The sequence below is a fragment of the uncultured Christiangramia sp. genome (assembly GCF_913046405.1).
Classification (GTDB): Bacteria; Bacteroidota; Bacteroidia; order Flavobacteriales; family Flavobacteriaceae; genus Christiangramia; species Christiangramia marina.
Map to the genome: position 1 here is coordinate 1 of NZ_CAJWRQ010000008.1, position 53,350 is coordinate 53,350.

The 53,350-nt window shown below is 38.8% G+C and carries 54 protein-coding genes and 2 tRNA genes; 24 read left to right on the top strand and 32 right to left on the bottom strand.

What is annotated here, in order from left to right; translation table 11 throughout:
• The coding region (locus tag QZ620_RS01905) for a hypothetical protein (RefSeq protein ID WP_295178507.1) at positions 1 to 584 on the top strand (584 nt) is incomplete at its 5' end.
• Here QZ620_RS01905 and QZ620_RS01910 read toward each other — a convergent pair.
• The 11 genes from QZ620_RS01910 to QZ620_RS01960 all read right to left on the bottom strand — a co-directional run bounded on the left by QZ620_RS01910 (position 547) and on the right by QZ620_RS01960 (position 8,586).
• Complete coding sequence (locus QZ620_RS01910) at positions 547 to 1,263, bottom strand: porin family protein (protein ID WP_295178509.1); 717 nt, start codon at positions 1,261 to 1,263, stop codon at positions 547 to 549. The genes QZ620_RS01905 and QZ620_RS01910 overlap by 38 nt on opposite strands.
• 86 nt (positions 1,264 to 1,349) lie before the next feature.
• A complete protein-coding gene (locus tag QZ620_RS01915; protein ID WP_026914054.1) occupies positions 1,350 to 1,832 on the bottom strand; it encodes a biopolymer transporter ExbD in 483 nt (160 codons plus the stop codon).
• Between the two features lie 28 nt (positions 1,833 to 1,860).
• Complete coding sequence (locus QZ620_RS01920) at positions 1,861 to 2,469, bottom strand: biopolymer transporter ExbD (protein WP_295178513.1); 609 nt, start codon at positions 2,467 to 2,469, stop codon at positions 1,861 to 1,863.
• A 1-nt stretch (position 2,470) separates the two neighbouring features.
• Positions 2,471 to 2,908, bottom strand: a complete 438-nt coding sequence (locus QZ620_RS01925; RefSeq protein WP_295178515.1) for a hypothetical protein — start codon at positions 2,906 to 2,908, stop codon at positions 2,471 to 2,473.
• Positions 2,909 to 2,921: 13 nt separating this feature from the next.
• On the bottom strand, positions 2,922 to 3,725 hold the full coding sequence (locus QZ620_RS01930) for a MotA/TolQ/ExbB proton channel family protein (protein WP_295178516.1): 804 nt from the start codon (positions 3,723 to 3,725) through the stop codon (positions 2,922 to 2,924).
• Positions 3,726 to 3,790: 65 nt separating this feature from the next.
• Positions 3,791 to 3,878, bottom strand: a tRNA-Ser gene (locus tag QZ620_RS01935).
• 64 nt (positions 3,879 to 3,942) lie between these two features.
• Positions 3,943 to 4,971 (bottom strand): asparaginase, encoded by a 1,029-nt coding sequence (locus tag QZ620_RS01940; protein WP_295178518.1) that lies wholly within the window; start codon positions 4,969 to 4,971, stop codon positions 3,943 to 3,945.
• Complete coding sequence (locus QZ620_RS01945; RefSeq protein ID WP_295178521.1) at positions 4,961 to 6,094, bottom strand: 1-acyl-sn-glycerol-3-phosphate acyltransferase; 1,134 nt, start codon at positions 6,092 to 6,094, stop codon at positions 4,961 to 4,963. Before QZ620_RS01945 ends, QZ620_RS01940 begins: the two co-directional genes overlap by 11 nt.
• 50 nt (positions 6,095 to 6,144) lie before the next feature.
• Positions 6,145 to 6,912 (bottom strand): TatD family hydrolase, encoded by a 768-nt coding sequence (locus QZ620_RS01950; RefSeq protein ID WP_295178524.1) that lies wholly within the window; start codon positions 6,910 to 6,912, stop codon positions 6,145 to 6,147.
• Between the two features lie 67 nt (positions 6,913 to 6,979).
• Positions 6,980 to 8,032 carry an NAD(P)/FAD-dependent oxidoreductase gene (locus QZ620_RS01955; RefSeq protein WP_295178608.1) on the bottom strand — a complete coding sequence of 351 codons (1,053 nt, stop codon included), beginning with the start codon at positions 8,030 to 8,032 and terminating at the stop codon, positions 6,980 to 6,982.
• Between the two features lie 56 nt (positions 8,033 to 8,088).
• Positions 8,089 to 8,586, bottom strand: coding sequence for a DUF456 domain-containing protein (locus QZ620_RS01960; RefSeq protein WP_141878914.1), 498 nt, complete (start codon positions 8,584 to 8,586; stop codon positions 8,089 to 8,091).
• 110 nt (positions 8,587 to 8,696) lie between these two features.
• Between QZ620_RS01960 and QZ620_RS01965 the strand changes: the two genes are divergently transcribed.
• The 5 genes from QZ620_RS01965 to QZ620_RS01985 are packed head-to-tail and all read left to right on the top strand — an operon-like array spanning position 8,697 to position 12,769.
• The gene (locus tag QZ620_RS01965) at positions 8,697 to 9,059 is read left to right on the top strand and encodes a BlaI/MecI/CopY family transcriptional regulator (RefSeq protein ID WP_295178527.1); all 363 of its coding nucleotides are present in this window, start codon (positions 8,697 to 8,699) and stop codon (positions 9,057 to 9,059) included.
• Positions 9,059 to 10,585 (top strand): M56 family metallopeptidase, encoded by a 1,527-nt coding sequence (locus QZ620_RS01970; protein ID WP_295178529.1) that lies wholly within the window; start codon positions 9,059 to 9,061, stop codon positions 10,583 to 10,585. The genes QZ620_RS01965 and QZ620_RS01970 overlap by 1 nt, the downstream gene beginning before the upstream one ends.
• 19 nt (positions 10,586 to 10,604) lie before the next feature.
• Positions 10,605 to 11,075, top strand: coding sequence for an energy transducer TonB (locus tag QZ620_RS01975; protein WP_295178531.1), 471 nt, complete (start codon positions 10,605 to 10,607; stop codon positions 11,073 to 11,075).
• Positions 11,076 to 11,086: 11 nt separating this feature from the next.
• Positions 11,087 to 12,235: a tetratricopeptide repeat protein gene (locus tag QZ620_RS01980; protein WP_295178533.1), complete on the top strand. Its 1,149-nt coding sequence runs from the start codon at positions 11,087 to 11,089 to the stop codon at positions 12,233 to 12,235.
• 60 nt (positions 12,236 to 12,295) lie between these two features.
• Positions 12,296 to 12,769 (top strand): hypothetical protein, encoded by a 474-nt coding sequence (locus tag QZ620_RS01985; RefSeq protein ID WP_295178534.1) that lies wholly within the window; start codon positions 12,296 to 12,298, stop codon positions 12,767 to 12,769.
• 2 nt (positions 12,770 to 12,771) lie between these two features.
• Here the strand turns inward: QZ620_RS01985 and QZ620_RS01990 are convergent, their stop codons facing one another.
• Positions 12,772 to 13,830 (bottom strand): glycosyltransferase, encoded by a 1,059-nt coding sequence (locus QZ620_RS01990; protein WP_295178537.1) that lies wholly within the window; start codon positions 13,828 to 13,830, stop codon positions 12,772 to 12,774.
• 175 nt (positions 13,831 to 14,005) lie between these two features.
• Between QZ620_RS01990 and ruvC the strand changes: the two genes are divergently transcribed.
• The 10 genes from ruvC (at position 14,006) to QZ620_RS02040 (ending at position 21,603) form a co-directional block, all read left to right on the top strand.
• Entirely contained in the window at positions 14,006 to 14,557 is a 552-nt protein-coding gene (gene ruvC, locus QZ620_RS01995) for a crossover junction endodeoxyribonuclease RuvC (RefSeq protein ID WP_141879260.1), read from the top strand.
• A gap of 3 nt (positions 14,558 to 14,560) precedes the next feature.
• Positions 14,561 to 15,688 (top strand): radical SAM family heme chaperone HemW, encoded by a 1,128-nt coding sequence (gene hemW, locus QZ620_RS02000; protein ID WP_295178539.1) that lies wholly within the window; start codon positions 14,561 to 14,563, stop codon positions 15,686 to 15,688.
• A gap of 87 nt (positions 15,689 to 15,775) precedes the next feature.
• Complete coding sequence (locus QZ620_RS02005) at positions 15,776 to 16,528, top strand: cyclase family protein (RefSeq protein ID WP_295178541.1); 753 nt, start codon at positions 15,776 to 15,778, stop codon at positions 16,526 to 16,528.
• Positions 16,525 to 16,875, top strand: coding sequence for a DUF4260 domain-containing protein (locus tag QZ620_RS02010; protein WP_295178543.1), 351 nt, complete (start codon positions 16,525 to 16,527; stop codon positions 16,873 to 16,875). The genes QZ620_RS02005 and QZ620_RS02010 overlap by 4 nt, the downstream gene beginning before the upstream one ends.
• A gap of 1 nt (position 16,876) precedes the next feature.
• The gene (locus QZ620_RS02015) at positions 16,877 to 17,491 is read left to right on the top strand and encodes a DUF4230 domain-containing protein (RefSeq protein ID WP_295178545.1); all 615 of its coding nucleotides are present in this window, start codon (positions 16,877 to 16,879) and stop codon (positions 17,489 to 17,491) included.
• Between the two features lie 32 nt (positions 17,492 to 17,523).
• On the top strand, positions 17,524 to 17,886 hold the full coding sequence (locus tag QZ620_RS02020; protein WP_295178547.1) for an MmcQ/YjbR family DNA-binding protein: 363 nt from the start codon (positions 17,524 to 17,526) through the stop codon (positions 17,884 to 17,886).
• Positions 17,883 to 19,661, top strand: coding sequence for a DNA mismatch repair protein MutS (locus QZ620_RS02025; RefSeq protein ID WP_295178549.1), 1,779 nt, complete (start codon positions 17,883 to 17,885; stop codon positions 19,659 to 19,661). The genes QZ620_RS02020 and QZ620_RS02025 overlap by 4 nt, the downstream gene beginning before the upstream one ends.
• Before the next feature lie 42 nt (positions 19,662 to 19,703).
• Positions 19,704 to 20,708 (top strand): metal-dependent hydrolase, encoded by a 1,005-nt coding sequence (locus QZ620_RS02030; RefSeq protein WP_295178550.1) that lies wholly within the window; start codon positions 19,704 to 19,706, stop codon positions 20,706 to 20,708.
• A gap of 80 nt (positions 20,709 to 20,788) precedes the next feature.
• Complete coding sequence (locus QZ620_RS02035; protein WP_295178552.1) at positions 20,789 to 21,364, top strand: alkylphosphonate utilization protein; 576 nt, start codon at positions 20,789 to 20,791, stop codon at positions 21,362 to 21,364.
• Between the two features lie 8 nt (positions 21,365 to 21,372).
• Entirely contained in the window at positions 21,373 to 21,603 is a 231-nt protein-coding gene (locus QZ620_RS02040) for a VF530 family protein (RefSeq protein ID WP_295178554.1), read from the top strand.
• A gap of 60 nt (positions 21,604 to 21,663) precedes the next feature.
• Here the strand turns inward: QZ620_RS02040 and QZ620_RS02045 are convergent, their stop codons facing one another.
• Both QZ620_RS02045 and QZ620_RS02050 read right to left on the bottom strand, forming a co-directional pair.
• A complete protein-coding gene (locus tag QZ620_RS02045; RefSeq protein WP_295178556.1) occupies positions 21,664 to 23,742 on the bottom strand; it encodes a dihydrofolate reductase in 2,079 nt (692 codons plus the stop codon).
• 91 nt (positions 23,743 to 23,833) lie between these two features.
• Complete coding sequence (locus QZ620_RS02050) at positions 23,834 to 25,225, bottom strand: dipeptidase (protein ID WP_295178559.1); 1,392 nt, start codon at positions 25,223 to 25,225, stop codon at positions 23,834 to 23,836.
• A gap of 283 nt (positions 25,226 to 25,508) precedes the next feature.
• Here QZ620_RS02050 and QZ620_RS02055 point away from each other — a divergent pair.
• Both QZ620_RS02055 and QZ620_RS02060 read left to right on the top strand, forming a co-directional pair.
• Positions 25,509 to 25,590: transfer RNA gene (locus QZ620_RS02055), tRNA-Leu, on the top strand.
• A gap of 247 nt (positions 25,591 to 25,837) precedes the next feature.
• Complete coding sequence (locus tag QZ620_RS02060) at positions 25,838 to 26,953, top strand: alkene reductase (protein WP_295178561.1); 1,116 nt, start codon at positions 25,838 to 25,840, stop codon at positions 26,951 to 26,953.
• A gap of 127 nt (positions 26,954 to 27,080) precedes the next feature.
• Here the strand turns inward: QZ620_RS02060 and QZ620_RS02065 are convergent, their stop codons facing one another.
• The 10 genes from QZ620_RS02065 to QZ620_RS02110 form a co-directional block, all read right to left on the bottom strand.
• Positions 27,081 to 31,031 carry a DUF2194 domain-containing protein gene (locus tag QZ620_RS02065; RefSeq protein ID WP_295178563.1) on the bottom strand — a complete coding sequence of 1,317 codons (3,951 nt, stop codon included), beginning with the start codon at positions 31,029 to 31,031 and terminating at the stop codon, positions 27,081 to 27,083.
• On the bottom strand, positions 31,028 to 32,989 hold the full coding sequence (locus QZ620_RS02070; protein ID WP_295178565.1) for a hypothetical protein: 1,962 nt from the start codon (positions 32,987 to 32,989) through the stop codon (positions 31,028 to 31,030). Before QZ620_RS02070 ends, QZ620_RS02065 begins: the two co-directional genes overlap by 4 nt.
• Positions 32,982 to 33,794: an endo alpha-1,4 polygalactosaminidase gene (locus QZ620_RS02075; RefSeq protein ID WP_295178567.1), complete on the bottom strand. Its 813-nt coding sequence runs from the start codon at positions 33,792 to 33,794 to the stop codon at positions 32,982 to 32,984. Before QZ620_RS02075 ends, QZ620_RS02070 begins: the two co-directional genes overlap by 8 nt.
• Positions 33,781 to 35,397: an exopolysaccharide Pel transporter PelG gene (gene pelG, locus QZ620_RS02080; RefSeq protein WP_295178568.1), complete on the bottom strand. Its 1,617-nt coding sequence runs from the start codon at positions 35,395 to 35,397 to the stop codon at positions 33,781 to 33,783. Before pelG ends, QZ620_RS02075 begins: the two co-directional genes overlap by 14 nt.
• Positions 35,398 to 36,912 carry a GT4 family glycosyltransferase PelF gene (gene pelF / locus QZ620_RS02085; protein WP_295178570.1) on the bottom strand — a complete coding sequence of 505 codons (1,515 nt, stop codon included), beginning with the start codon at positions 36,910 to 36,912 and terminating at the stop codon, positions 35,398 to 35,400.
• Between the two features lie 620 nt (positions 36,913 to 37,532).
• The gene (locus tag QZ620_RS02090; RefSeq protein ID WP_295178573.1) at positions 37,533 to 38,276 is read right to left on the bottom strand and encodes an SDR family oxidoreductase; all 744 of its coding nucleotides are present in this window, start codon (positions 38,274 to 38,276) and stop codon (positions 37,533 to 37,535) included.
• A gap of 180 nt (positions 38,277 to 38,456) precedes the next feature.
• Positions 38,457 to 38,663 carry a hypothetical protein gene (locus QZ620_RS02095; protein ID WP_295178575.1) on the bottom strand — a complete coding sequence of 69 codons (207 nt, stop codon included), beginning with the start codon at positions 38,661 to 38,663 and terminating at the stop codon, positions 38,457 to 38,459.
• Positions 38,664 to 38,840: 177 nt separating this feature from the next.
• A complete protein-coding gene (locus QZ620_RS02100) occupies positions 38,841 to 39,371 on the bottom strand; it encodes a DUF3124 domain-containing protein (RefSeq protein WP_295178577.1) in 531 nt (176 codons plus the stop codon).
• A gap of 18 nt (positions 39,372 to 39,389) precedes the next feature.
• Positions 39,390 to 40,004 (bottom strand): MarC family protein, encoded by a 615-nt coding sequence (locus tag QZ620_RS02105; protein WP_295178580.1) that lies wholly within the window; start codon positions 40,002 to 40,004, stop codon positions 39,390 to 39,392.
• Positions 40,005 to 40,277: 273 nt separating this feature from the next.
• A complete protein-coding gene (locus QZ620_RS02110) occupies positions 40,278 to 40,703 on the bottom strand; it encodes a hypothetical protein (protein ID WP_295178582.1) in 426 nt (141 codons plus the stop codon).
• A gap of 212 nt (positions 40,704 to 40,915) precedes the next feature.
• On the opposite strand from QZ620_RS02110, the gene QZ620_RS02115 reads away from it, so the two are divergent.
• The 3 genes from QZ620_RS02115 to QZ620_RS02125 all read left to right on the top strand — a co-directional run bounded on the left by QZ620_RS02115 (position 40,916) and on the right by QZ620_RS02125 (position 43,379).
• Positions 40,916 to 41,152, top strand: a complete 237-nt coding sequence (locus tag QZ620_RS02115; protein WP_295178584.1) for a hypothetical protein — start codon at positions 40,916 to 40,918, stop codon at positions 41,150 to 41,152.
• A gap of 126 nt (positions 41,153 to 41,278) precedes the next feature.
• Positions 41,279 to 41,809 carry a DUF4494 domain-containing protein gene (locus tag QZ620_RS02120; protein ID WP_295178585.1) on the top strand — a complete coding sequence of 177 codons (531 nt, stop codon included), beginning with the start codon at positions 41,279 to 41,281 and terminating at the stop codon, positions 41,807 to 41,809.
• 157 nt (positions 41,810 to 41,966) lie between these two features.
• Positions 41,967 to 43,379 carry a glycosyltransferase family 2 protein gene (locus QZ620_RS02125; protein WP_295178586.1) on the top strand — a complete coding sequence of 471 codons (1,413 nt, stop codon included), beginning with the start codon at positions 41,967 to 41,969 and terminating at the stop codon, positions 43,377 to 43,379.
• A 68-nt stretch (positions 43,380 to 43,447) separates the two neighbouring features.
• Here QZ620_RS02125 and QZ620_RS02130 read toward each other — a convergent pair whose 3' ends face one another.
• The 4 genes from QZ620_RS02130 to QZ620_RS02145 are packed head-to-tail and all read right to left on the bottom strand — an operon-like array spanning position 43,448 to position 47,590.
• Positions 43,448 to 43,681, bottom strand: coding sequence for a hypothetical protein (locus QZ620_RS02130; protein ID WP_141878946.1), 234 nt, complete (start codon positions 43,679 to 43,681; stop codon positions 43,448 to 43,450).
• An 8-nt stretch (positions 43,682 to 43,689) separates the two neighbouring features.
• Positions 43,690 to 44,601: a carbohydrate kinase gene (locus QZ620_RS02135; protein WP_295178589.1), complete on the bottom strand. Its 912-nt coding sequence runs from the start codon at positions 44,599 to 44,601 to the stop codon at positions 43,690 to 43,692.
• Positions 44,602 to 44,607: 6 nt separating this feature from the next.
• Positions 44,608 to 46,224, bottom strand: a complete 1,617-nt coding sequence (locus QZ620_RS02140; RefSeq protein ID WP_295178591.1) for a glycoside hydrolase family 32 protein — start codon at positions 46,222 to 46,224, stop codon at positions 44,608 to 44,610.
• Positions 46,225 to 46,228: 4 nt separating this feature from the next.
• Positions 46,229 to 47,590, bottom strand: coding sequence for a sugar porter family MFS transporter (locus QZ620_RS02145; RefSeq protein WP_295178593.1), 1,362 nt, complete (start codon positions 47,588 to 47,590; stop codon positions 46,229 to 46,231).
• A 573-nt stretch (positions 47,591 to 48,163) separates the two neighbouring features.
• Between QZ620_RS02145 and QZ620_RS02150 the strand changes: the two genes are divergently transcribed.
• The gene (locus tag QZ620_RS02150; RefSeq protein WP_295178595.1) at positions 48,164 to 48,883 is read left to right on the top strand and encodes a TerC family protein; all 720 of its coding nucleotides are present in this window, start codon (positions 48,164 to 48,166) and stop codon (positions 48,881 to 48,883) included.
• Here QZ620_RS02150 and QZ620_RS02155 read toward each other — a convergent pair.
• The 4 genes from QZ620_RS02155 to QZ620_RS02170 are packed head-to-tail and all read right to left on the bottom strand — an operon-like array spanning position 48,880 to position 51,302.
• The gene (locus QZ620_RS02155; RefSeq protein ID WP_295178596.1) at positions 48,880 to 49,461 is read right to left on the bottom strand and encodes an urea carboxylase-associated family protein; all 582 of its coding nucleotides are present in this window, start codon (positions 49,459 to 49,461) and stop codon (positions 48,880 to 48,882) included. The two genes, QZ620_RS02150 and QZ620_RS02155, sit on opposite strands and share 4 nt — an antisense overlap.
• On the bottom strand, positions 49,461 to 50,078 hold the full coding sequence (locus QZ620_RS02160) for an FMN-binding negative transcriptional regulator (protein ID WP_295178598.1): 618 nt from the start codon (positions 50,076 to 50,078) through the stop codon (positions 49,461 to 49,463). The genes QZ620_RS02155 and QZ620_RS02160 overlap by 1 nt, the downstream gene beginning before the upstream one ends.
• An 11-nt stretch (positions 50,079 to 50,089) precedes the next feature.
• Entirely contained in the window at positions 50,090 to 50,773 is a 684-nt protein-coding gene (gene gntA / locus QZ620_RS02165) for a guanitoxin biosynthesis heme-dependent pre-guanitoxin N-hydroxylase GntA (protein ID WP_295178600.1), read from the bottom strand.
• Between the two features lie 7 nt (positions 50,774 to 50,780).
• Entirely contained in the window at positions 50,781 to 51,302 is a 522-nt protein-coding gene (locus QZ620_RS02170; RefSeq protein WP_295178603.1) for a DUF421 domain-containing protein, read from the bottom strand.
• Between the two features lie 195 nt (positions 51,303 to 51,497).
• Between QZ620_RS02170 and QZ620_RS02175 the strand changes: the two genes are divergently transcribed.
• Together QZ620_RS02175 and QZ620_RS02180 are read left to right on the top strand one after the other, a co-directional pair.
• Positions 51,498 to 52,211, top strand: a complete 714-nt coding sequence (locus QZ620_RS02175; RefSeq protein WP_295178606.1) for a glycerophosphodiester phosphodiesterase family protein — start codon at positions 51,498 to 51,500, stop codon at positions 52,209 to 52,211.
• A gap of 42 nt (positions 52,212 to 52,253) precedes the next feature.
• Positions 52,254 to 53,350: NAD(P)/FAD-dependent oxidoreductase (locus QZ620_RS02180; RefSeq protein WP_295178611.1), on the top strand; the 1,097-nt coding region annotated here is incomplete at its 3' end.

Below are 53,350 nucleotides of genomic sequence, written 5' to 3' on the forward strand. Positions count from 1 at the left end.
TTTTTGGAAGTCTGTTTTACTTTATTTTTATTCCAAGGTATTTTCCAGACGAAATCGTTAAAGCTAAATTAATGGCGATAGCGATCATTACGATATTCATACCGGTAGTATTCTATTTTTTACTGAAGAATCTTGGGAAAGCAGAATCGGTTTTTCTTGAGAAAACTGAGGAAAGGCGCTGGCCACTATTTTTCTTTTGCTTATTGATACTGATGGTTTTACATCAAATTTTAAACTTCTATAATTATCCCGGGCTATATTATTACTTCGCAGGCATACTTATTTCAACTCTATTAGCCTATACCTTGAGCTGGTTCAGGCTTAAAGTCAGCTTGCATATGATGGGAATCACCGGGCTATTAATGTTCGTTACCGGCTTCTGTATTTACTTTCACCTATATTATATCTATACCGTGGCATTTCTCATCATCGCCTGCGGTCTCACAGCATCTTCAAGACTTTATTTTAAAGCCCATACAAGCTCAGAATTATGGGTGGGAAGCCTGTTAGGTCTAGGTCCGCAATTGCTCCTGTTCAATCTGTGGTTTACAGAATATAGAATGTCAGACCTATTTTTAAGGTAGATACATCTAAAGACTCATTCTGAAGTGAAGCGTCCTTGAAAAAAGGGATCAATGAATAGTAGAAATGAAAGTTGAAAGTATTGTATCCAAAGGTAAAAGTTGCTCCAGCTCTGAATTTATTTAATTCTGAAAGATTATTGATAACAGTTTGTCCTGTATCATCTCTATAGTTACTTCTGAAGTTATAAATATAGCCTAAACGGACTCCAGAATATATCCTCCAGAACTTATAAGATTCTGGGGTTGAAGTACGCCATCTAAATTCAAATGGCAATTCGAACTGTTGTGTCGTGTAGCGATTGGTATCATAATCTATGTCCTCTAAGGATTGAAATTCTGCGTCACCGGAAGCAGACTTAGTAATACGCAAATTTTGCCCATAGCTATCAATTCCCCAACCTAGCCCTAGACCGAGTGCAACGTTTCTACGTTTATTCAATGGCATGTCTCGAATCACTCCCAGGTTGAGACCTCCGGAAAAACTTTCCTGAGAGATTGCTTCGGGTTTATTGGTAATCAGATTAAAACTGAAACCTACATAGAATTGATCCTCTCTATAGAGGCTATCTACTGTAAATGGAACTGAATCCGGGATTTTGTATTGCCGCTGTTCTTCCTGCGCAATTATGATGACAGGATAAAGCAGAATTAAACTAAGAATGATCAATTTGATCCTCATGGTTTCAAATATTCTATAAATATAAAAAACATCCTGCCTGGTTTTAAACCGGACAGGATGCTTTCTATAATTAAATTGAAAAGATTTTAGTCGATGTTATTACCAGCTTCTCCCTTTTTGGTAGTATAGTTGATTTTTAACGCTTCAGCTTTTCTAAGTTCCTGTTTGATATCAGATACTAGTCCCATATTGGTTTCTTCATCCACTTTCAAAGCAGTTGTAAGATATGGAACAAGTTCTTCTCGCTTGGATTCTCTTTCGGCGTAAATAAACTGCTGCACTTCTTCAACACTTGCGAATTTATCATTTAGCTGAATTCTGGCTTCAGTACCATATTTCGCCTGGTATCTCTGGCTCGGTTTACCAGCGTAAATGTACATGATCAAATCCTTCTTATCCAATTTCTCCACCTGGTCTGCAAATGGCAAATTATTCTGGATCATTAATGTATTGTCACGCATTACCGTTGCCACCATAAAGAAGAACAATAGCATAAAAACGATATCAGGTAAAGATGCCGTACTAATTGCAGGCAAATCTCCAGATTTTTTCTTTTTAAATTTTGACATAATTTAAGTCGTTTTTTCGTTTCTAGTTCTAATTTGTAGGTTCAGCTTCAGATAATTTCTGAGGAATCATATCAGATATTACATCGATCTTCTCCTTCAAAGCATCTTTGTCACCAGTATATCTTGGATCATTGTAGTTACTTTCCATTTTAGTGAAAGTGGTACCATACATTCTCTGTGCTTCACGATCTCTAAGCTGATTATATGCAGCCACAAGTTCGTTCTGTACAGCGATATAAGTACCATACTCTGTTCCACGGTTATTTACCAGTGAAATAATAGCTTTCTGTGGATTCACTGAAGATCCGGGATCCTTAGCTCCCTGGCAGAAACTACAGGCTTCATCGCCTTGTCCTCCACCATTATCAAGAAATTCGACAGCTGCTTCACGCAGTTCCCCAATTTCCATGCTCTCATCTTCAACCAGCAGCTCGTTATTACTGTTCACAAGCACCGTGAAGATGTTTCGTTGTTTAATAACCGGAGGCTCCTGCTCTTCAGGTTGCCATGGCGGTAACTTCCTGCTTATCCCACTATCTGTCTCAATGGTAGTAGTTACCAGGAAGAAGATAAGAAGTAAGAAGGCAATATCTGCCATAGACCCGGCATTCACTTCCGGTGCTGATCTCTTTGCCATATTATTTAGCTAATTTTTTTATTCCAGAGAATACCATTGCTGCAATCGCAACTGCTGCAAGTATATAGAAGGTAATTAATCCTGCGCCTACCCAATGATCTGCAGATGCAGACAGCATAGTACCATCTTTTAGTTGAGTTGCCTCACCGTCACTTAATACATAAGCGACAATAATGATCACTGCAAAGGATCCTACGGCAATTATGGTGTTCTTAATACTTCCTCTGAATAAACCTACGATCACAAAGATAGCAACCAATACTACAACTGCTGCAAGAACAATGTATGCGATCCACATGAAAGGGTCTAAATGACTCCCCTGTAGGTCTGCCGAGGCTTTTATAGCATCGTCACCGGTAGCGATAATTCTTCCCAGAAGAATTAACCCAATCACACCGATCACGAGTGCCAGATATTTTAATACTTTATGTAAGGTCATAATTTACGTTGTCTTAGATTCGTTTTTTATTCTTGTAAGCTACCAACATATCGATAAGAAGAATAGATGCATCTTCCATATCGTTAACAATGCTATCAATCTTAGCAATGATGTAGTTGTAGAAAATCTGAAGAATAATCGCAACGATCAAACCAAATACAGTTGTAAGAAGTGCTACTTTAATACCACCAGCTACAAGTGACGGCTGCATATCTCCAGCTGCTTCAATACGGTCAAACGCCTGAATCATCCCGATTACAGTACCCATGAAACCAAGCATTGGTGCAAGTGCGATAAATAAAGATACCCAAGATACATTCTTCTCAAGTTGTCCCATTTGAACACCACCGTAAGCAACTACCGCTTTCTCTGCAGCTTCAATACTTTCATCTGCTCTGTCAAGACCCTGGTAGTAAATTGAGGCAACAGGTCCTTTTGTATTTCTACAAACTTCCTTAGCTGCTTCTACTCCACCACTATGAAGAGCGTCCTCAACATCCTGAGCCAACTTCTTAGTATTCGTAGTAGATAGGTTTAAAAAGATAATTCTCTCAATGGCAATGGCCAGACCAAGAATTAAACACAAAAGTACGATCCCCATAAAACCTGGACCACCTTCGATGAAACGTTTCTTAAGCTCCTGGTGAAAACCAAGGTCTTCTTCTTCCAGATCATCACCGGCCATTGCTTCTTCGTCATCCTGTACAAAGCTCACAATCGTTCCTGGCAAATTATTCGTACCGTTAGCCGCCTGTAGATTATAGGTTCCAAGAACCGTAATCGCGGCGATTACCAAAATAGAAAATAATCTTTTCATTACTGTTTGTCTTAATTTAATTAGTTAAAGGTTAAAGATATAAATTATTTTTAATAAACACTTAGCAGAGAGGAAGGGATTCGAACCCTCGATACGCTTGTGACGTATACACACTTTCCAGGCGTGCGCCTTCGACCACTCGGCCACCTCTCTGTATTTGTTAGGCTCGGCAAATAACGAAAAAAATAATTACCCGTCAAGAAACCCGCCATTAATTTTAAGACATTTCACCACGCAGCGAGGTTTCGAAGATCGTTTTGAAAACTTTTGGAGATAAGTCTTTACCAATCAGATACATCAGTTTGCTTACCGCAGCTTCGGTAGTGATATCCTTTCCGGAAACCACCCCTACTTTCTTAAGACCTACACTGGTTTCATACTGTCCCATGTTCACACTTCCTGCTACACATTGCGTCACATTAACCACAAAAAGCCCTTCCTTTATTTTCTTCCGAAGCAGTTCGAGAAACCAGGATGTATTTGGTGCATTCCCGCTACCGTAAGTCTCTAACACCACTCCCTTTAGCTCAGGTTTAGCCAGAATATGCTCCACCGTGCTCTCGCTTATTCCCGGGAACATTTTTAATACCAGTATATTATCATCAAAACCTGTATGTAATTTTGTTTTCTGCTTTCTATTAGGAGCCCAAAGTGCCTTATAATTAACCGATAGATATACCCCAGATTCTGCCAATGCAGGGTGATTCATAGAGGAAAAAGCCTGAAAATGCTCAGCATTGATCTTCGTCGTCCTGTTCGCACGGTACAATTTGTATTCAAAATAAAGTCCAACTTCAGAGATAACCGGCTTTCCATTCTTTCTTAAACCTGCAACCTGAATACTTGTGATCAGGTTTTCTTTTGCATCTGTCCGCAAATCTCCAATAGGCAACTGCGAACCGGTGAAAATGATTGGCTTCGTTAGATTTTCGAACATAAAACTAAGCGCAGAAGCAGTATAGGACATCGTATCACTTCCATGTAGCACGACAAACCCATCATAATCATCGAATCTTTCATAGATCACATTCGCGATTTTGATCCAGTATTCGGGATTCATATTGGAGGAATCGATAGGATCACCAAAAGTCATGGTTTCGATCTCATGCTCAAGGATCTTCAATTCCGGAATATTATGCAAAAGCTCATCAAAATTGAAAGCTTTTAACGCACCAGTCTCATAATCCTTGATCATCCCAATGGTACCACCGGTATAAACAAGTAGTATCTTGGAATTATCCTTCATTAAGTCCCAGTTTATTGATTACAGGATTCGCGTACATTAATAAATAGCTATTTAAAGCCAACGGATTTTTGATATCCACCCGCCTGCTTACTCTGCGGTCAAACTGTCTTTTTTCTTTTTCTGTGTATTTATCTGTAAATCGCTCTTCGTTTCTGAGTAGATCACAGGCGATATAGTTCGATGGCCATAATTTGTAATTTTTATGGATCGCATTATCAATGAGTTTGGAAACGGCCTGAAGTTGATCGTTTACTGAAAGATTCTGCTTACGAATATAATCCAGGTCTTCTGAAGTGATCACATCACCCGCATTCAAACGTATTCTACCTTTTTGCCCCATTGCGCCCTGCATGATACTATTAAAGTCTTCATTGGCGCTTTTCTTATATTCCTCCTGCATCCTTTTTGCCAGTACTTCCGGCATTTTCAGCATATCTGTAGGATCAAATTCATAAGAAATGGAAACCGGTACGATCTTGATCTTAGCCAGGTAATCGAGAAGATCCAGGTCACCCTTGGCCATCCCGATCATCTTGAGAACACCCTGCTGGGTCACATCATTACCATCTTTGGTTCTGCCTTCTCGTTGCGCCATCCAGATCGATCTTGAATCTTCCAGTAATCCTCTGGTATACTCTGAAAGTCGCATGGAACTTTTCAGCATCTCACGCGGACTCTGATTTCGAAGAACCAGGAAATTACGATTCAACTTAGCCAGGGCAGCGAGGAAAGGTTTCTGTACCAAGTTGTCACCAATGGCTGAAGCAGTCATCACCAGGTCATGGTTATACAGCGTATAATTAAGCAAGGAAGTATCTAAAAGAATATCCCTGTGATTGGAAATATAGAAGTATGATTCGTCTTCATCCAGTTTATCAAAACCGCGGTCGCTTAGCCCTTCACTGGATTTTTCCAGAACTTTTTCAACACTGTAATAGATGACCTTACTCTGGAAATCCCTTATGGAGTAACAATCTGCCACGATCGTTTTGATCTCTTCATATTCAAGATCGGGAAAGGTAAATTGCAGAAGCGCCTTTACCATGGGATGTTTTACATACTGCTGTAAAGCAGGATTTACTTCTTCATCGTCGTAAAAACGTATATCGTCAAAATTTTGCACCTATATCTCTTATTATTTCAACAAATGAACAAAATTTATGTTTAACAGCTTTAGATTCCAAAGACTTCCTTCGAGTTTTTGGTGGTTACCTCAGCAATCTCCTCCAATGGGAGCTCATATAATTCAGCTAATTTCTCGGCAACCTTTAGAATATAGACCGGATCGTTTCTTTTTCCGCGGAAAGGTTTAGGAGCCAGGTATGGAGCATCTGTCTCAAGAACAATTTGCTCCAGCGGAATCTTGGCCATGAATTTATCTATCCCTCCATTTTTGAAAGTAACCACTCCGCCAATGCCCAGTTTCATATTATAGGAAAGCGCCTGTTGCGCCTGTTCAAAATTCCCTGTAAAGCAGTGAAAGATTCCAAAAAGATCATCACCCTTTTCTTCTTCTAATACTGAAAATACCTCATCAAAGGCATTACGACAGTGAATAACAATTGGAAGTTTATATTTTTTCGCAAACTGTATCTGTCTTCTGAAAGCGTCCTGCTGAATTTCCAACGTGGATTTATCCCAATATAGATCGATCCCAATTTCTCCTACAGCGTAAAATTTACGTTTTGCAAGTTCCTCTTCTACATGCTTTAATTCATCTTCATAATTCTCCTGCACATGAGTAGGATGTAATCCCATCATCAAAAAAATGTTCTCTGGAAATGCTTTTTCCAGCTCATACATACTTTGGGTAGTTTCTGAATCTATCGCCGGAATAAAAAAACGTGTCACATTTTGAGCGATGGCATCCTGAATAAGTTGCTGCCGCTCGTCATCAAATGAATTACTATATAAATGTGTGTGCGTATCTGTGATTGTCATTCCGCAAAAATAAGATTTGCGATACAATCCTGAAACCAAATTAGCTGAAGTTGTTTCTATTGAAAGTTTACACAGCAACTGAAAGCCTTTCAGCGATCTTTCCGGCGAGGTAAGCTGCATCTTTTTTGATTCCGCCAAGGGTTGCAGAACCTCTGGTATGCAACCAGGGCAAACCAATAAAGTAAAGGCCTTCCATATTACTTACTCCACGGTAATGTTCAGGATAGCCGTTTTTTGCCAGTTCCAGGCCTTCGATCCATTCGAAATTTGGTCGGTAACCAGTAGCCCAGACGATATTCTTTATATCCCGAAGTTCTTGCTTCTCAGTGAGTATACGCTCGATTTCAGCATCTTTGGTTTTTCCTACAGCGATTACATTTTTCCTGGCCAAAATCCCTTTTACATCTGTTCCAATTACGGGTTGTCGCGAATTACTGATCTTTTTTCCCAGCCATGTATCTCTACTGAAGCTTAAAAAGCCGGATTTTGTAAACCACCACCAAAGTGTCTTACCCATTATTTCCTGCGGAAGTACTTTTACATCTGTAGTTCCTGAAAAATAGGTTTTGCGATTATTTTCAGAAATTTCATCGAGGATCTGAAATCCGCTATCTCCGGCTCCCACCACCATCGCGGGTCCTGACTGTAACTGGTCTGGATTCTTATAATAGTTGCTATGGATCTGAAAAACTTCAGAAGAGATCTTTTTAGAGAAAGCTGGTGTGTAGGGAATATGAAATGGCCCTGTTGCAATAACTACATTTCTAGCTTTTAGATCACCTTGTGGAGACTTCAGCAGAAAATGATCATTTACTCGGGTGATCTTTTGGATGTAAGTTTCTAACTGAACCGGAATATCAAAATTCTGCACGTATTCTTTAAAATAGCCGGCAACTTCAGTTTTAGATGGATAATGTCCTTTTTCGGCCGGAAATTCCATCCCGGGCATGTTATTAAATTCAGAAGGAGTAAAAAGAGTAAGAGAATCCCAGCGATTCATCCATGAAGCACCAATTTCGGTTTCTTTATCCACTACCAGGAAGTTATGACCCTGTTGTTTTAGATAATACGCCATGGCCAAACCTGCCTGTGCCGCTCCTACCACAATAAAATCTAACATCATTTAACTTTTTTGCAAAAGTACGCTTATTTAAAGGTTTCTGAAAATCAGATCTTTCAGAATATAAACTCCTTATAACTCCAGAATTGGTAAAGGAACAGGATAAGAAATGCAAAAGTGACGATGAACTCCATAAAGCTTGAAGCCAGCAGACCGAGAAAAGAACCAAAAGCAGCCTTTCCAGCCGTTCTGGAATCAGATTTATTTAGAATTTCTCCAATAAAAGCACCTACAAACGGACAAATAAGAATAGCGAAAGGAAATGGAGCGAAGATCCCAATGATCAAACCTATAGTAGCTCCGATCATTCCTTTTCGGCTTCCTCCAAATTTCTTGGTTCCCATCGCTGGAATGGCAAAATTGAGAATATAGAATAGGATAGCAACAAAGAGCGTGATTCCAAGGAAAACGTAGTTCACTCCTACTCCCGGAATAAGGAAAAATATAAGCAACCCGATCCAGCTTAATGGTACTCCGGGCAAGACCGGAAGAAAACTCCCCAGGATTCCCAGAATCATAAAAATCGCTGCCACACTTAACAATACTATCTCCATACTATTTCTTTTTCTGAACGAAGATAATCAACTTAAAATCATTTTTTAACTAAATAATTAGTTCAAACTAAAAGATTAGTTCTATATTAGCTTTAACTTATTTATCTACCATGAAACAATTAACCAAAGCAGAAGAAGAGATCATGCAGATTCTCTGGCATCTAAAAGAATCTAACGTAAACGGTATCATTGATGAAATACCCGAACCTAAACCGGCCTACAACACGGTTTCGACGATCGTAAGAATCCTGGAAAATAAAGAGTTTGTAGACCATAAAAAGAAAGGGAAAGGTTATATCTATTTTCCGAAAGTTGAAAAGGAAACCTATAGCAACCAAAGTATCAACCAGTTGATGAACAACTATTTCAATGGTTCATTTCAAAGTATGGTGAGCTTTTTTATGAAAAAGAACGAGATGAAATCAACGGATCTCGAAGCAATTTTGAAAGAAATCAATAAAGATAATAAGTGATGGAACATTATATTATCCAGGTAATTTTATTCCAGCTGGCATTTTTCGTGATCTACGAAGTATTGCTGGAAAAAGAAACCTTTTTTAAACTTAACCGTGCGTACCTAATTGCAACTCCAATTCTGGCGTTTTTGATTCCATTTGTAAAATTTGGGAGCTTACAGCAAAGTACAACAGCACGAGTCATGCAACAATTTAGTGATCAAACAATGATCTTAATGCCGGAGGTAATGATTGGTGCAACCTCGAACGACGCGACTACGAATCCTGTTCAGGCAGATCCTTCGATCAACTGGTTGTTCTGGTTATATATTGCAGGAGTAGTCATTAGTTTAAGCATATTTATTTTCAAGCTCATCAAACTTCAGAAGATCGCTAGAAAAAGTAAAACTATTGATGTTCGTTACTACGAGCTGAGAGAGGTTCCAGATTCTGATACTGCTTTCACATATTTCAACAAATTATATATAGGAGACCAGATTTCAGAAAAAGACCGACAGCATATCATCACGCACGAACTGGTACACCTGCAAGATCATCACGGTTTTGATTTGATGGTTTTTGAATTTTTGAAAATTCTTTTCTGGTTCAATCCGCTTATCTATATTTTCCAGTCACGTCTGGCCACGCTACATGAGTATATCGCTGATAGCACCACCGTCAAGAAATCGGGAAAAAAGCAATATTTCGAACAGTTGCTCAACACCGCCTTCGGAACAGAGAACTTTTCATTCACCAATCAATTTTTTAGTCATTCATTAATCAAAAAACGAATCATTATGTTACAGAAAAATCAATCATCCAACATTTCAAAATTTAAGTTTTTACTCATCATTCCCATGCTAATGCTAATGCTCACTTATGTTGCATGTTCAGATGATAATTCTTCGGAAATAGAACCAGAATTACAGGAATCCAGCACTTCGGAAATAATTGCGGAACTTAAAGCACATCTAGAAAATATGGAGAGCCTTACTCCATCAGAGAAAGAAGAGTTCCTGCAGCTTCTTAAAAAAAGAGAAGAGTTATTATTGAAAGAAGCGAAGGCGAATGGGACAGAGATTATAGAAGTTGTTGAAGAACAAACATTGCCACCTTCACCTCCGCCAGCCCCAGGTTCTACCGAAGATATTCAAAACCGTGCCGATAATAGCGCCTACGATAATGCTACCTCAGTTCCATTTGCTGTAATCGAAAAAGTTCCTGCTTTTGAAGGTTGTGATGAGTGGGTAGATGACGCCAGAAAAAACTGTACTTCTTCAGAAATTTCAAAATTCGTCAACAAGAACTTCAATACTTCCCTGGGAAAAGAATTAGGACTTGAAGGAATAAATCGTGTTATCGTTCAATTCAGAATTGATGAAAACGGACAGGTTCAGGATATTAAATCAAGAGCTCCGCATCCGAGATTAGAAGAGGAAGCTAAACGAGTCATTTCTGAGCTTCCATCATTTATTCCAGGAGAACAGAATGGTCGTGCCGTAAGTGTCATGTATAGTTTACCAATCGCATTTAAGGTTCAATAATAAATTCAAAAACAAGATTATGAAAAACATAAAATTTAAAACTCTACTTAGCCTTTTTGTATTCCTGATTTCTCTTTCAGGTTTCAGCCAGGAGATGGCTACACCCTTTGCGGTGGCAGATAAATCACCGGTCTTTCCTGGATGTGAGTCACTAACTGGCAATGATCAGAAAGATTGCACGGTAGAGCGAATCACCAATCATGTAAACAAAAATTTCAACACCGCTTTGGGAAAGCAATTGAATCTTACCGGGCGCCAACGTATCGTTGTGAAATTTGTGATAGGAAAAGACGGTGAAATTAGAGACGTTGAATCAAGATCTCTGGCAAAAGAGGCTGAAGTAAGAGCCAGCCTGCAAGCTGAAGCCACTCGCGTGATAAATTCATTACCGAAGATGCAAGCGGGTGAATTTGAAGGTGAGAAAGTCGCGATCGCCTATGCTTTACCCATAGAATTTGCTACGCCTCAAAAAGAAAATAAGAACGGATAATATTCAATAATTTGAAATTTTTACTAGCCCTGATTCTTACAATAATTGTCCTGCTGCCAACCTATGCGCAGCAGGACATTTTAAATAATGCTGATAGTCTTGCAGCGGTTGGCAATCGTGAAAAAGCCATTAAACTACTTACAGACCTGCCTGATAAAGACGCTAAAGTTCTATTGAAACTGGCAAAATTTCAGCAGTCGGAAGGAAATATCAAAGCCGCACTTGAGAATTATAAACAGGTAACTCAACAACATCCCGAGAAGGTTTTAACGATGCAGGACTATGGAGAACTTTTACTTGAGAATGGAAAGCTTGAGTTGGCAGATAGTATCTTCAGCAATTTAAAAGAAAGGTATCCTGAAAATGCCGGCTTTACCTATAGATTAGGACTTGTTAAAGAAAAACGCAAACTGGATACCCTGGCTAATCGCTTGTTTTTTGAAACCGTTAGTTACGATTTTTCACATCAAGGTGCATTATATAAAACAAGCAAATATCAATTAGCTCGCGGTAGAAAACATGAAGCGATTGTACTTGCGGAGGCTGGTTTAAAAAAACGTCCAAAAAATGTAAGTCTGTTATCTATTCTGGGTCAGGCCTATATGTCCACTTTTCAGTTTGACAAGGCGATACCGGCGTTTAATACGATCGTGGAAGAAGGGGAAGCTTCAGAATTTGTACTGGAAAAACTCGCAAAAGCCTATCGTATGACCAACCAGTTACCAAAAGCTTTGGAAACCTATAAGCAAATGCTGGAAATCAATGATATGAATAGCGCCGCGCATTCTAACATTGGAGTCATCCTAATGGAAATGGACAGGCATAAAGAGGCGAGAGAACACTTCTACAATGCCCTTTTTGTAAAAAATCCCAGAGTTGACAAAGAGTTTCTGAATCTTGGACTGGCTTCAAAAGAACTCGAAGATTTTAAAGAGGCCTACCGGTTTTTCAAATTTGCGATCGAAGAAAATGAAGAGAACGAAAGAGCTTTGCTGGAACTGGCGCTTACTGCCGACAGGTATTTTGAAGATAAAAAATCTGTTGCTGAACATTACCAGCGATACCTTGACAGGTATGCCGGAAATGGAAATGCTGCTATGATCGAAATCGCAAAATACAGGTTAAGTGAGCTTAAAAAAGAGGAGCATTTTTCGGAATAGCAGATAATTTTCCTAACCTGCTAGATTTCACTATTTTTGGAATCCGAAAGCTAACTTTTAATGAAGAAGATATTATTCGCAGTGGCCATTCTAGTTCTGTGCTCCTGTAATTTCGAAACCAGGAAAATTTCTTCTGAAGAGGTTCTGGAGCAGGAATCACGCACGTTGAACTGGAAAGAAGTGGATGAATACCCCGCTTTCGAAGATTGCCAGAATCTTACCAATCTTGCTGAAGCTAAGAATTGCTTCGCACGACAGGTCTCTACAACAATTTACAGTCACCTGGCGAGTCAGCAACCCGTAGTGACCAAAAGCATTGATGATACGCTTTTTATTTACCTGGAAATCGACAAGAATGGGAAACCGCAAGTTGAATCCATAGAAGTTGATACCACAGTGACCAATCAATTACCAGAAATCAAGAACTGGATCAGGCAGAGTATCGATTCCTTGCCTAAAATTTACCCGGCCAGCAAAAGAGGAATTCCTGTATCTACTGTGTTTAAAATGCCGGTAGTTGTCAAGGCCGAATAACTCTATTTTCGGTAGTCTCTTCCTTTCCACTTAAAACCAACGAATAGAGAAGTCAGCGCAATTCCTGATGCAAATAAAGGATAAGCAATACTACTCCACGCGTAACTTCGCATACTTGCCTTTCTGTCGAAGAAAACTGCAGCTTTATATATCAGCATAAAATCCAGATTAAACTTGATAAGAAACGCAATCATAAGCCACTGAAGATAGCTGGGATTGAACTGGCAAAGCACTAATCCTATGATGATAGCGGCATTCATTAGAAAAACGGTCAAAGCGGCGAACCTGGCAAAATGATCTTTGTAGCCGGCAGATTTTGCTGCCCAGCGTAAACGTTGCTGAATAAAGCTTCGAAGATCTTTCTGCGCCGCGGTTGTTACGATCATGTTAGTGCTTCTTATAAAATCGATCTTTCTTTTGTGTTCTTTAAATTGCTGAAGCAAAAAAACATCATCACCACCTGCATAGTTGCTGGACTGCCTATATCCTCCAACTTCCTGGAAAGCTTTTTTCTTAAAGCATAGATTTGCAGCATTACATATAAACGGTCTTCCCAATCCAAAAGCACCAATCGTAGTAGCCTGCAAACTCATAAAATCCATGAGATCAAATTTTCTGAATAGTGGATTTTCAGGATGAACTTCGTCGAGTATCACCGGAGCTGCAATTAGATCTGAATCCTGAGACTCTATATAATTATTAAATCCCTGCAACCAGTTTTCAGGAACTTTACAATCGGCATCTGTAGTGACTAGGAATTCAAATCTGGATTTATCTATGCCGACTTTAATAGCATCCTTTTTTGCTGAAATGGATTCTTGCTGGTTTTGCAAGAGCTCTATCGCAAGTTCAGGATGGATCTTGCGAAATTCCTGAACCAGTTTTTCTGAATCATCTTCAGAAGAGTCATTGATCAAAAGGATCTCAAAATTGTTTCTTGGATACTTCAAATCCTTCAGAGAGTCCAATAAAGCGGGTAAATGGAACTGCTCATTTCTGAATGGAATGATGATGGAAAAACCAGTTTCAGCAGAACCAACAGATGAATCAAGGTCTTTCATTTTGTTCCAACCATACAGCAGAGACAGGAGCAAAATTATATAACACAGGGAAACGCCGACTAGGATAAGGACAGGAAGCAGGGCCATAGATAGTGGTCGCCAGATTTTAAATGATTAGTTTTGCAGAAGTCCAAATTAGGCAATTTTAGTGAGTAGCACGACAGAGAAAAAGACGATACAAGGAGAAAGGATCATCCTGGGAATTGACCCCGGAACTACGATAATGGGTTTTGGTTTGATCAAGGTGGTTAACAAGAACATGAGCTTTATTCAAATGAATGAGTTACAGCTCAACAAATACAGCGATCATTATGTAAAGCTGAAACTTATTTTCGAGAGAACCATTGAACTTATAGACACCTATCATCCTGATGAAATTGCTATTGAAGCACCGTTCTTTGGTAAAAATGTGCAATCCATGTTAAAACTGGGTAGGGCTCAGGGAGTCGCCATGGCCGCGGGATTATCACGAGAAGTTCCCATCACAGAATACCTTCCGAAGAAAATTAAAATGGCTATTACCGGAAATGGAAATGCCAGCAAAGAACAGGTTGCAAAAATGCTGCAAAGTATGCTGAAGATCGGGGAACTTCCGAAAAACCTTGATGCTACAGATGGTCTGGCTGCAGCGGTTTGCCACTTTTATAATTCTGGAAAAACCGAAATTGGCAAAAGTTACACAGGCTGGAGCGCGTTTGTAAAGCAAAATCCGGGTAAGATCAAATAGATCATGAGCGGAATCTATATCCATATTCCATTTTGCAAACAGGCATGTCACTATTGTGATTTCCACTTTTCCACCTCTACAAAGAAGAAGGGGCAACTTGTTGAAATGCTAGGCAGGGAACTGAAATTGCGAAAAAATGAAATTCCCGGAACTATACAAACCATCTACTTTGGAGGTGGAACTCCTTCTCTACTCTCTTCGGAAGAACTTGAATCGATCTTTCTAAGCATCAACCAGAATTTCGAAGTATCAGACAGTGCCGAGATCACTCTTGAAGCAAATCCCGATGACCTCTCGGAAGAAGTTTTAAAAGTGCTGAACGATTCGCCAGTAAACCGGCTTAGTATTGGTGTGCAGTCCTTTTTTGAAGCAGATCTGAAATTGATGAATCGCGCACACAACGCAACAGAAGCATTGGAAAGTCTGAAACTTGCGAAGCGATATTTCGATAATATCAGTATTGATCTTATTTATGGAATCCCCGGACAGTCTGATAAGCAATGGATCGAGAATCTGGAGATCGCTCTGGAATTGGACATTCCTCATATTTCCAGTTATGCACTTACCGTAGAACCAAAAACAGCACTGGAAACTTTTATCAAAAAGGGAAAGATCCAACCGGTCACCGACGAGAAGTTCAGAAAGCATTTCGATATTCTGGTACAAAAACTAACAAATGTTGGATTTGAACATTACGAGTTTTCAAATTATGGAAGACCAGGTTTTCATTCAGAAAACAATATGGCTTACTGGCTGGGCAAAGCTTACCTGGGAATTGGTCCTTCTGCCCATTCTTATGATGGCAAGACCAGAAGTTGGAACGTGGCGAATAATTCATTATATATTTCAGCACTAGCAGAAAATAAAATTCCGCAACAACAGGAAGTTTTATCGCTGACAGATTCATATAATGAATATATCATGACGAGATTACGCACAAAATTCGGCGTAAATTCAGAAGATATTCACCGCAACTTTGGAAAGCTTTACGAAGAACATTTCGTAAAGGAAGTTCAGGTTTTCCTTGAAAACGGACAAATTGAAAAGCGTGATTCCGGATTTCATATTTCTGAAAAAGGTAAATTTCTAAGCGATGGAATTGCTGCAGAACTCTTTTACCTTGATGACTAAAATTTTGGTGAGTCTCAAAAATATCAACTTTACAGCTAGCCTATTATCGGTTTACAATCTTACATTTGTTGAGCATATTCATTTCTTATGATCGCCAGCATACATTACCAGAATTCAGATTTTCGTGTGGATCTTTCCAAACCTCTGGATATTTCCATTAGTCTGCGTGGCGATGAAAAAAATCCAATCGCCTGGTATCTGGAAAATCCCGAGATCAAGCCGGTTGTTGATGGTAATTTTATTGGCAAAGTAAGTGCCGGCGCTTCAGTGAATTTTAACAATATCAGCTTTAATCCTCACGCTCACGCCACGCATACCGAGTGTGTTGGTCATATAACCAAAGAACCGAATTTTATTCAACAGCATTTAAAACGTTTCTTTTTTAAGGCAGAAGTGATCTCTTTAGAACCGCAAACTGCTGGTGAAGACCGTATTTTAAGAAGAGCACAATTAGAAAAAGCTTTAAAAAATTCTACTGCTGAAGCGATCATTATCAGGACGCTACCAAATTATATTGGTAAGATCTCCAAACATCATTCTCATACGAACTGGCCATATCTGGAAGAAGCTGCGGCTAATTTTTTCAGAGAACAGGGAATTGATCACCTGCTTATAGACCAGCCTTCTGTAGATAAAGAGAAGGATGAAGGAAAACTTCTGGCTCACAAAGCCTTCTGGAACTACCCGAAGGAAATTCGCTACCATGCCACGATCACAGAATTGATTTATGTTCCAAACAAGATCGAGGACGGCGCCTATTTTCTAAGTTTGCAGCCGGCATCTTTTGAAAATGACGCAGCACCATCGAAACCGGTCTTATATAAAATCCTCGACAAATGAAGCTTAGTTTGAAAATCGAAGAATTTGCAATGCTTATTCTGGGTATTTTTCTCTTCACAAAACTGGATTATAGCTGGTGGTGGTTTGCAGGCTTATTTTTAGTTCCCGATATTGGCATGTTGGGTTATCTTGCAAGTGATAAGATTGGTGCATTTTCCTATAATATTTTTCATCATAAAGGAATTGCCATTGCGATCTACCTGATAGGAATCACGCTCGATAATGCATATTTACAGCTTGCGGGAATCATGCTATTTGCACATTCCAGTTTTGATCGTTGTTTTGGATATGGTCTTAAATATGAAAAAGGATTTAAAATCACTCATTTAGGTGAAATAGGTACATAATATGGAATTACTATTTATAGGACTTGCAGCCGGTGCGGTTGCTGCATACTTTATTTTTTCGATCTTCAATAAGAATCGTTCCATGGAGAAGACCAATGAACAATCTGTTGTTCTTATGGATAAGATTAGAAGCGTTTGCAAATTTATCACTGTAGAAGGTGATTTTTCTGAAATCTATCATTATGAAAATCTAAAGGAAAAATACATTAGCCTGGTCTTCGGAAAGAAGAAAGCCATTGTTCTGGTACAGGCGAAAGCACACGTTGGATTTGATTTGAGCAAGGTGAGAATGCAAAGCGACAATGAGAATAAAAAGATCATACTTACCAATTTCCCACAACCGGAATTATTAACGATCGAAACAGATTTTAAATATTACGATAAGCGCGAAGGCTGGGCGAATCCTTTTACGACCTCAGATCTTACAGACATTAATCGTGACGCCAAAAAAACCATCGTAGACAAGATCCCTCAAAGCGGACTCATGGAGCAGGCACAAAAAGAAGCTTTAGGTACGATCGCGCTAATGGAAAAGATCGTGGAAACCATTGGCTGGAAACTGGATTATTCAGCACTTACCATCGATAATACGGAAGCTCCCAAACTGGAAAAATAAGATCTACTTATTTTTATTAAACACTAATTTTTATGAATATAGACCAGTTCAGAGATTATTGCTTAATGAAGAGAGGTGTTTCAGAGCATTTGCCATTTGGCCCTGATAATCTTGTTTTTAAGGTCATGGGCAAGATGTTTAGCATTGCCAGCCTCGATGAAGTTCCACTACGAGTAAATTTAAAATGTGATCCCGAATGGGCTGTTCAGCTAAGGGAAGAATATCCGGAAACAATTTTACCGGGTTATCACATGAATAAACGTCACTGGAATACGTTAGTAATGGATGGTGGAGCAGACCCAGAATTGACCAGGAAACTGATAGATCACAGTTATGAACTGGTAGTTGCAGGATTAGCCAAAAAACTTAAGCAGGAATTAGATAGTTTAGAATGAAAGAACCTTTAGCTTTTTACAAGGATAGAAAGAACAAATACGAGCAGGAGAGTAAGAAGTTATCAGGAAAACTGGCGGTTTCGAGTATCCTGAGATTACTGGTATTTCTCGCTTTATGTGCCGCAATTTATTTTTTCTACGATCATGTACAGATCATTGTTCCTGCGGTCATCGGCTGCCTGGCCCTATTCATCTTCCTGATCTCAAGACATTCAGGTCTTAAACGCGAAAAGGATAAAACGGAAGCTTTGATCTCTATAAACGAAACTGAGATCCACATTCTCGAAACAGGAGATTTTCTGAATTTACCAGAAGGAAAAGAATTTGATGTTGAAGATCATGATTTTAGCCGTGATATTGATCTCTTCGGAAGAAAAAGCTTTTTCCAGTATCTCAATCGAACTGCTTTAGCTGAAGGAGCCAGCAAACTTTCATCATTCCTGCTTAGCAATGACACTACCCGAATTACTGAAAAACAGGAAGCAATCAAAGAGCTCGCTAACAAAGCCGACTGGCGACAGGAATTCAGTGCTACCGCTACGCTGGTAAGAACCGAAAATTCTTCAAAGACCATTCTCAAATGGATTGCGAATTATAAAGCATTTGTCCCAGCGATAATGCGCTGGTTACCAATTGTCTTTACGACTATTTCTGTGGGAGTCATCCTTGCCTACTATTTCAGTTTTATTGGATTTTACCAGTTGTTATTATGGTTGCTTATAGGTATTATGATCACCGCCATTTACGTTGGCAGGATCAATCAACTATCCTCTGCGATTGGAAAAGTACAGGATACTTTTCAGCAATATTACCAGCTACTCGGCTTTATTGAAGACGAAAAATTTGAGTCGGTTATTCTCCATGATCTCCAGACTTCGATTGCTTCGGAAAAACGCAAAGCTTCAGAAATTTTAAAGGAATTCAGTAAAGGAATTGATGCTCTGGATCAACGGAATAATTTTCTATTTGGATTTCTTGCGAATGGATTTATGCTTTGGGATTTAAAACAATCTTACCGACTCGAAAAATGGATCCTTCAGCATCGAACAGAAGTTAGCAACTGGTTTAAAGCTGTAGAAAACTTCGATGCGTACAACAGTCTTGGTAATTTCGCATTTAATCATCAACAATATACCTTTCCGAAGATCTCTGAAGTACCAAAGGGTATAGAAGCAAAAGATCTAGGGCATCCACTTTTAAGGCAAACTAAACGTGTAGATAACGATTTCAGCATAGAAAGTGACCAGTTTTTTATCATTACCGGTGCGAATATGGCTGGAAAAAGTACATTTCTAAGAACGGTCGCGCTGCAAATCGTCATGTCGAACATGGGACTTCCGGTATGTGCCAACTCCTGTACCTACTCACCTATCAAATTGATAAGCAGCATGCGTACCAGTGACTCGCTGGGTGACGATGAATCCTATTTCTTTTCTGAACTTAAAAGACTGAAATATATCGTCGATAAAATTCAGACAGAAAAATACTTTATCATTCTCGATGAGATCCTGAAAGGTACCAACAGTACAGATAAGGCGATTGGCTCTAAAAAGTTCATTGAACGCCTGGTAAAATCGAACTCAACGGGCATCATTGCTACACACGACCTTAGTTTGTGCGAAACTGCCAACCAGTTCGAGCAGGTGAAGAATTATTATTTCGATGCCGAAATCGAGAACAATGAACTTCATTTCGACTATCGATTCAAAAAAGGAATTTGTCAGAATATGAATGCTTCGTTCTTACTTAGAAAAATGCAGATCGTGGAAGATTGAGCTACAGGTAAGTTTTCACAAGGCAATTAGAATATACCACTTATGGATTCATTGACGCAAATTGTATTAGGCGCAGCTGTTGGAGAAGCTGTTCTGGGTAAAAAAGTTGGAAATAAAGCGATGCTGTACGGGGCGATCGCCGGCACCATTCCAGATCTGGATACTTTTGTAGGCTATGCATATGATACGATTACTGCCACCGAGATCCACCGTGGTTTTTCCCATTCTATAGTTTTTTCAGTCCTGTTTGCGCCGGTTTTTGGATGGGTTATTTCAAAGATCGAGTCAAAATCTGCTGCTACCTGGAAGAACTGGTCGTGGCTTATGTTCTGGGGACTTTTCACTCATCCCCTGCTCGATGCACATACCACCTGGGGCACTCAACTCTTCTGGCCATTCGATCTAAGACTGGCTTATAAGAATATCTTTGTCATCGATCCGCTTTATACCTTGCCGTTTTTAGTCCTGCTCATCATGGCGATGCGCTTAAAACGGGATGATCCAAAACGACGAAAATACAATCGGCTTGGTTTGATCATTAGTAGCATTTACCTACTGTTGATCACTCCTACGCTTAAATGGATCACTTATAACAAATTCGAAAATGCTCTGGAAGAACAGTCTATTTCCTATCAAAGAATAGATACACGACCTGCACCTATGAATAGCATATTATGGAGCGCAAATATAGAAGCCAGAGACCACTTTTTGATCGCCGACTATTCCATTTTTGATACTAAACCTCTAAGTTTTCAGAAAGTACCCAAGAATTATACGTTTGCCGACAGTCTGGCTGGTGATCCTAACTTGAAGCGTCTAATTAATATTAGCGAAGGCTGGTATACTTTCAGCGAGAAGAATGAACAGCTTTATTTTAATGATCTTCGCTTCGGAAAACTGGATATGAATGATCCCGATGCGCCATTTATTTTCAGCTTTTTACTACAGGAAGAGAATGGAGAATTAACGGCAACTGAATCTGAACGTTCCATGGAAGATGCAGAAGGTTTACTTCCTAAATTATGGAGCAGAATTCTTGGAAATTGAATCTATTTTACTGAAAAAGCCATAAATACTTAATAAAACATGGCTTTAAACTACCTTTGCTTCTCAAAATGTTGAAATAAATGATTTCTGAAGATAAATTAAGAGAACGCAGTGATTCCACCTGTGAATTGTGCGGTCAAACCGAACACCTGAATGTCTATACAGTTTCTGAAGCTCCAGAGGACCATGAAGCTGAGATCCTGATCTGCCAGAACTGTGAATCACAGATAGAAGATCCGGAAAAAGTAGAACCTAATCACTGGCGTTGTCTCAATGACAGTATGTGGAGTACCATCCCTGCCGTCCAGATCATTTCGTGGAGAATGCTGAACAGACTTAAATCTGAAGGCTGGCCGCAGGACCTACTCGATATGATGTATATGGAAGATGATTTAAAGCACTGGGCTAAAGCAGGTTTACAGACTGAGGAAACCGATATTCAGCTCGTTCATAAAGATAGTAATGGGGTGGTACTGGAAGCAGGTGACAGCGTTGTTTTGATCAAAGATCTGAATGTAAAGGGAAGCAGTCTTACCGCAAAAAGAGGAACTGCAGTTCGAAGAATATCCTTGGTTCATCATAATGCTGAGCAAATTGAAGGTAAAGTGGAAGGCCAGCAGATCGTATTGCTTACCAAGTTTGTAAAGAAAACCTAATCACGCCTATGGAAAATAAAAAGAACACTCAGCCAAACAATCCTTTGCACGGTATCAAACTTGCTGATATCCTTGATTCTTTACATGATCATTATGGCTGGGAAGGACTTGCAGAAAGGATTAATATTAATTGTTTTAAATCCAATCCTACAAAAAAGTCCAGTTTAAAGTTTCTTCGGAAGGAACTCTGGGCAAGAGAAAAAGTGGAGCGTTTGTACCTCAAGACAAACTTCAGATAAAAATAGACTCAAAAAAAAAGCGGCCATCTGGCCGCTTTTTTTCTATAATTCTGCTACTAACTATTCTTCAGTTTTAGCAGCTTCTTTTTCTTTCTTCACTTTCTTTTCAGTCAGGAAACTATAGTTTTCAGAATAATCAAGCATCTGCTCTTCGAAAGATCTCGGCTGAGTTACTTTGATCGAAACGATCTCATCATTCTCATCCATTTCAGCAACCAAAACAGGATTTACGAATCCGCTATATGGAGCCGATTTGAATTTTGAATTTCTGTCCAATACCTGTTTGTGAATATCCTGATCTACTTTTACACCGTAGTTTTCTACCAGGTCTTTTGCCGCCTGGAAATCACCTTCAGACTTGATTCTCTGAGTTTCCTTAAGCAGATCTCCGAACAATGAACGAAGCTTCGTGTAGTCTTTGATATTAAAGTAGATGTTCCCATCTTTTTCAACTTTTTCAATAACTCCTTCTTCCTGTCCTTTTTCGTAAACCCATTTACTCACCCATTGTCTGTTACGCATATGAGCTTCTTCGATATCCTGACCTGGCTCAATTCTAACTAACTGCGTCATCAATCCATTACGAATATAATCGTTGTAAGCAGCTTTCCCCAGTTTTTCAGAATCATCTGTAAGTCCAAGTTCTTCCAGTTTTGGATCCATCAGGTAATATAGACCTACAAGATCTGCACGACCTTCTTCAAGAGTAGATGCATAGTTCTTTAGAGTTTCCTTGGTTTCTCCAACACCAGCATTCATTTGTCCTGAAGCGTGACCAACTACTTCATGCAATGCAGTATGTAGCTTATCTGCCTCTTTCCCGTATTGTTCAGAAAGTTGTACTTCTTCTTCATCATGTGCAAATTCCTTCAGTTTATCTGATCCACCTGCACTTTCGTAAGCAGAAATGATATTCCCTAAAGAAACAGATTTACTTCCATGCTCTTTACGAATCCAGTTCGCATTTGGAAGATTTACACCAATTGGCGTACTTGGAGATGCATCACCTGCTTCACCAGCAACGATCACTGTTTTGTAAGTTACTCCTACTACAGAATCTTTTTTATGCTCATCCATGATTGGTGAGTTATCCTCGAACCACTGTACTTCATTTTCAAGAACGCTCATCTTTTTGGACATATCAAAATCCTTGATCTGAACGATGTTTTCATAAGATCCTCTGTAACCTTTTGGATCATTATAAACTTCTATAAAACTGTTGATATAATCAATATTACCTTCAGTAGCTTCAACCCAGGCAACGTTGTAATCATCCCAGGTTTTCAGGTCTCCGGTAGTGTAGTAATCGATCAAAAGACCTAAAGCATTCGCCTGCTTTTCATTTTCAGCAACACCTTTTGCTTTCTCCAGCCAGTTGATGATCTCATCGATCGCTTCACCGTAAAGTCCGCCACTTTTATAAACTTTTTCAACAAGTTTTCCATTCTCCTTTACGAGCTTGGAATTAAGTCCGTAAGAAAGTGGTCTTTCAGGATTTGGAGATTTCTTTTTCGCGTAGAATGCATCCACTTCCGCAGCAGTTACATCTGGACCATAAAAATTGATGGCAGAACCTTCCAGTAATCCATCAGCTTCGTTAAGATTTACTTTTTTCGCATCCTTATCATTGAAGATCACTTCGTAAGCCTCCCCGGTAAGTTCAGTATTTGTTTCCATCAGTAGCGTATCGAAATACTCTTTGCTGAATTCAGGTTTGATCTTCGCGTTGGAATAATGATGGTGAATCCCGTTCGAGAACCATACTCTTTTCAGATAAGTTTCAAATGAATTCCATTCTTCTGAAGACTGGTCGCCTTCATAATTGGTATAAATATTTTCAAGGGCTTCACGAATTTCCAGGTTATGACGGTAATTCTGGTCCCACATAATATCTCTCCCGGCAAGTCCTGCCTGGGTAAGATAATACACTAATTTCTGCTCTTTCAAACTTAAATTCTCCCAACCCGGGATCTGGTAACGCAGTACTTTAATATCTGCAAATTCATCTACGTTTACCTCAAAATCTGAGTTCATCGCGATTTCCTGCTGCTCATCCTTATCTGCATTTTTCTTGTCCTCATTACAGGAAACGAAAGTCAATGCCGATGCTAGAAGGCAGGTACTTAATATTTTATTCATAAAAATAATTTTAGTGCGGCAAATATACTAAAACGGGAAATCAAATTCTGCGAACCTGATCCCCCGTTATATGGAAATATTGATATATTTTCTACTTTTTACTCATTTCAGTAAAATGTTTGTAAAACCATGGAATGGTTTCAATACCTTTTAGATAATTCCATATTCCAAAGTGCTCGTTAGGGGAATGGATCGCATCGGTATCCAGACCAAAGCCCATCAGGATTATTTTACTGTCCAGTTCCTTTTCGAACAGGGATACGATTGGGATACTTCCCCCACTTCTCTGCGGGATCGGCGTTTTTCCGAAGGTCTCCTCGTAGGCTGCACTAGCCGCCTGGTAACCTATCGTGTCTATTGGAGTTACATAAGGATATCCGCCATGGTGAGGTTTAACTTTCACTCGAACACTATCTGGCGCCAGACTTTCAAAGTGTTTTGTAAACAATTCGGTAATTTCCTTGTGATCCTGGTTAGGAACCAGTCGCATGGATATTTTTGCATAAGCTTTCGACGGAAGCACTGTTTTCGCTCCTTCGCCAATATAACCGCCCCACATTCCATTTACGTCGAGGGTTGGCCTGATAGAACCTCTTTCCAGCGTAGAATATCCTTCCTCTCCATGAACATCTTTGATATCCAGTTTTTCTTTATATTCTTCAATACTGAAGGGCGCCTCTGCCATTTTAGAGCGTTCCTCTTCAGTAAGATTTTCTACGTTATCGTAAAATCCAGGAATGGTAATATGATTATTATCATCTGTAAGTTTGGAGATCATTTCACTTAACACGTTCAGAGGATTTGCTACCGCACCACCGTAAAGACCTGAATGCAGGTCACGGTTCGCTCCGATCACTTCCACTTCTACGTAAGAGAGTCCGCGTAGACCGGTAGTGATAGATGGAGTGTCTTTTGAGATCATTCCAGTGTCAGAGATCAGGATCACATCATTCTGAAGTTTCTCCTTATTTTCCTTGATGTACCAGTCCAGGTGCTCACTTCCTACTTCTTCCTCACCTTCGATCATGAACTTTACATTACAGGGCAGTTCATCATTTCTGGTCATGTATTCCATGGCTTTTACATGCATATACATTTGTCCTTTATCATCACAGGCTCCCCGAGCGAAAATTGCCCCTTCAGGATGAATATCGGTTTTTTGCACGACAGGTTCAAAAGGCGGTGAATTCCATAGATCTAAGGGATCTGGTGGCTGCACATCGTAATGGCCATATACGAGCACAGTTGGAAGGTCTTCGTTAATGATCTTTTCAGCATAAACCACAGGGTGACCCGGAGTTGGAGCGACTTCTGCAGTATCACAACCAGCATCCAGTAGACTTTGCTTTACAGCTTCCGCAGCCTTCAGCATGTCTTCCTTGTAATTGGCATCTGCAGATATCGAAGGAATCTTCAGTAATTCCTTTAATTCATCGACAAATCTGTCTTTATGTTCTTCAAGGTATGTTTTTATAGAATCCATGTACTAATTTTCAGGTTTGCGTAAAGTTATAAAGAAGTCGGCGGAAAGTTGGTCTCAAAGCTCTTAGTGTTTTCATAAGAAAATAAATTTTATTCAAAATCATTAAAATTGATCTTTACTGAAAATCAGAAACTTAATTGTAGCCACTAAATTTTAGCTGAAATTTTTTTAATTTTTTTCAGGAAGACTGTTTGAAAATTGAAACTTATCTTTATATTTGCACCCGCTTAAGTAATTAAGCAGGGAATCACAACGAGTCCTAAGTGTTGTGAAACTTTAAAATGCGGGCGTGGTGGAATTGGTAGACACGCTAGACTTAGGATCTAGTGCCGCAAGGTGTGGAGGTTCGAGTCCTCTCGCCCGCACAACGAAAAAGCTTCAGAGAAATCTGAAGCTTTTTTTTATTCCCTTTTCCGTAGAAAACCTTACAATCAAATCTCACCTCATTAGATTTCTTACAACCAGCCAGAATTCCAGACTCCGTCAATTTTACCAATTGCTTTTAGAAAATCTTCTACAGCTTAACATGCTTTAACAAGTCCTGTTATTCCATGTCAATTATTTTCCCTTTCCCAGGCCATAATTTTGTATTCAATTTTTAAGAATAAAGTTATGAGTACACAAGCATTATTAAAAACTTATAAATTAGGCGATCTGGAATTAAAAAATCGTGTGATCATGGCTCCTATGACCCGTGGTCGTGCAGACAATCCAGAAAAGAAAGCTATTCCTGAACTCCATTCAGAATATTACAGGCAAAGAGCGAGTGCTGGTCTAATTATTACTGAAGGTTCACAGGTTTCAAAAGATGCCGTTGGATACATTAATACTCCCGGAATTCATACAAAGGAACAGGTTGAAGCCTGGAAAGACGTGACCTCAGAAGTTCATAATGCTGATGGAAAGATCTTTATTCAGCTATGGCATGTGGGGAGAATGTCACATCCAGATTTTCATGGAGGTGAATTGCCAGTGGCGCCATCTCCCATCAATCCGAATTCGAAATCATTTACACCAGAAGGTTTTAAAGATACGGTTGTACCGAGGGAAATGACCTTAGAAGACATCAAGCAAACCATTGAAGATTTTAAGCAGGCAGCGAAAAATTCTATGGAAGCAGGATTTGACGGAGTAGAAATACATTCCAGCAACGGATATCTTTTTCACCAGTTTTTCAATGCGACTTCCAATCATAGAAACGATGAATATGGCGGTTCTATAGAAAAAAGATCAAGAATACTTTTTGATGTTCTGGATGCGGTCAAGGAAGTAATGCCGGAAAATCGTATCGCTATTCGCCTAAATCCTTCCATGCACGGCCTGTTCGGGATAACTATGGATGAAGAAACCATCCCTACTTTCGATTATATCATCAAGAAGCTGAACGAATACGATCTGGCTTACCTTCACCTTTCTGAACCTTTTACAGACGTTTCTGAAATTTCTTTTGCTGAAACAGATATTGCTAAACGTTATCGCCCTATTTACAAGGGAACATTAATGATCAATACGAATTTTGATAGGGAAAAAGGGAATGCAGTGATTGAAGATGGGGATGCAGATCTTGTTGCCTTCGGAAAACCATTTATCTCTAATCCAGATCTTGCTGAAAGATTTACACAGGGCGTTGAACTGGACTCCTGGGATGAAGATACTTTTTACTCTGGTGGAGCAAAAGGCTATACCGATTACGAGGTTAAAACTGAAAGAGCTGCAGTACTTCAGTAAAAATTGGAAGTTTAATACTAAAAAAAGTCCTTCAGAAATTTCTGAAGGACTTTTTTTTGAAATGAGTTCGATGTTATGAATGATAAAATTGAATCCTTAAATAGTCAAACTTAATTTTAGTCTCTCATTAGTCAAGGTAGTAGCGTAATCCAACGCCAAAGTTGTTAGAATAAAAGTTCTTTAAAGTATAGAATTCCAGTCTACCTGTGAAATACAGTTTATCATCAAAAGGATAGCTAAAACTACCGCGGTAACGCTGAAAATTATCAGAAAAAGTATCGAGGAAATATGCCGCATCAAGGCTTAGATTAATATCTTTATTTAAATTCCCAAAGGTATATCCAGCTCCAAAACCACCGTACAATCTCTCTTTGAGTGTCCAGTAAGGATAGCCACTACTTTTATCATTATTACCAAGTAATCCGGCAACTTCCGTATAGGCAGATATTGCAGATCTTCCATTGCGATATATTTTTCCGTAGAAAGCAAAAGCAGCAGTAGCGTCAATAGTACCATCATCGTCATAATGATTTCCTTCCAGATACAGAGTAGTTCTAAAAGTTTCACTGATCCTTAACTCCTCGTAGATATTAAGCTGACTCTGGTAAATCTCCAAACCATATGCTCCTCCGGTAAGCGCAGGCCGTCTAAACGCAGAAGCTGAACTATAAAGGCTGTCCTTGCTAATACTAGCTCCGGCGCGAATATGATAATACACATTCTCATCCTGGTCCAACTCCAGCCTTGCACCTGCAGTGAAATTGAATTTTCCAGGTTTTATAGCTGTTAGAAATTGATAATCTAATCCATACAAGCTACGATCTATGTTATTAGGATCTATTTGTGCTACTGGCACTTCGTAAGCCTTAGTTTGAACCAGGCTAAAAATATGCGTATTGTAGGAACGATCTCTTAATCCATAACCAATCTTTGTTTCATAATAATTAGGATCCAGCCTGTCTGCCACCATATTCCCATTTAACTGGATAAAATCACTTTCTGTAGTTCTAATATTCTTTTCCAAAAGCGCTGATACCTTGCTCTCAAAAAGATCAGGATTTTCCTCTAGTAATTGTTTTTGCTTGTCGCTATCTATAAATACCACATCTTTATTGAACTGCTTTCTGAATTCTGTTTTCTTAGCAGAAGCTGTCATGGAATCGGCAATTTTCCAGGCTTTGATAAAATCAGCCTCTGAAATATAGTAGGAGACTAAAAACTCCTGAATCTCTTCGAATTGTTCATTTTCAGGACTAATTTGAGCATATAAATCCTCAATTTCCTGTGTTTTGCTCAATTGTGCCAACCAGTACATTCTGGTCAAAACCGGTAAATCTGCGCTACATTCGCTCCATGCTAAGGCCATTCTATAACTTCCCTGGTTTCCAAAAGCATAGGCGATCTCTGTGGCTAACGACTTTAAATCATCATTGCAGGCTTCTATATTGATCAGTTGCTGTGTGGCTTTGGCCGGTGAATTACTCAACAACCAATTCATATAAAGCGGATAACCTCTTTGCTTTATTTCAGCTTCATTCCCAGCTTTTAAATACCATTGATCTATGGTCTCTGCGTCTATCGTCTCTGCACAACCTGCCCAGGCGATCGCTTCTTTATAGTTCTGCCTGTCGGCATAAAACCAGCTAATGGTCTCTGCTGAATTATGATGATTGGAACAGGAACTTTCAGTGAAGTAATTTGCTGCTCCATCGGGATATTCCTTCAGAAACATTTCAATATAATTTCGAACATTTTCAGAATTGTGTGAAGCGATCAATTGCTTGAATTCAGCAGAATTTAATTTAACTCCGTTATCATTTCCGAAGTAGCCGATATAATCGAGTTTCACCTGTGGATCCTCTGAAACCGCAACTTTTTCAGCCATCCAGAATTTCCGGGTCTGCATATCTGGATAATCACTGCCTTTTACCAGCATACTTGCCAGCTCAACATATCGTTGATCTCTATTGCTCTGCTCGTAACGGATTTTTAACAAGGGCCATATTTCTGCCTGCCTGTTCTGCCACCCCAGATAACGGGCGAGTTCAAGCCATTTATTTTTAGAAAAGGAGTTCGATGATGTCAGACTTTGTTTTAACCCATTGATTTTTTCTGTAATAGAATTGTCTGCCGGAGTTTCTTCCAGATTGACATAATTTTCGAACTGTTCTGCCAGTGAAACTTTTAAGGCTGAAGTGTTCTTCGGAAAATATGGAATAGTAACTTGTCCAGTCTCAGATTTCAGCATGTACAAATTCCCTGTATGCAGGTTTGTTTTTGAAAATTCGAATTTTCCGGAATTGAAATATTCTTCGATCAGCGTTTTGTTTTGAACATTTACATAAAGAAACCACCAATTCTCATTTTCTTTACTGGTGTTTACCTTTATCTTCTGTTTGTCAAAACTATACGAATAAGATGCATTTCTCCAGGCTTCAGTAATTTCAGCAGCATTCTTAACTGCCAGAAACCGCATTAATGGGAACAGCTTCTTTGTTTGTTTGATATAATGTTCAAATCGTGGATACAATCCAAGAGAACCGTTTTCAGAAATTTTCCAGCCCAGCTGTTCCTGATTTCGATATTCGTATGGCGGTTCCTGCTCCTCAAAACTTGATGGAATTTGATAAATATCGTCTGCATGAATGAAATGTGACCAGATACCTGTGTATAAATATAGATTTTGCTGGTTGTATTGATTGGCTACATCCATGGTATATCCACTGGTAATTCTTGGGAAATTATAGAAATGAGTGTTGAATGGTTCTGGGTCGAATTCCCGAGATCCACCATCTTCAAAATTTCCCAGGTACAGGCTAGCGTTATATTTTATGGAAGGAAACACTTGTTGTAGCGCTGCAAAACCCAGACTATCTATATTATTTGACGGCGGAACGTAGCTTACAGGTAGCTTTCCATAGTTCCTGATCTGCCACCTCTTTTTCGCGGCTTCCAATCCAAGAACCATAAAATCGTAATTTGGCCAGTCGTTCTCAACAAGTGAAGCGTGATTATAGCCATGAAAGGCGAGTTCATGATCAGAATTCTTCATTTGATTCATTAGCCAGTCAGATGCGATGACTATTTTACCCGATTCTCGTTTTTTTGAGCTTTCCCATTCTTCAAAAGTAAACGGTGGTGTAGTCTGGTTACGGTAATCAAAACAAACATAACCGGAATAAATCAAGCCCTGTTCCTTGGCAAGATTTAGCATATCTGGCCACCAGTGATCTGTATAGAAGTTGGCTTGAGTCACAGACATTTCGGTATGAACAGGCTCCATAGCCATGTTATATAGTGGCGCAGGAAAATCATCCAGAAAAATGCTTGTAGTATTTGCTACGGAATATGGTATTCCTTCAAGTCCATGCAAAAGAATACTAAAGAGTAATCCACGATCGCGTTTTTCAAATGCTTGAGAAGTGTTCATCAGGATCACCTTACCATTCCCAAGATCATTCTGAAGAATTGCCGGGTAGTTGGTATCACTATTTGCGGTAGCAAGTACTTTAATATCAGCAGAAAAACTTTCTCTGTTTAACCCGTTCAGTAGAGTGGCCTTCTTAAACGCCTTGTTTTTAAAATTTGGAAGAATATAATTGGGAGCCAGGTAACCGGTAGCCTTTGTATCAATTTGTTGAACGCCATCAAATCTCACTCCTGCAAGAAAGTTAAATTGCTCCCCCGAACTTAAAGTAGGCAGCAGGACCATCCCTCCAATTTCAAGAAATTCAAGGATTTGTTTAAATGCTTGCTTATTCAGGTCATCGGGATTCGTAAGAATAACTATGCGATTATTTGCCCCGAACGCTGGTTTGGAATTAAATTCATCCAGTTGAATAGCCGTAAAGGGAATTTTGGAATAATTAAGTGTTTTATGAATGTTCTCTTTATAATTAATACTGGTTTTATCCTTTGGATCCAGGATAAATGTCACCAAAGGGTTTTTACTATAAGCTTCATAACTTACACGTTCTGTTATATTAACCGTTTCCTGCTCCTTGCTATCTTTTTCACAGCCAGATATCAATATAATACTAACTAAAAATATGATAAACCTACCTCTCAAATTTCTCACAACAACAATTCATTTATTTTACTGGAATTCGGAATATTTACAATTTCAAAAACCTGTACCGAAGGACCTTCGTAAACCAATTTCAACTCTCTTCCTCTTCGTTTTAAGATCTGCAGATTCCTTTGTACTTCTTCCGAAATTTTAGGATTCAGTTTTTCCGGAACAAATACAAAAACACTGGAAGGCAAGATTATTTCAGGATGGGTTTTTAAATACTCCTTATCAGCCTTATAACGTGCAAAACTTTTATCTTTTTGGAGATATGATGCGTTGAAATCTCCATAACTCAGAAAGTAATGTAAGCCGCGGCTTACCCGACCATTAATAGATGTGTTCACCACAGCATAAGAATAGGGTAGCCTGCTATTCTCGATCTCATAATAAGCCTGAAGAATATCTTTTTTTGTATCAAAAACCTCGCTGGTCACACTGGCCTTACTCTCTCCAACATAAAATAAACCTCCGGTTAAAATTAGAACGACACTAATTTCTGCAAAGTTGGAAGCATTCAGTTTTTTAATCAGACTATAAAATGGCAGATAGATAAAATAGAATAACAGTCCAATTAGTATTGGCAGAAAGACCCCTATGAGTTGTAGCAAAAGATCATCGTCCAGAATGGGAATATCCAGGACATATATCGTGAATAGAAACAGGACAAAAACAAGAATTGCTAATATAGACCTCCATCGGGAAGATTTTCTGGCGATCATAAAGCTTGCAGCAATTCCCAAAGCCAGGTTTATACTTATGTAATACCACACTAATTCTGAAAATGGAAGAATAAGGTTTGGCGTATAGGTATAATAATCAAATGAAACTAACTTAGACACTAACAGATTCACAAAGCTTACCTGCAGGAAGTATGAAACAATGAAATAACACAGGATGACTAGTGCGGCACTAACAAGATATGCCGTTAAAGCCCGTAAATTATACGCTCGTTTTTCAGCTGGGTTAATAACAAGACAAATGAGAATAAACGGCAATAAGACGGCCAGAGCTATAAAAAGATTAATAAAACTTAAAGCCAGAACACCAATAACGTTCCAAAGGAAATAATTCGATTTCTTTTGCCGGAAACTTGTGGGATACATGTTGAAGATCATTAACGGCAGCGCCAGAGTCATGGCGAGAAAAACCGATTTATGCTGCAGAACAGAGTCTATATTTAAGGGGATGATGGTGTAGCCAAATCCAAATACCAATGCTGCAAGTAATCCAGGGCCATGCTTATGAGTTATCTTATATAGCGCCCAATATATGATCACTGCCAGCAAAGCCGACTCGATAAAGCCAGCATTACTCAAGGCCAGCATATCACTAAGACCTGAAATCTTTGCGTATAATGATATGATCGCATAACCACCCATAGAATCTGAAACAACACTGAACCAAGTTTGTTCTGCTATGGCTTTTACTTTATCCAGATCTTCGTACCAGGATGAACTTAAAAGGTAATTATCATACTGTAGGAAATAATACCTGCTCATAAACATAGCGGCGAAAATGAACAGAGCTATTCCAATTTGCCAGAATTTTGTTTTTTTAGCTTCCAGAGTCTGCGGCTTTCTTTTTCTGAAATTTTTACGCTCTACCAGCGACCGATTAGCCTCAAACCTAATAACCACATATAAAATTAATCGACTATAAATCTTCTGAAGTTGAGCTTTGAGAGGTTTTTTTCGTTTTAGATTTAAAAAACTCAGGACAAAGAATAAGGATGTGATCATTAAAATTAACATGGTATCGAAACCATTGATCTGTGTTAGAAATAAACTAACTATGATCGCTGCGGAAAGTCCCATTACGAACCTGGGGACAAAAAATTCGATTCCAGTTTGATAAGATAACTTTGCAGCAGTTAACCTGTATAGAATATAAAAAAATAGAAAGAATAAAAGAATTCTTAATGGTCCCAATAAGGTTGCACTGAACCAGAAATAAACATCACTCATTTTCCGGTAGGTTTTGAAGCTCAATTTTACCAATAAAGAGATTTGCCTGATAAGGCTTCAAACGCTTTTTCACGGCCTTCTTAAGAGCTGCACTATCTGCATATTCAATAATTATAATAGGCAATCCAAAATCCTGAGCCACGCTTTTCAAATTGTCAATTCTTTGATTGAAATCTTTCGATTCTCTCATTCTATATTCTGAAGTTTCAAAATTATAATTGGTTGCTACAGATTCTACCGCGATTGAACTTACAAACTCTTCGGTTTCATCAAGCGCTTCCAGTCCAGCATTCTGCATTAAATGTGATTCTGGAAATTCGGTTTTAAGACGTTTTAGAAAACTCACGAGCGCAGTCAGTTTTTCTGGGGTTGGTCCAAAAGAAGTGTAGTTATCTATATTATCAAGGAAGAGTCCATCAAAACCTTTAGTTTCCAGATTATTTCTTACGATTTCAAAAATTGTTTGGCGTGTTTGTTCATTCTCCAGGTCGAGCACGTAGCTGTTCCAAATATCGTTTTTTGACAGCGTATACTCTGAAATCTCCTTATAATGTGGAGCAGCTTCATTTACTTCTCCAAAACTTACGTAAGCAAGAACATTCTGGTTGTTAGATTTTAAAATTTTAATGTCTTCCGAAGAGAAATGGACGCTTTCTAATATTACATAGTCATAACCCCGAACGAGTTCAGGATCAAAATCACCATAATTTACAAGCACACGTTTTGCGGTTTCGTGCTTACATTTAGAGAAACTGAAGATTGAAAAACAAACCAGACCCATCACAAAGTATTTAATATGCTGCATAATAATAGTAATCCAGATTCTTAAAAAACTGCTTCGTATATCTAAAGGTTACCAGCATAAAGACCAGAGACCCTAGCATTAAACCAACAACCGCATACTCATAAGATATGAGTCGGCTTAGTATCACTCCTGATATGAAATTTGTTAACAACGCAGCGATAATTGCTACCAGCGGTTTCCGGTTTTGATTAAGAGTATACAGATACAGCGTGTTTAAAACACCTATAGTAAGAAATATATAACCTATACTCCCTAATATGCTCACCTTAATACTCAGTTCTGAAAGTGCCTCATCAAATCCCGCTTTATAACCCCAGGGCTGGGTCATGATAAGATATAATAGGATCGCCACTCCCATCGTAGTGAAAAGAAGCAATCTCAAATGGCGATGATATAAACCCGTCATTTTACGATTGAATTTCTTGAATTTTGAGTAAGTATGTATTAGCTGAAAATAGTCCAGATGTCGGTTAAACGAGCTAATACTGTATTCCAGCACTCCACCCAGCAAAAAGAAGAACAGAATAGCGAGATCCATGCCTATCTCATAATCCTTTTCATAGTAGAATAGATAAGGTATTTCACGATTAGTAGAAGATGACCATGCGATAATCCTATCCATAAAGACGAAAAGGAAGAAGAAAATTCCGTATAAAAAATAATTAAAGTTGCGGTAAATAGACAAAGTCACTTTTGGTTCTACAATGGACTTGGATTTCCTCTTCTTCAATGTATGTTTTAAGAACCATTGCAAATATAGGATCGAGGTTAAAGCCGCGACAACTATTCCTGCCCAATGGAGAAAATATACCGGGACTTTAGTAAAAAAATGTAAAGCAAGTGCGAGTGCAGTTCCTAAACTTATGCTCACCGTGATCATCCAACGTTGCTTTAATGCATATAAGGGCGCCAGTACCAAAAGTAGGAAGCCAATAAATAAGGCATAAGAAAAACAGATGATCACAAAACTAATAGAGTATAAAGGTATTATAAAATTAAGCAAGGCTGAAAATATGAATATAACCAGGATGGTAAGCGTACCGTACTTTATGATATTGAGAACCGAGTGCCGGGCCATATAAAAATCTTCATTATACCAATAATAGGAAACCTGTTTTCCAATTACCTGCACAAATCCCCCGGTAGCCACGAAGCCCACAATTACACCAAGAACTACGGCAGTAGATTGCAGGTTATTGAATTTAGAAAATGTCCATAGAGAAATCCCGAAAAGCACAATTGAAATCACCTGTATCGCAACCGGCAAAAAGTTCGAGATCCCAGATCCATTCTCAAGTATAAATTGTTTGACAGCACGAGAAGAAAAATACGAGGAAATGGCAATCTTCTTATAATTCTTGGCCTCAACTACTCGCTGCTTATCATTCTTTAAATCATTATAAGCTTTTAAACCAAAGATTTTATATATATAGTTCGCAAGACTTAAAATACTATCGAAGCCAAAATCTTTTTCAACATCAACTTCCCTGATGCCTAAAGATTCAATAGTGGCAATCACTACATTTAAATTTACCGGTTTCCCGTTGCGATCTTTAATAGCAATGATGAGATGTGCTACAGCTTTTCTTTGTTCCGGGTTCATCTAAAATGTTTCCACAGGTTGGTTCTCCACTTGATGTTCATTTAGAAGTTGTTCGTAAACATCTTCATATTGCCTTATAAATTTCGAGATCGTAAAGTGATCCAATACGCGTTGTCTTGCGTGGGTTGCCATTTTCGAGCGTAATTCATGGTTCTGTAATAATTCTATGACTCTATGCCCGATTTCCTGGGCATTTTTCGGTTTACATAAAAAGCCGCTGTTTTCGTCGAGCGCTTCCTTAACTCCACCTACATCTGTAGAAACAACCGGAACACCACAACTCATACTTTCAATCACTGTAAAAGGAAAACCTTCAGAAATAGAAGTAAGAATAGAAAGATCACCTTCCGGGAAAATATTATGCGAATCGCTTCTAGGTCCCATAAATATAAAATTCTCCTTTATTCCCAGTTCTTCGATTAAATGCAGACAGGTATCTGTATATTCGGGAACCGCTTTATCATCGCCATAAATTAGATATTGAATATCTGGAATTGATTTTTGAACTACGGCACACGACCTGATCATGGTGATCACATCTTTAAGCTCGAAGATCCTGGCAGCTGCGACAACCGTCGGAACATTTTTGAGATGGTCTGGTTTTGGTTTTGGTTTAAATTTATCAGAATCAATCCCATTATATATGATCGAAATCTTGCTGGGATCTGCTCCATACATTTTCTCCCATTTAATATTGAATTTATTTACTGAGACAATAGCTTCAGACTTATAATAGGCCAACCTTGCTATAGCTTCTGAAAAGCGTGTTAATAAACGTTTCAGAAAAAATGGATATTCAGAATTGTTTAAGGCGAGTAGTCGCTCTCTTATAAAAACACCGTGCTCGGTAAGCATGATTTTCGTGCCATACTTATAATGTGCGATCAAAGCCGGTATCACAGGAAATCCTGAAAGGGTTAGATGCGCGATATCACATTTAGGGACATCGGTGATGGCCAGTGGAATTAAAAACCTATAGATCCATCGAAGCCCAATGGTAATATCTATCAAAGCTGCATCTGGATTATAGTCCCTTACAATATACTGGGACATGATCTCACGGTAAGCCTTCCAAACAGGTTCACTTCGCATCGTTTCCTTGTAATCATAATCTTCAAAGTATAACCACAGAGCTCTAAAAACCTCATCCAGATGTTCAACCTCGAGATTATCATCATAAATTAAATGCAACAATTTTGAAAAAACCGGCACAAATTCACGCTCCACAATCTCATTCGTGGTCCATTCCTTTTTAGCTACGGTTTTGTAATATTCGTCCCCATAGCTAATATAATCATAAGGTTCATCTGGAGTCCATAATGGAACCTGAACTACCTGGGTAATATTAGGGCTTAGGTCATATTTTGGTGTAGTTTCAAAATTGGCATTAATGGAGTACAATTTAAAATTCACGTTGCTTACCTGGCTACATAATAGATGCGCCCAGGTAGAAACTCCACCACCATTGAAAGGATAGGTTCCTTCCAACACCAACATTACCGACTGCTTCCCCATAGCTATCCTGTAAGAATTCCGAAAATACAATTAAAATTATAGAATAATGACGTCCTGAATTTAATCTAATGGATTGAAACACGCTTTAAACGCACGGGAAATCTACGTATGAAATACTTTTTTAGATTCCTGCGAGCTCGTATAATTTTGTTATATTTTCGCTGCTATAAGAAAGCGACTTTGTGACCAATAAACTCCTCAGAAAATCATCTCATCTAAAAATGCGAAATAGTTAAAGACATTGATATAACTATCTTAATATTCTGACCTTAAAAGAATAAATTGATTGAAAAAATGAGAAATCCTTATAGCTTTCGAGAAAATTCCTGATAGATTTTTGTTTTAGAAAAAGGGAATGAAGTTATTGAAGATGTTGATGCAGATCTTTTTGCCTTCCGAAAACCATTTATCTCTAATCCAGATCTTGCTAAAAAAATTGGACAGGATGTTGAAATGGACTCCTGGAATGAGGATACTTTCTACTCGGAAGGAGCAAATACCGACAACGAGGTAAAACCGAAAGCTGCAGTACTTTAGTAAAAAACCTGAAGTTTAACACTATAAAAAAGTCCTTCAGAATTATCTGAAGGACTTTTTTTACTTCGGCATAAACATCTCAACTAGAATTCCTGAACTGTAGGTCTAATTACGATCTCATTCACGTCTACCTCATTTGGTTGCTCAATAGCATACGCTATAGCTCTGGCAATAGAGTCTCCAGGAATTGCCTGCTTGTAAAACTCTTTTACGTTTTCTGAACTTTCATCATGGCTTGAACCATATTTTAATTCAGAATCTATAGCTCCAGGTTCTATGGTTGTTGTTCTTATGTTCCCACCAACCTCATGACGTAAACCATCAGTAATTGCTCTTACCGCATATTTAGTTCCGCTGTAAACGGTTCCTCCAGGACTAAATACTTTAATTCCTGCAACTGAAGAAAGATTTATAAAGTGGCCAAATCCCTGTTCATGGAATACTGGTAGCGCTGCGGAAATCCCGTAAAGCACACCCTTTACATTGATATCGATCATTTTATCCCACTCCTCCACTTTATCTTCAGCAAGAGGTGCGATAGCCATTAATCCGGCATTATTGATAAGAACATCAATTTTTCCATATTCTTTTTTACTAAGTCTAATGAGATTTTTCAGGTCTTCTCTTTTAGTAACGTCAGTCTCCACTACCAGCGCTTCACCTCCATCTTTTCTGATATCTTCAGCAATGGCATCCAATTTTTCCTTACGTCTTGCGGCAATAACTACCTTTGCTCCTCGTGAAGCTAAATGACGGGCTGTATTTTCCCCAAGTCCACTACTACCTCCTGTTATTATTACTACTTTACCTTTAATATTATCTTCCATAATTGTGATTTTTAGATTTCTTTTAAATTCGGAAACAAAAATACGAGGGGATATGGAGCTGTATAAATTTGGCGAGTGGGTTTGTAAATATTTTAACCTGGTTGATTGATCTGGGTTAATAATGTTACCTTAAAACAGAATTTTTAAAGACAATTGATCTCCTTAACTGAATGAATGAAATTAGACGGTTTGCTCTTCTGAAGTAGTAGTTTTAATTCCAGAGATGGTAGTATCATGTTTTCGACCGAATCTACCGGTTATAGTCCATCCTATACCGAGACCCAGCATGACCCCTGAAACTAAATGAAAATTTGTACTTGTGCTCAGGTAGCCAATGAGGATTCCAAAGGTGATCATCCCCAATCCCAACAACCTCACTTTATTCATGACGCAATTTATTATGGTCTTAATAAATGCGGATTAGGGCTGGCATTTGTAGGTTTAGACCTGATTTGGATGGTAAATTTAGGCATTAAATCCTGAGAAATGAAAAAAATATCCGTTAAAATACTAGTATTCAACGATCAAGTTAACGGTGGAACCTCTATTTTCTTAAAATAGTAATTATTTAGTACGAATTCCCTGTGTAGTAAAAGAAAGGCCCTGCTGCCCGGAAGTGGAGATCATCACAGCATCGAATACCGGCTCGGTAGTATTCAGATCTGCCTGCCAGTCAAACACAAAGTTAGCCCCGGTTCCACCAGACTTATCGGTTTCATCGATCACAATTTCAATCGTCTCCAGTGGCGCGATATAAATAGGAGCATCAAAATAAGTTCGGATGAGCTTTCCATTAGTCGCGTAATAGTCGGCTCTTTCAACATAAATCGTATCCTCACGACTGGTGTTCCTCATGCTAATGGTCGCAGTTAGATCATGAGTGATATGTTCTGTCTGACTATAGATTTCAGAATAAATAGAGAGATAAGTTTCACCGGAAGCCAAGGAATCATTCTGCGGAATAGCAATTTGTCTCGACTCCCAACTTATAGGATCTATAGAACTAATCTCCTTCTTATCCTCGCAGGATTGCAGCGCCAGAAAAACTATCAGAAGGCCGAAGAAATGTTTATATGGATATTTTATTTTAGTCATATCAAATGGGCTATCAGGCTATTTTAAAACTACAAAAAAGTCTCTTAATCCTGCCAGTATGGATTGGGTTGCGTAGGCTGCCAGGATTAGCCCCATGATCTTACTTACCACAGTGATCCCATATTCTCCCACATGATCTTTCACTCGATTAGCTGTTAATAGCAATATGCAAGTTATAGTGATAACCACGAGAACCAACGCCGTGGTCACAGCCTGTTGCTGTATTGTATATAGATTATTATCTGTCATTAGCACTACTGCCATGATCGCACCTGGAGAAGCAATAGATGGGATGGCAACTGGAAAGATCACCACATGCTTGTAATCTTTGATAAGACCTTTTTCAGATTCAGGTTTTCCATCACCAAAGATCATTGTAAGGGCGAACAAGAAAAGGATCACGCCCCCTGAGATCTGAAAAGCATCCAGGGAAACATCCATTCCATCAAGAACAAGCTGTCCTACAATAATAAAGAACAGTAGTATTAGAAATGCAATAATAGAAGCTCTGATCGCGACTGTCTTACGTTTCTTTTCCGGAATGTTCTTGGTTGCTTCCAGATAAACCGGTACCGAACCAAGCGGATCGATCACGGCAATAAAGAAGAAAATAGTAGTTATGATTTCGTTCATTGTTCCAATGTCTGGCAACTAAATTAAATAAATGGATCGGAATTTAGGTTCAATTACCAATTGTATCGCCTTATACTCACAAGTTGTGCGATATTATCATATTGAATAGCTCGAAGAGGTAAAAGAATATAAATGAATTTCGCAATAAGTAAGTTTTGCTATCACACTTCAAAATGTTCTATCGATCTTAAAGTCAATGGAAGCCTCAATCAGCTGCACCATTATTTCAGTAAGAACAGGTATAATAGTTCTCAAATATTCAACTGGCTTTCTTCAATTCATAATAAGATGCCGTGCAATATCGATCAAAGATCTCTGCGATTCGTTCCCTATCCTGTATTGAAACATGTTTAATATCAAAAATTGATGTTTTTCCGTAGCGACCAATAATAATAAGTTCACTTTCTGTAATTTCAACCGAACGAATCTTTTCAAAAGTAAACTGCTTCCCCAGATTCCCTTCATTTTAATATTTATTCCAAGTTTGTTCCAGGAAACTACCGACTTGTTAAATATCATTCGGCTCCAGAATAGTAAAAGAATCAAATGAGCGCTGAATAATAGTACGCTATCGAATCTTCCAAACATATCATTGAAATAATCTACGCCGTACAACACGAGGCACACTAACGCCAGAGAGATAAATATCTTGCTTGACCTACCGTGTATCTTGTGAAATAACACTTTCTTCTTGTGCATACTGAATGAATAAACAGCGTAATTTTAATGATTAGTATTTCGACTTACTAATCTACAAATCAATTAACCATAAGATAATACTGCAGAAAAGATATTAATAATTTCTGAACCTTTAGCTCTGGATGCAGGTATACATTTGCCCTCAAATTTGAGCTATGAGGTTGAAATTATTCAGGGAGCATTTTTCGCTATCTTTGCCCAAAAGGAAGGGAATGTTTTGCTTTTATCTTGAGAACAGAAAACGCTTTGGTAACCAACATGTGGTTCACCTTAAAAGCTGTGATCTCCTGCCCGAAAAGACTGGAAGAACCAAACTTGGCTTTTTTAATGATTTCCAGGAACTGCATGCTCAGCATGATCCAGCTGAAGCTTCCTTGATGGCCTGTACTTATTGTTGCAAATCATTTCAACTTAATACTGACCAAAGGATCACACCTACAGAAAACTAATCCGTAATTAGCCGGTTTTCAACCACTTTCACTTTCACATTTATAACTTCTACAAATTTCTCAAACTTGCTACGAACACTTTGCTTTTAAAATCTATATTTGCCGACCCAAAAAAAGATTTTCATTATGAGCGTAGTATGGTACGAGTGCAAAGTAAAGTATAGAAAGACCCATGAAACCGGGGAAAGTAAAGTAACTACTGAAACCTATCTTCTGGACGCTGTTTCTTATACGGAAGCTGAAGCAAGAATCACAGAAGAAATGAAGACTTACACAAGTGAGGAGTTCATGATCACCAATATCAAGGTGGCAAATCTATCTGAAGTTCATCCTTTTGAAAATTCAGATCGATGGTTCAAGTCCAAGGTTTCGCTCATTAGTTATGATGATGAGAGTGGTAAAGAAAGAAAGTCTAATTTATACATGCTTATCCAGGCGAACGACGTCAAGCAGGCTTATGAAAATACGGAACAGGCGTTACAGGAAACTATGGGCGATTATAGCATTCCTGCAATTACTGAATCACCAATCCTGGATGTATTCCCATATTTTTCAGATGAAGAAGAACCAACGGTAGATTCTGAAGTAACGGAAGAAATTGAAGAAACTGAAAAATCTGAAGTTGTAGAAGAGACTGAAGAAGTGCCTTCAGAATAAGTTCCACTACTGAGGAATATTTCAGATTACACGGCAAAAGTGTGGAATTGTCACCCATGATTTTAATATAAGATCAAATTGAGCCCTGATTACCAGGGCTTTTTTAATGGCATAAGAGTTGCCTATATGAAAACCAATACGAATAAAAATCTGAAATATGAATACTAAAAAGAATTATGAAACTATTGCTGAAGAAGAACACGCTTCAGGAATAAATAAATTCTTACCAACCAAAAATCCGCTGAATACATGGGGAATCGTTGTGCTTATTAGCACTTTCATACTCATGATAGGATCAGCATACCTTGTATATTTTCTGCAAAGAGATTTTACTGAGATCAATACTGCCAGAATGAATACTACCTGGGGTTATGCTTTCTTTATCCTAGCATCTGCCCTGTTCTTATATCGAGGAGCATTTTTTATATATAATCTGGTGTTGTACTTCAAGTACAAGCCTATAGAATCTGTTTCTAACGAAGAGTTACCAACCTGTACCGTGATCGTTCCAGCTTATAACGAGGGAAAACAGGTATATGCCACGCTTATGAGCCTGGCAGAAAGTGAATATCCTACAGAAAAACTACAATTACTTGCTATTGATGACGGTAGTAAGGATGATACCTGGAGCTGGATGCAGAAAGCTAAAGAAGTTCTGGGTGATCGTGTAGCGATTTACCAGCAGCCTGAAAATAAAGGAAAAAGGCATGCATTGTACAGAGGTTTTAATCTTGGTACCGGTGAAGTTTTTGTGACCGTGGATAGTGATTCTGTAGTAAACGCAGATACTTTAAGAAACCTGGTAAGCCCATTTGTTGTTAATGAGAAATGTGGTGCCGTTGCAGGTAACATTAGAGTTCTGAATAACGAGAAAGCCTTACTTCCAAAGATGTTAAACGTGAATTTCGTACTAAGTTTCGAATTTATGCGTTCTGCGGAAAGTACACTGGAATCTGTACTTTGTACTCCGGGAGCTCTAGCCGCTTACCGTGCCAGTGCAGTATTTGAATGTCTTCCTGAGTGGATCAACCAGACATTTATGGGGAAACCCTCAGATATTGGTGAAGACAGAGCTATGACCAATATGATCCTTAAACAGGGACAACACGTTCTTTTCCAGAGAAACGCGTATGCATACACTAATGTTCCTGAGCAATATAAAGGTCTTTATAAGATGTTTATTAGATGGGGACGAAGTAATGTTCGTGAGAATATCGCCATGTCTAAATATGTATTTACTCAGTTTAGAGAAGGTTCAACTCTTGGATCAAGACTGTTGTTCATCAACCAGTTCCTGAAGATCATTATGAGTTATCCATTGATTATGATTATGCTATTTTTCGTAATCTCTCACCCACTTTTATTCCTTAGCTCAACATTTCTGGGAATTATGGTTTACTCAAGTTTCCCGGTATTGTTCTATGCCAAGAGATATAAGCTTTCAGAATCATTGTGGGCTTACTCATACAGTATTCTACATACTTTTGGACTATTCTGGATCACCCCTTACGCGATTGCGACCGCTAGCAGAAGTGGATGGTTAACCAGAGAACTAAGTGTGAAGAAATAACACTAAACCCCAACAACTAAGAAAAGAAAAGCGATCCTGTTTAGGATCGCTTTTTTTATGATTCGGTTTTACATTTTGTACCGTATGAGACTGAAGAGTGAAACCGTAGCCCAGACCGCTTCCAGAATTATGAATGGAACGTAGTCCATTAAAACCGAAGCATAACAGGCCAAAGAGGCTCCTATCAAATTCAGTAAAATATAGATAAGGTCTTTGGTTCCAAGTTTTCCGGCAGCATTAAGCACATATGCCAGAAGAATTAGAAATACTCCTACTGAACCTATCCAGTCTATATAAGTCATGCTCAGTATTATTTAACTTTTTTAGCATCCATAGGATTCATGAACCTGTGCAATAATTCTTCTGAAATTACCGGGTTGGCACCTTCTTTGGCCGCTACTAAAGCGCCCATCGCACAAGCCGTATCCAGTGCAACCTGAGGCTTTTCTCCTTGAAGCATTTTCGCCAGTAGCGTACCTAAAAATGAATCGCCGGCTCCTACGGTGTCTTTGACTTTCACCTGGTAACCAGAATTATAATAAAGCTTTTTGTCATGCATCAAAACAGCACCATGTCTGCCCTTCGTAACGCAAATAGTTTCAGCATTGGATTTCACCGCAATAAACAACAAATTCTGCTCGAGTGAATTATATTCTGAACCTAACATTTTTGCGATTTCAAACAATTCATCATCATTAAATTTGATGAATTCTGCATGCTGGATCAATTCAGCTAAGAGATCTTTTGAATAATGTGGAGGTCTTAAATTGAAATCCAAGACCCGGTAAGAGGCTTTTGGTATAAGATCGAACAAGGTCTTTCTGCTTACATCATCACGGCAGATCAAACTTCCGAAGATAAATGCATCACTACGGGAAACCGATTGCTCAATAGTTTCAGTAGCGACAATACCATCCCAGGCTGCAGGATATTTGATCGTATAGCTGGCAGAACCACTTTGTGAAAGTTTTACATCCACCGCTCCCGTCTCCCGGGTTTCATCCTTTAGAATATTACCGGTTTCAACTCCCTGAGTTCTGAGGTAGTCCAGCAATTCATCTCCCCTGGAATCAACTCCAACTTTACTGATCATTTCAGCATCGATACCGAGACTGCTCAACCTTACTGAAACATTAAGCGGTGCACCACCAATTCGTTCCATATCTGGAAATACGTCATACAAAACCTCACCAAAACAAACCGCCTTTATCCTTTTTGACATTTACTATTATTGATTATTAAAATTTAGTTCATAAGCTTCAAAACTATCTACCATAAAATCTTTTTCTTCGGAACCAATCGAGAAAGTATCCCATGGCTTTTCAGAAAAAAAGATCTCTGTAATAACGGTCTTTCCATTATCAATGAATAATTCCATACTGGTTTTATCAAGTAGCATATGAACTTCCATAGAATTAGACGCTGTTATTCTCGGTGCTGTTGAGGGTGTCCCGGAAAACTTATCTGAAAAATCATTTATTCCTGCCTTACTTCTATCCATGCTGAATTTTTGTTTTGAATGATCATAATTCACCACGAATTTTTCTCCCTTTTCATTAGAAAGCGTAAAATGATAGTTCCCGTCTTCCTCTAATCCGGAAATACTGAATTTCACCTCAGCTTTGGAAAGATCGATCGCTGATGTATCAATAAGTACCAGATCCTTATTGGCTGAAAGTGCGCTTTTCTTGACTACTTCACCTCTGAATTTTTGTAATTCCTCTACCGGCTGTGAAGTAACCAGGTATTGTCCATCTTCTTTGATAAGCTTCAGTTCTCTTGCAATGGTCATCGCACTTCTCCAGGTTTCGGTTGGTACTTCCTGTGCGTATAACCAGTTAGACATCCAACCCAGAAACAATTTCCTTCCATCCTCCTCTGGCAAGTTAGCCCAGGTTACTCCAGCGTAATTGTCTCTTCCAAAGTCTATCCAGTAGTCGTGCTTTTCCTCCAGATTGGTCATATTTTCTTCAGGTGTGAATGTTGTGCCATCAAAATCTCCTACAAAATACTGGGTTCCAGATCCACCATTATAGCCTCCAGGATTTAAACTTTGGATCAGCACCCATTTGGTTTCACCGGTACCTTCAACCTGCATTGGAAAGAAATCCGGGCATTCCCAGACCCCGTCATGTGCACCATTTCCCTGTCCGAATTCAGAAACTTTTTTCCATTCTTTCAAATCCTGTGAAGTATAGAACAAAGTTTTTTCGGTTGTTGCCAGAGCCATAAGCCACTGCTTGTGTTCCTTATCCCAGGTTACTTTGGGATCTCTAAAATTTTCAATTCCTGGATTGGGTAACACAGGATTGCCTTTATATTTTGTCCAGGTCATCCCTTTATCAAGACTATAAGCGATCGCTTGCGACTGGTAATCCTTCTCACCCTTCTCTGCTCCTTTTGGTTCATGATAAGTGAAAATAGCCACTACCGGAGTCTTGCCATCCTCACCAAATCCTGAAGTATTTTCCTTATCCACTACAGCACTACCCGAGAATATATAACCTTTTTCATCTGGAAACAACGCGATCTCCTGTTCTTCCCAGGTAATCATATCTTTACTCGTGGCATGCCCCCAGTGCATTGGTCCCCAAACATTATCGTCTGGATAATACTGGAAATATAAGTGATAGGTACCATCCAGGTAAAACATCCCGTTTGGATCATTCATCCAGTTCTTTTCCGGAGTAAAATGAAAATTGGGCCTATATGCTTCGTCACTGTTTTCCTCACCTTCTGTCTGAGTAATTTCTTCGGAAGTTTCTTCAGAATTTTGATCCTTACACGAATTGAAAAACAGGCAGCAAACAGCCAGTGAGGTTAAACCGAATTTAATTTTATTCATAATATCAGGTTGTAGTTGAAATTTCTTTAATGGATAATTCTTCCGCCAGTTCTTCCAGGGATTTCCCCTTGGTTTCTGGCATCATAAAAATAACGAAAAACAGTTGTAGCACCATCATGAATGCAAAGAAGGCGAAAACCCAGCCTGCTCCAATGGTACTGAACAAATACGGAATACTGGAAGGAATGATCGCTGCTAGCACCCAGTGAGTTGAACTTCCAAATGCCTGCCCTGATGCCCGCAATCTGTTAGGGAATATTTCAGAAATAAATACCCAGATAACCGCTCCCTGTCCTATGGCGTGCGAAGCTATGAACAGGAATAAGAATATGGGCACCCATAAACCTCCCCAATTCAGAAAAAATGCAGCTGCGACCAGTGAAAGAGATATGATATAGCCTATCGATCCAAATAGCAAGAGTTGTTTTCGACCAAGTTTATCAATAAGAAACACACCTAACAAGGTAAATAAAAGATTCACGACTCCAATACCTATACTGCTTAACAAGGCTGTACTTTCTCCAAGTCCGGCAGCTTCAAAAATTCTAGGAGCATAATACAGAAATGCATTGATACCAGATAACTGATTGAAAAATGCGATTAGAAATGCGAGAATAATCGGGAAACGGTACTTTTTCATAAAGATATTCTCACCGGTAACTTCAGTATCAGATTGTGTCTTAATCTCCTGAACTTTGGCGCTAACATCCAATCCTGGATTGATCCTTTCCAGAATGCGCTTCGCCTCGGCCATTCTACCTTTAGAGACCAACCAACGCGGACTCTTAGGAATACCAATAACGAAAAGAATATAGAGGAAAGCTGGAATTGCCTCTACGCCAACCATCCACCTCCATGGTTCTTCTCCGGTATTTCTCAATAGATAATTAGAAAGAAAGGCGATAAGAATCCCAAGAACAATATTGAACTGGTAAAGGGCAACTAATTTACCACGTTTGTTGGCCGGTGCGATTTCTGATACATAGGCTGGTGCTGTAATGGTAGAAGCTCCTACACCAAGTCCTCCAAGGAACCTAAAAAATGCGAAAGTATAAGGATCGTTTACAAGAGACGAACCCAGGGCAGAGACGAAATACAGGATTCCAATAGCGATAAGTGTATTTTTTCTACCAAATTTATTTGTAGGAATACCTCCGAAGATCGCTCCAACCACAGTACCCCATAAGGCCATGGCCATCACAACAGAACCATGGAAGGCATCTGAAGTCCCCCATAATGCTTGTAATTGTTTATCTGCTCCTGAAATTACTACTGTATCAAATCCAAAAAGAAACCCGGCAAGGGCTGCACTTATGGAATAGAAGAAAATTTTATTCATGTTCGTTAGTAAAGTGAGATTAACCATCCCAGTAATAAGTTATGTAAACCGAAATGATCAATCATTCAAAATTAATTGCAGAATTTAAGAATTATTAAATAAACTGAACCAACTACAAACAGTTTAAAGCTTTTTAAGGATAAAAATTATCAAATTCGAGACACCCATTTAAAATCTAGTTTATGAAATATCTCCACCCTATGGGATACAAAATTGGACGTTTTAGCTTCGAAACATATTGCGAAAATGTGCAAGCCAACAATTATGATTCATTTGGTTTTGATCTTGGCTATGTGTAAAGACCTTGAAAAAAGCTGATCCCGGCAACAGATCTCTCCCTCTCTGTAATATAGAGACCCTGTAAATCTTTACCTTCTCTCGCGATCAATAATCGACTGGAATTTCACTTTACAGGTTCTTTATTTATGTACGAGTTGAATCACGCTGGCGAACAGATTATGATCTTTTCCAGATTTTTGTCTATGGAGGATTAATTATAAATTCGGATTCGAGAGTTAACAGGCTCAATCAGTTTCTCATAATATTAACTATGAGCAATTCATTTTTATCTAATTTTGAAGCTGTACCAACCAATTGATCATGGAAATATTTCTACAACCAGATACCTGGGTAGCTCTTCTAACTCTTACTTTCCTGGAAATCGTTCTGGGAATAGACAATATCATATTTATATCTATAGTAGCGGGCAAAGTTCCCGAAGAGAGTCAGAAAAAAGCCAGAATTGGCGGCTTGTCCATTGCATTGATCATGCGAATTTTGTTGCTTTTGAGTATCACATGGATTATTGGGCTTACCGAACCGGTACTCACCGTGGCAGATTTTGAATTAAGCTGGCGTGATATTATTCTGGTCGCCGGTGGTATATTTCTACTTATTAAAAGTACACTTGAAATTCATCATAAGGTAGAAGGACAGGAGGAAAATAAGACTACCGAAAATGGTAAAAAGCCAACGATAAGTTTTAGCTCTGCGATCGTACAGATCGTACTTCTGGACATTGTTTTCTCCTTTGATTCCATACTTACAGCTGTAGGTTTGACAGATCAAATTATCCTCATGATCATAGCGGTAATTGTTTCTATCATCGTGATGATGATCTTCGCTAAACCTGTAGGAGAATTTGTAAACAATCATCCAACAATTCAGATCCTGGCTTTATCGTTCCTGATACTCATTGGAGCGATGCTTATCGTTGAAGGCGCACATTATCATGTGCCAAAAGGCTACATCTATTTTGCGGTATTCTTTTCTTTAGCGATAGAAATGTTGAATATGCGTTACCGTAGAAAGAATATTTAATCTATAATTTCGTAGTGAATTGGTTTAAAGGTTCCACCATTGCTATCTTCAGCAGAGCACGCCGTTAAAGCAACTATAAGGTCCATTTTCGCTTCGAACAGAACATAGTCACCGGCTTTGCTTAAAGGTGGATTTACACTAAGTTTTCCCTTTGTGTCAAACTGAACGTTCATAAAAATATTGAATGCGGTAGGAATATCATCTGGCTGAATTTCGAACTTCTCCAGGTTGGTATAAAGATTCTCAAAGCAACTTGGGTGATACTCATTATTATTATACATGATCTGGAAAGTTTCAGGACTGCACGGTGCTAGCAAAAAGTCATTTCTACCGTTGGTATCTTCCAGGATCTCCATCATTTTATTACTCCTGTTACTCCAGAGATGATCACCCTGACTAATCAAAATACTTTCCTCAAAATCCAGAGTTTTGCCAGATGAGATCTTTTCCCGCGTATCTTTCGCATTAAAAAGAACCATATCGCTTACCTGTTCACCGTTTGGATCGATTACCCTCAATTTCTGACCTTTATGTAGTCTGAATGCCGCACCCGTTTGTCTTTTGATTACTTCGATCATTATAAATTATGTTCGTTTTTAATATCTTCTGAAATTTGATTTTTTAGAGGATCTTCTGAAGCATCTAATTTGCTTACTACTCTTTCAACATCTTTAGAATGGTAAGACTGATGTAGTTTTGCGATACCTTCAACTTTTACAGGATCGATCCAGAACCCTGTGATCTGCGGAAGGTGATCTTCCAGCATTTTCTTCGGAATTTTATCATAATAAAGAGGATCTTCCTGCTCTTTTTCGAAATTAGCTACCAGCTTTGAAAGAGATTCTCTTAGTTCTGAATCTGACTGAAGTTTGATTTTGCCATTCACATGCACTGCCGAATAATCCCAGGTGCTGATGTCCGCTTCTTCGTACCAGGAAGAGGAAACATAAGAGTGAGCACCTTGAAATATCACTAATACCTCAACATCATCCTTCAGAAATTGTTGCTGTTCATTATGTTTTGCGATATGCGAAAAAAATCTCCAATTATCATCTTCAGATTGATCGATAAGCACAGGAATATGCGTAGCTAGAAGATTTTCGCCTTTCAGGACGAAGGTGGCAAATGGAAATTTCCGAATAAATGGGAGAATAAATTCGTCCTCATCTTTCCGGTATTTTTTTAGTCTGTACATTTTTTAATTTCCTAATGAAAAGGGCATTTCCATTCTTTATCGACTTTACGTCCACTATATTGCTTAGCCTCACTGTTATTTCCAAAGTCTTCCAACATCGGGTTGATCGAACCCTGCAAAGCTACATCCCGATCACGAATTCTATCGCGAACTTTTTGATAGGTTCCCATATCCCTGAGTTTTTCGAACTGCCAGTGTAAATTGAATGTCAGAGTAGTATATGGACTCTGTCTTGCCTTTCTAGAAGAATTTGGATGTAATCCCACAACATAAAATGCTTTTCCTCCAATGCTAAAACTAAAATTTTCGTCTTTGGGGTTATCACTCACCGCGGGATCCCATGGCTCATTATCCAGTTTATGAATGTTGCCTAATTGCTTCCATAGTAATTCTTCAAAGCAAATTTCAGAATATTCCGGAGAATTTGGAAATACTGCCAGGAATGTTTTGAAATCATTCGATTCAAAATCGTAAGCTTCAATATAGTCTTTTAAATCCTTTAATAATTTGGCAGCAGTCTCCATACTTCCAAAGTCATCATAAGTTTTGAGAGTGAACTGGTCCATGGCGAAAATAGTCTTAGCCATGATACATGGGTGCTCATTCTCAAGAATGAATTCGGCGTATTCTGCCTTTATCTGTTCATCTGAAACATCTTTTAAACTCTTCCGTTTTGTTCTTTCCTTTACCTGCATCTTCCTTCTATTTTGAAACGTCTTTATATAGATAACCTTCCAGTTCCTCGTCGTCCTTATCAGTATGTAAAACCGAAATATCGCCGGTTGCTTCGAAAACCACCGCTCTCACTTCTTTCAGCCTGATCACATTCGCTTCTCTTAACTTAGAACGAAGATCTGCTTCAGTCACTCGGGCCTTTTTCAAATTTTCATGTAAAATTGTTTGTCCTTCCATAAGCATCAAAGGACCATTATCTATAGCTTTCTGAACGATTTCAAACCTACGCAGGATTGCCACAAAAAGTTGTAGAACATATACTGCTGCAATACCAACTATACCCTCCCACAAGCTCACGCTTTTACTTAGAACGGTAGTTGCTACCATGGACCCCAGTGCTAAGGTCATAGCAAAGTCGAAACTGGACATTTTAGAAAAACTTCTTTTACCGGCGATGCGGGTGAATATGACAATTGCGATATAGATCCCTATTGCTGTTAAAATAATTGCAACGAAGGACGGAATGTCAAAGGCGAACCACTTGTCCATTTATATTTGATTTTAAAATTGGGTGTAATTCAAAGAAAAATTTCTCAAGATCTACCCGAATTTTGGTTGAATTTCAATTTACTCCGGCTTTTAATTAATTAAATGTTAAGCAGTCATAATCATTTCAAAATTCCCGAGTTTTGTGGTGAAACCGCTAAACTTTCAGGGAAAGTCATTAATTTCTAAATTTCAAAAATGGAAAAGATCAACAAAATTGGCCATCGTGGTGCTAAAGCTCATCTAGCTGAAAATACACTGGAAAGTATTGAAAAAGCGATCAGCCTCGGGGTGAATATGATCGAGATCGATGTACATCGATGTGCTACTGGCGAATTGTTCGTGATTCATGATTTTACCCTGGACAGAACAACTAATGGCAGCGGAGAAGTAGCTAAAAAAAGCAGTACAGAAATGCAGTCATTTTTGATCGAAGACCGGTTCAAAATTCCTACTCTACAAGAGGTACTGGATCTTATCGAGAATAAATGCCTGATCAATATTGAGCTTAAAGGCAGGAATACTGCCAAAGCGGTTTCAGAAATTATTCAGCATAAAGTTGAAAAGGAACACTGGGAATATGGCAACTTTCTGGTTTCCAGCTTTCAGAAGAATGAATTATTCGAAGTCAAAAAGATCAATTCCAGTATCCCGCTTGCAGTCCTAAGTAAAGCGAGTGTACCTGAAGCGATAGAACTCGGAAAGAAACTGGATGCAGTGGCGATACACCCTTCCGTAGGAATTATTACGAGAGATAATACGAAATTATGTCAGGATCATGGCTTTAAGGTAAACGTATGGACCGTGAATGAAGTGAATGATATCCTGAGAATGATCGATTTTGGGGTTGATGGTATTATCTCAGATTACCCGGATCGATTACAGAATCCTGTTAAGTTGTTGCAAAACTAAATACTAGCTTTTAGTTGTTTATTTTTGCCATCAAATAGCTCAATTTTGGAATATTTCGACAGGATCATAGTAGGTGGCGGTGCAGCAGGATTTTTTACAGCGATCAATATTGCTGAAAATAACAGGTCTCTGAAAGTCCTTATCCTGGAAAGAGGAAAGGAAGTTTTGAATAAGGTTCGCATCTCAGGTGGTGGCCGGTGTAATGTTACTCATGCTGAATTTATTCCTGCCAAACTGGTTCGTAAATATCCCCGCGGAAGCAAAGAACTTCGAGGACCCTTTCACAAATTTATGACCGGTGATACTATTGGCTGGTTTGAAGACAGAGGAGTTTCTCTTAAAACTGAAGATGACGGAAGAATGTTCCCGGTTACAGATTCTTCGGAAACTATTATTGACTGCTTCAGAAAGGAATGCGATAACTTGAAAATTGAAGTCCGCACTGGGGAAAGTTTAAAAAGTTTTTCTTCTGAAGGTGATTACTGGAAAATTGAAGTAGGCTCCAAAGAATATTCCTGTGAGAAACTGATGCTTGCTACAGGCAGCAATTCGAAGATCTGGAATCTATTGAAAAATAGCGGACATTCCATCGTAGATGCTGTACCATCCCTTTTCACGTTTGATATTGAAGATGACAGGATCAAGGACCTTCCCGGAATCGCTCTGGATGCAGAAGTAGAAATTCCCGGAGCTAAACTTAGCAGCGATGGCCCATTGCTCATTACCCACTGGGGTTTCAGTGGTCCTGCGATCTTGAAGCTTTCAGCATGGGGCGCCAGGGCTTTAAATGAACTTCAGTATAAATTCAGCATAAAAGTGAACTGGATTCCTGGTGAAAATGAACTGTCGATCATCGAGACTTTAAAAGATCTGAAACAGGAACATTCCAAACAACAGGTTTATAAAAGAGCTCAGTTCGACCTTCCAAAAAGACTATGGCACAGCCTTGTTCTTGCTTCTGGCATTTCTCAGGATAGTAAATGGGCAGACCTCAACAAGCAGCAATTATCGAATCTGGGCGCACAGCTTACAGCGGCCAAATTTAATGTAAATGGTAAAAGCACTTTCAAAGAAGAATTTGTGACCGCTGGAGGAATCGATCTAAAAGAGGTAGATTTTCAAACATTTGAAAGCAAACT

Excerpts from the sequence above, each read along its gene's own strand:
- QZ620_RS01910 (WP_295178509.1), bottom strand. The coding sequence starts at position 1,263 with ATGAGGATCAAATTGATCATTCTTAGTTTAATTCTGCTTTATCCTGTC.
- QZ620_RS01915 (WP_026914054.1), bottom strand. The coding sequence starts at position 1,832 with ATGTCAAAATTTAAAAAGAAAAAATCTGGAGATTTGCCTGCAATTAGT.
- QZ620_RS01920 (WP_295178513.1), bottom strand. The coding sequence starts at position 2,469 with ATGGCAAAGAGATCAGCACCGGAAGTGAATGCCGGGTCTATGGCAGAT.
- QZ620_RS01925 (WP_295178515.1), bottom strand. The coding sequence starts at position 2,908 with ATGACCTTACATAAAGTATTAAAATATCTGGCACTCGTGATCGGTGTG.
- QZ620_RS01930 (WP_295178516.1), bottom strand. The coding sequence starts at position 3,725 with ATGAAAAGATTATTTTCTATTTTGGTAATCGCCGCGATTACGGTTCTT.
- QZ620_RS01940 (WP_295178518.1), bottom strand. The coding sequence starts at position 4,971 with ATGAAGGATAATTCCAAGATACTACTTGTTTATACCGGTGGTACCATT.
- QZ620_RS01950 (WP_295178524.1), bottom strand. The coding sequence starts at position 6,912 with ATGACAATCACAGATACGCACACACATTTATATAGTAATTCATTTGAT.
- QZ620_RS01955 (WP_295178608.1), bottom strand. The coding sequence starts at position 8,032 with ATGTTAGATTTTATTGTGGTAGGAGCGGCACAGGCAGGTTTGGCCATG.
- QZ620_RS01960 (WP_141878914.1), bottom strand. The coding sequence starts at position 8,586 with ATGGAGATAGTATTGTTAAGTGTGGCAGCGATTTTTATGATTCTGGGA.
- QZ620_RS01965 (WP_295178527.1), top strand. The coding sequence starts at position 8,697 with ATGAAACAATTAACCAAAGCAGAAGAAGAGATCATGCAGATTCTCTGG.
- QZ620_RS01970 (WP_295178529.1), top strand. The coding sequence starts at position 9,059 with ATGGAACATTATATTATCCAGGTAATTTTATTCCAGCTGGCATTTTTC.
- QZ620_RS01975 (WP_295178531.1), top strand. The coding sequence starts at position 10,605 with ATGAAAAACATAAAATTTAAAACTCTACTTAGCCTTTTTGTATTCCTG.
- QZ620_RS01985 (WP_295178534.1), top strand. The coding sequence starts at position 12,296 with ATGAAGAAGATATTATTCGCAGTGGCCATTCTAGTTCTGTGCTCCTGT.
- QZ620_RS01990 (WP_295178537.1), bottom strand. The coding sequence starts at position 13,830 with ATGAAAGACCTTGATTCATCTGTTGGTTCTGCTGAAACTGGTTTTTCC.
- hemW (WP_295178539.1), top strand. The coding sequence starts at position 14,561 with ATGAGCGGAATCTATATCCATATTCCATTTTGCAAACAGGCATGTCAC.
- QZ620_RS02005 (WP_295178541.1), top strand. The coding sequence starts at position 15,776 with ATGATCGCCAGCATACATTACCAGAATTCAGATTTTCGTGTGGATCTT.
- QZ620_RS02010 (WP_295178543.1), top strand. The coding sequence starts at position 16,525 with ATGAAGCTTAGTTTGAAAATCGAAGAATTTGCAATGCTTATTCTGGGT.
- QZ620_RS02015 (WP_295178545.1), top strand. The coding sequence starts at position 16,877 with ATGGAATTACTATTTATAGGACTTGCAGCCGGTGCGGTTGCTGCATAC.
- QZ620_RS02020 (WP_295178547.1), top strand. The coding sequence starts at position 17,524 with ATGAATATAGACCAGTTCAGAGATTATTGCTTAATGAAGAGAGGTGTT.
- QZ620_RS02025 (WP_295178549.1), top strand. The coding sequence starts at position 17,883 with ATGAAAGAACCTTTAGCTTTTTACAAGGATAGAAAGAACAAATACGAG.
- QZ620_RS02030 (WP_295178550.1), top strand. The coding sequence starts at position 19,704 with ATGGATTCATTGACGCAAATTGTATTAGGCGCAGCTGTTGGAGAAGCT.
- QZ620_RS02035 (WP_295178552.1), top strand. The coding sequence starts at position 20,789 with ATGATTTCTGAAGATAAATTAAGAGAACGCAGTGATTCCACCTGTGAA.
- QZ620_RS02040 (WP_295178554.1), top strand. The coding sequence starts at position 21,373 with ATGGAAAATAAAAAGAACACTCAGCCAAACAATCCTTTGCACGGTATC.
- QZ620_RS02045 (WP_295178556.1), bottom strand. The coding sequence starts at position 23,742 with ATGAATAAAATATTAAGTACCTGCCTTCTAGCATCGGCATTGACTTTC.
- QZ620_RS02050 (WP_295178559.1), bottom strand. The coding sequence starts at position 25,225 with ATGGATTCTATAAAAACATACCTTGAAGAACATAAAGACAGATTTGTC.
- QZ620_RS02060 (WP_295178561.1), top strand. The coding sequence starts at position 25,838 with ATGAGTACACAAGCATTATTAAAAACTTATAAATTAGGCGATCTGGAA.
- QZ620_RS02070 (WP_295178565.1), bottom strand. The coding sequence starts at position 32,989 with ATGAGTGATGTTTATTTCTGGTTCAGTGCAACCTTATTGGGACCATTA.
- QZ620_RS02075 (WP_295178567.1), bottom strand. The coding sequence starts at position 33,794 with ATGCAGCATATTAAATACTTTGTGATGGGTCTGGTTTGTTTTTCAATC.
- pelG (WP_295178568.1), bottom strand. The coding sequence starts at position 35,397 with ATGAACCCGGAACAAAGAAAAGCTGTAGCACATCTCATCATTGCTATT.
- pelF (WP_295178570.1), bottom strand. The coding sequence starts at position 36,912 with ATGGGGAAGCAGTCGGTAATGTTGGTGTTGGAAGGAACCTATCCTTTC.
- QZ620_RS02090 (WP_295178573.1), bottom strand. The coding sequence starts at position 38,276 with ATGGAAGATAATATTAAAGGTAAAGTAGTAATAATAACAGGAGGTAGT.
- QZ620_RS02095 (WP_295178575.1), bottom strand. The coding sequence starts at position 38,663 with ATGAATAAAGTGAGGTTGTTGGGATTGGGGATGATCACCTTTGGAATC.
- QZ620_RS02100 (WP_295178577.1), bottom strand. The coding sequence starts at position 39,371 with ATGACTAAAATAAAATATCCATATAAACATTTCTTCGGCCTTCTGATA.
- QZ620_RS02105 (WP_295178580.1), bottom strand. The coding sequence starts at position 40,004 with ATGAACGAAATCATAACTACTATTTTCTTCTTTATTGCCGTGATCGAT.
- QZ620_RS02110 (WP_295178582.1), bottom strand. The coding sequence starts at position 40,703 with ATGCACAAGAAGAAAGTGTTATTTCACAAGATACACGGTAGGTCAAGC.
- QZ620_RS02115 (WP_295178584.1), top strand. The coding sequence starts at position 40,916 with ATGTTTTGCTTTTATCTTGAGAACAGAAAACGCTTTGGTAACCAACAT.
- QZ620_RS02120 (WP_295178585.1), top strand. The coding sequence starts at position 41,279 with ATGAGCGTAGTATGGTACGAGTGCAAAGTAAAGTATAGAAAGACCCAT.
- QZ620_RS02125 (WP_295178586.1), top strand. The coding sequence starts at position 41,967 with ATGAATACTAAAAAGAATTATGAAACTATTGCTGAAGAAGAACACGCT.
- QZ620_RS02130 (WP_141878946.1), bottom strand. The coding sequence starts at position 43,681 with ATGACTTATATAGACTGGATAGGTTCAGTAGGAGTATTTCTAATTCTT.
- QZ620_RS02135 (WP_295178589.1), bottom strand. The coding sequence starts at position 44,601 with ATGTCAAAAAGGATAAAGGCGGTTTGTTTTGGTGAGGTTTTGTATGAC.
- QZ620_RS02140 (WP_295178591.1), bottom strand. The coding sequence starts at position 46,224 with ATGAATAAAATTAAATTCGGTTTAACCTCACTGGCTGTTTGCTGCCTG.
- QZ620_RS02145 (WP_295178593.1), bottom strand. The coding sequence starts at position 47,590 with ATGGTTAATCTCACTTTACTAACGAACATGAATAAAATTTTCTTCTAT.
- QZ620_RS02150 (WP_295178595.1), top strand. The coding sequence starts at position 48,164 with ATGGAAATATTTCTACAACCAGATACCTGGGTAGCTCTTCTAACTCTT.
- QZ620_RS02155 (WP_295178596.1), bottom strand. The coding sequence starts at position 49,461 with ATGATCGAAGTAATCAAAAGACAAACGGGTGCGGCATTCAGACTACAT.
- QZ620_RS02160 (WP_295178598.1), bottom strand. The coding sequence starts at position 50,078 with ATGTACAGACTAAAAAAATACCGGAAAGATGAGGACGAATTTATTCTC.
- gntA (WP_295178600.1), bottom strand. The coding sequence starts at position 50,773 with ATGCAGGTAAAGGAAAGAACAAAACGGAAGAGTTTAAAAGATGTTTCA.
- QZ620_RS02170 (WP_295178603.1), bottom strand. The coding sequence starts at position 51,302 with ATGGACAAGTGGTTCGCCTTTGACATTCCGTCCTTCGTTGCAATTATT.
- QZ620_RS02175 (WP_295178606.1), top strand. The coding sequence starts at position 51,498 with ATGGAAAAGATCAACAAAATTGGCCATCGTGGTGCTAAAGCTCATCTA.